Source organism: Chryseobacterium sp. II3a (assembly GCF_057815135.1).
The window spans coordinates 115,344-173,014 of sequence record NZ_JBYPZJ010000002.1 but is presented as its reverse complement, the minus strand read 5'-3'; the positions used below and the strand labels follow the sequence as shown (position 1 = coordinate 173,014).

General features: G+C 34.6%; 50 protein-coding genes, 4 tRNA genes and 1 riboswitch (2 of these 55 cut by a window edge). Of the genes, 31 read left to right on the top strand and 23 right to left on the bottom strand.

The window, feature by feature from the left end; genetic code table 11:
• The 6 genes from AC3HD6_RS05640 to AC3HD6_RS05615 form a co-directional block, all read left to right on the top strand.
• A protein-coding gene (locus tag AC3HD6_RS05640) for a CusA/CzcA family heavy metal efflux RND transporter (RefSeq protein ID WP_488895460.1) crosses the window boundary here: on the top strand, nt 1-754 show its 3' portion. It extends 3,608 nt beyond the left edge of the window; the window shows 754 of its 4,362 coding nt (coding positions 3,609-4,362); the start codon falls outside the window, past its left edge; it ends in the stop codon at nt 752-754.
• A 46-nt stretch (nt 755-800) separates the two neighbouring features.
• The gene (locus AC3HD6_RS05635; protein ID WP_488895459.1) at nt 801-2,030 is read left to right on the top strand and encodes an efflux RND transporter periplasmic adaptor subunit; all 1,230 of its coding nucleotides are present in this window, start codon (nt 801-803) and stop codon (nt 2,028-2,030) included.
• A 125-nt stretch (nt 2,031-2,155) separates the two neighbouring features.
• Nucleotides 2,156-3,034, top strand: coding sequence for a bestrophin family protein (locus AC3HD6_RS05630; RefSeq protein WP_488895458.1), 879 nt, complete (start codon nt 2,156-2,158; stop codon nt 3,032-3,034).
• A 14-nt stretch (nt 3,035-3,048) separates the two neighbouring features.
• Nucleotides 3,049-3,951 carry a cation diffusion facilitator family transporter gene (locus tag AC3HD6_RS05625; protein ID WP_488895457.1) on the top strand — a complete coding sequence of 301 codons (903 nt, stop codon included), beginning with the start codon at nt 3,049-3,051 and terminating at the stop codon, nt 3,949-3,951.
• 18 nt (nt 3,952-3,969) lie between these two features.
• On the top strand, nt 3,970-4,389 hold the full coding sequence (locus tag AC3HD6_RS05620) for a Fur family transcriptional regulator (RefSeq protein ID WP_488895456.1): 420 nt from the start codon (nt 3,970-3,972) through the stop codon (nt 4,387-4,389).
• Nucleotides 4,390-4,433: 44 nt separating this feature from the next.
• Nucleotides 4,434-6,428 (top strand): heavy metal translocating P-type ATPase, encoded by a 1,995-nt coding sequence (locus tag AC3HD6_RS05615; protein WP_488895455.1) that lies wholly within the window; start codon nt 4,434-4,436, stop codon nt 6,426-6,428.
• Between the two features lie 463 nt (nt 6,429-6,891).
• On the opposite strand, the gene AC3HD6_RS05610 is transcribed toward AC3HD6_RS05615, so the two are convergent.
• The gene (locus tag AC3HD6_RS05610) at nt 6,892-7,410 is read right to left on the bottom strand and encodes a GNAT family N-acetyltransferase (protein ID WP_488895454.1); all 519 of its coding nucleotides are present in this window, start codon (nt 7,408-7,410) and stop codon (nt 6,892-6,894) included.
• Between the two features lie 358 nt (nt 7,411-7,768).
• Between AC3HD6_RS05610 and AC3HD6_RS05605 the strand changes: the two genes are divergently transcribed.
• From AC3HD6_RS05605 to AC3HD6_RS05525, 17 genes are all read left to right on the top strand, one after another.
• Complete coding sequence (locus AC3HD6_RS05605; RefSeq protein ID WP_488895453.1) at nt 7,769-8,230, top strand: hypothetical protein; 462 nt, start codon at nt 7,769-7,771, stop codon at nt 8,228-8,230.
• A 234-nt stretch (nt 8,231-8,464) separates the two neighbouring features.
• The gene (locus AC3HD6_RS05600) at nt 8,465-8,734 is read left to right on the top strand and encodes a YHS domain-containing protein (RefSeq protein ID WP_488895452.1); all 270 of its coding nucleotides are present in this window, start codon (nt 8,465-8,467) and stop codon (nt 8,732-8,734) included.
• Nucleotides 8,721-9,395 carry an SCO family protein gene (locus AC3HD6_RS05595; protein WP_488895451.1) on the top strand — a complete coding sequence of 225 codons (675 nt, stop codon included), beginning with the start codon at nt 8,721-8,723 and terminating at the stop codon, nt 9,393-9,395. Before AC3HD6_RS05600 ends, AC3HD6_RS05595 begins: the two co-directional genes overlap by 14 nt.
• 183 nt (nt 9,396-9,578) lie before the next feature.
• Entirely contained in the window at nt 9,579-10,253 is a 675-nt protein-coding gene (locus AC3HD6_RS05590; RefSeq protein ID WP_488895450.1) for a superoxide dismutase, read from the top strand.
• A 3-nt stretch (nt 10,254-10,256) separates the two neighbouring features.
• Nucleotides 10,257-10,688, top strand: a complete 432-nt coding sequence (locus AC3HD6_RS05585; RefSeq protein WP_488895449.1) for a hypothetical protein — start codon at nt 10,257-10,259, stop codon at nt 10,686-10,688.
• Between the two features lie 163 nt (nt 10,689-10,851).
• Nucleotides 10,852-11,775 carry a hypothetical protein gene (locus AC3HD6_RS05580; protein WP_488895448.1) on the top strand — a complete coding sequence of 308 codons (924 nt, stop codon included), beginning with the start codon at nt 10,852-10,854 and terminating at the stop codon, nt 11,773-11,775.
• 4 nt (nt 11,776-11,779) lie between these two features.
• A complete protein-coding gene (locus AC3HD6_RS05575; RefSeq protein WP_488895939.1) occupies nt 11,780-13,759 on the top strand; it encodes a TonB-dependent receptor plug domain-containing protein in 1,980 nt (659 codons plus the stop codon).
• A 44-nt stretch (nt 13,760-13,803) separates the two neighbouring features.
• Nucleotides 13,804-14,670 (top strand): MbnP family protein, encoded by an 867-nt coding sequence (locus AC3HD6_RS05570; protein ID WP_488895447.1) that lies wholly within the window; start codon nt 13,804-13,806, stop codon nt 14,668-14,670.
• Between the two features lie 16 nt (nt 14,671-14,686).
• Nucleotides 14,687-15,706, top strand: a complete 1,020-nt coding sequence (locus AC3HD6_RS05565; RefSeq protein ID WP_488895446.1) for a cytochrome-c peroxidase — start codon at nt 14,687-14,689, stop codon at nt 15,704-15,706.
• 120 nt (nt 15,707-15,826) lie between these two features.
• Nucleotides 15,827-16,013: riboswitch (cobalamin riboswitch) on the top strand.
• A 100-nt stretch (nt 16,014-16,113) separates the two neighbouring features.
• Entirely contained in the window at nt 16,114-18,168 is a 2,055-nt protein-coding gene (locus tag AC3HD6_RS05560; RefSeq protein WP_488895445.1) for a TonB-dependent receptor plug domain-containing protein, read from the top strand.
• Nucleotides 18,165-19,301, top strand: a complete 1,137-nt coding sequence (locus tag AC3HD6_RS05555) for a YncE family protein (protein WP_488895444.1) — start codon at nt 18,165-18,167, stop codon at nt 19,299-19,301. The genes AC3HD6_RS05560 and AC3HD6_RS05555 overlap by 4 nt, the downstream gene beginning before the upstream one ends.
• Nucleotides 19,302-19,316: 15 nt before the next feature.
• Nucleotides 19,317-20,537, top strand: a complete 1,221-nt coding sequence (locus AC3HD6_RS05550; protein ID WP_488895443.1) for a cell surface protein — start codon at nt 19,317-19,319, stop codon at nt 20,535-20,537.
• A gap of 30 nt (nt 20,538-20,567) precedes the next feature.
• Nucleotides 20,568-22,811, top strand: a complete 2,244-nt coding sequence (locus tag AC3HD6_RS05545; protein WP_488895442.1) for a T9SS type A sorting domain-containing protein — start codon at nt 20,568-20,570, stop codon at nt 22,809-22,811.
• A 308-nt stretch (nt 22,812-23,119) separates the two neighbouring features.
• Nucleotides 23,120-24,466 (top strand): hypothetical protein, encoded by a 1,347-nt coding sequence (locus AC3HD6_RS05540; protein ID WP_488895441.1) that lies wholly within the window; start codon nt 23,120-23,122, stop codon nt 24,464-24,466.
• Between the two features lie 696 nt (nt 24,467-25,162).
• On the top strand, nt 25,163-28,153 hold the full coding sequence (locus AC3HD6_RS05535) for a lantibiotic dehydratase (RefSeq protein ID WP_488895440.1): 2,991 nt from the start codon (nt 25,163-25,165) through the stop codon (nt 28,151-28,153).
• Nucleotides 28,137-29,303 carry a sensor histidine kinase gene (locus AC3HD6_RS05530; protein ID WP_488895439.1) on the top strand — a complete coding sequence of 389 codons (1,167 nt, stop codon included), beginning with the start codon at nt 28,137-28,139 and terminating at the stop codon, nt 29,301-29,303. Before AC3HD6_RS05535 ends, AC3HD6_RS05530 begins: the two co-directional genes overlap by 17 nt.
• A 1-nt stretch (nt 29,304) precedes the next feature.
• Nucleotides 29,305-30,024 carry a LytR/AlgR family response regulator transcription factor gene (locus AC3HD6_RS05525; protein WP_488895438.1) on the top strand — a complete coding sequence of 240 codons (720 nt, stop codon included), beginning with the start codon at nt 29,305-29,307 and terminating at the stop codon, nt 30,022-30,024.
• Here the strand turns inward: AC3HD6_RS05525 and AC3HD6_RS05520 are convergent.
• Both AC3HD6_RS05520 and AC3HD6_RS05515 read right to left on the bottom strand, forming a co-directional pair.
• Nucleotides 30,013-30,363 (bottom strand): hypothetical protein, encoded by a 351-nt coding sequence (locus AC3HD6_RS05520; protein ID WP_488895437.1) that lies wholly within the window; start codon nt 30,361-30,363, stop codon nt 30,013-30,015. The two genes, AC3HD6_RS05525 and AC3HD6_RS05520, sit on opposite strands and share 12 nt — an antisense overlap.
• Before the next feature lie 11 nt (nt 30,364-30,374).
• A complete protein-coding gene (locus AC3HD6_RS05515) occupies nt 30,375-30,500 on the bottom strand; it encodes a hypothetical protein (RefSeq protein ID WP_488895436.1) in 126 nt (41 codons plus the stop codon).
• An 887-nt stretch (nt 30,501-31,387) separates the two neighbouring features.
• On the opposite strand from AC3HD6_RS05515, the gene AC3HD6_RS05510 reads away from it, so the two are divergent.
• Nucleotides 31,388-31,525 carry a hypothetical protein gene (locus AC3HD6_RS05510; protein ID WP_488895435.1) on the top strand — a complete coding sequence of 46 codons (138 nt, stop codon included), beginning with the start codon at nt 31,388-31,390 and terminating at the stop codon, nt 31,523-31,525.
• Nucleotides 31,526-31,661: 136 nt separating this feature from the next.
• Here AC3HD6_RS05510 and AC3HD6_RS05505 read toward each other — a convergent pair whose 3' ends face one another.
• The 11 genes from AC3HD6_RS05505 to AC3HD6_RS05455 all read right to left on the bottom strand — a co-directional run bounded on the left by AC3HD6_RS05505 (nt 31,662) and on the right by AC3HD6_RS05455 (nt 41,214).
• Entirely contained in the window at nt 31,662-33,263 is a 1,602-nt protein-coding gene (locus AC3HD6_RS05505) for a T9SS type A sorting domain-containing protein (RefSeq protein WP_488895434.1), read from the bottom strand.
• 87 nt (nt 33,264-33,350) lie between these two features.
• Nucleotides 33,351-34,130 carry a T9SS type A sorting domain-containing protein gene (locus AC3HD6_RS05500; RefSeq protein ID WP_488895433.1) on the bottom strand — a complete coding sequence of 260 codons (780 nt, stop codon included), beginning with the start codon at nt 34,128-34,130 and terminating at the stop codon, nt 33,351-33,353.
• 203 nt (nt 34,131-34,333) lie between these two features.
• Nucleotides 34,334-35,104: a T9SS type A sorting domain-containing protein gene (locus AC3HD6_RS05495; RefSeq protein WP_488895432.1), complete on the bottom strand. Its 771-nt coding sequence runs from the start codon at nt 35,102-35,104 to the stop codon at nt 34,334-34,336.
• A 197-nt stretch (nt 35,105-35,301) separates the two neighbouring features.
• Entirely contained in the window at nt 35,302-36,729 is a 1,428-nt protein-coding gene (locus AC3HD6_RS05490) for a LamG-like jellyroll fold domain-containing protein (protein WP_488895431.1), read from the bottom strand.
• A gap of 1,406 nt (nt 36,730-38,135) precedes the next feature.
• A tRNA-Glu gene (locus AC3HD6_RS05485) sits at nt 38,136-38,210 on the bottom strand.
• A 63-nt stretch (nt 38,211-38,273) separates the two neighbouring features.
• Nucleotides 38,274-38,345 (bottom strand) — tRNA-Glu (locus tag AC3HD6_RS05480).
• A gap of 80 nt (nt 38,346-38,425) precedes the next feature.
• A tRNA-Glu gene (locus AC3HD6_RS05475) sits at nt 38,426-38,497 on the bottom strand.
• A gap of 9 nt (nt 38,498-38,506) precedes the next feature.
• Nucleotides 38,507-38,761 carry a 30S ribosomal protein S20 gene (rpsT, locus tag AC3HD6_RS05470; RefSeq protein ID WP_002983073.1) on the bottom strand — a complete coding sequence of 85 codons (255 nt, stop codon included), beginning with the start codon at nt 38,759-38,761 and terminating at the stop codon, nt 38,507-38,509.
• Nucleotides 38,762-38,827: 66 nt separating this feature from the next.
• Nucleotides 38,828-39,148: a hypothetical protein gene (locus tag AC3HD6_RS05465; protein ID WP_068940338.1), complete on the bottom strand. Its 321-nt coding sequence runs from the start codon at nt 39,146-39,148 to the stop codon at nt 38,828-38,830.
• A 647-nt stretch (nt 39,149-39,795) separates the two neighbouring features.
• A tRNA-Glu gene (locus AC3HD6_RS05460) sits at nt 39,796-39,870 on the bottom strand.
• A gap of 57 nt (nt 39,871-39,927) precedes the next feature.
• Entirely contained in the window at nt 39,928-41,214 is a 1,287-nt protein-coding gene (locus tag AC3HD6_RS05455) for an N-acetylmuramoyl-L-alanine amidase family protein (protein ID WP_488895430.1), read from the bottom strand.
• 53 nt (nt 41,215-41,267) lie between these two features.
• On the opposite strand from AC3HD6_RS05455, the gene AC3HD6_RS05450 reads away from it, so the two are divergent.
• From AC3HD6_RS05450 to AC3HD6_RS05440, 3 genes are all read left to right on the top strand, one after another.
• Complete coding sequence (locus AC3HD6_RS05450) at nt 41,268-43,853, top strand: putative LPS assembly protein LptD (RefSeq protein ID WP_488895429.1); 2,586 nt, start codon at nt 41,268-41,270, stop codon at nt 43,851-43,853.
• A 130-nt stretch (nt 43,854-43,983) separates the two neighbouring features.
• Complete coding sequence (locus AC3HD6_RS05445) at nt 43,984-44,364, top strand: RidA family protein (protein WP_045491236.1); 381 nt, start codon at nt 43,984-43,986, stop codon at nt 44,362-44,364.
• A complete protein-coding gene (locus tag AC3HD6_RS05440) occupies nt 44,364-44,819 on the top strand; it encodes a hypothetical protein (protein WP_068940332.1) in 456 nt (151 codons plus the stop codon). The genes AC3HD6_RS05445 and AC3HD6_RS05440 overlap by 1 nt, the downstream gene beginning before the upstream one ends.
• 74 nt (nt 44,820-44,893) lie before the next feature.
• Here AC3HD6_RS05440 and AC3HD6_RS05435 read toward each other — a convergent pair whose 3' ends face one another.
• Nucleotides 44,894-46,423 (bottom strand): trypsin-like peptidase domain-containing protein, encoded by a 1,530-nt coding sequence (locus AC3HD6_RS05435; RefSeq protein WP_488895428.1) that lies wholly within the window; start codon nt 46,421-46,423, stop codon nt 44,894-44,896.
• Nucleotides 46,424-46,773: 350 nt separating this feature from the next.
• Between AC3HD6_RS05435 and trhO the strand changes: the two genes are divergently transcribed.
• Together trhO and AC3HD6_RS05425 are read left to right on the top strand one after the other, a co-directional pair.
• Nucleotides 46,774-48,144: an oxygen-dependent tRNA uridine(34) hydroxylase TrhO gene (gene trhO, locus AC3HD6_RS05430; protein WP_488895427.1), complete on the top strand. Its 1,371-nt coding sequence runs from the start codon at nt 46,774-46,776 to the stop codon at nt 48,142-48,144.
• A gap of 38 nt (nt 48,145-48,182) precedes the next feature.
• Complete coding sequence (locus AC3HD6_RS05425; RefSeq protein WP_488895426.1) at nt 48,183-48,758, top strand: 5-formyltetrahydrofolate cyclo-ligase; 576 nt, start codon at nt 48,183-48,185, stop codon at nt 48,756-48,758.
• On the opposite strand, the gene AC3HD6_RS05420 is transcribed toward AC3HD6_RS05425, so the two are convergent.
• Nucleotides 48,707-49,285 (bottom strand): hypothetical protein, encoded by a 579-nt coding sequence (locus AC3HD6_RS05420; RefSeq protein ID WP_068940326.1) that lies wholly within the window; start codon nt 49,283-49,285, stop codon nt 48,707-48,709. The two genes, AC3HD6_RS05425 and AC3HD6_RS05420, sit on opposite strands and share 52 nt — an antisense overlap.
• Nucleotides 49,269-50,444: a hypothetical protein gene (locus AC3HD6_RS05415; protein ID WP_488895425.1), complete on the bottom strand. Its 1,176-nt coding sequence runs from the start codon at nt 50,442-50,444 to the stop codon at nt 49,269-49,271. The genes AC3HD6_RS05420 and AC3HD6_RS05415 overlap by 17 nt, the downstream gene beginning before the upstream one ends.
• 183 nt (nt 50,445-50,627) lie before the next feature.
• On the opposite strand from AC3HD6_RS05415, the gene AC3HD6_RS05410 reads away from it, so the two are divergent.
• Complete coding sequence (locus AC3HD6_RS05410) at nt 50,628-50,957, top strand: hypothetical protein (protein WP_065395887.1); 330 nt, start codon at nt 50,628-50,630, stop codon at nt 50,955-50,957.
• A 183-nt stretch (nt 50,958-51,140) separates the two neighbouring features.
• Here the strand turns inward: AC3HD6_RS05410 and AC3HD6_RS05405 are convergent, their stop codons facing one another.
• The 4 genes from AC3HD6_RS05405 to AC3HD6_RS05390 all read right to left on the bottom strand — a co-directional run bounded on the left by AC3HD6_RS05405 (nt 51,141) and on the right by AC3HD6_RS05390 (nt 54,772).
• Entirely contained in the window at nt 51,141-51,908 is a 768-nt protein-coding gene (locus AC3HD6_RS05405; protein WP_488895424.1) for a TrmH family RNA methyltransferase, read from the bottom strand.
• A gap of 22 nt (nt 51,909-51,930) precedes the next feature.
• Nucleotides 51,931-52,722: a CPBP family intramembrane glutamic endopeptidase gene (locus AC3HD6_RS05400; protein WP_488895423.1), complete on the bottom strand. Its 792-nt coding sequence runs from the start codon at nt 52,720-52,722 to the stop codon at nt 51,931-51,933.
• 90 nt (nt 52,723-52,812) lie between these two features.
• Complete coding sequence (locus tag AC3HD6_RS05395) at nt 52,813-53,661, bottom strand: LytTR family transcriptional regulator DNA-binding domain-containing protein (protein ID WP_488895422.1); 849 nt, start codon at nt 53,659-53,661, stop codon at nt 52,813-52,815.
• A gap of 70 nt (nt 53,662-53,731) precedes the next feature.
• Nucleotides 53,732-54,772 (bottom strand): helix-turn-helix domain-containing protein, encoded by a 1,041-nt coding sequence (locus tag AC3HD6_RS05390; RefSeq protein WP_488895421.1) that lies wholly within the window; start codon nt 54,770-54,772, stop codon nt 53,732-53,734.
• A gap of 430 nt (nt 54,773-55,202) precedes the next feature.
• Between AC3HD6_RS05390 and AC3HD6_RS05385 the strand changes: the two genes are divergently transcribed.
• Nucleotides 55,203-55,958: a T9SS type A sorting domain-containing protein gene (locus AC3HD6_RS05385; protein ID WP_488895420.1), complete on the top strand. Its 756-nt coding sequence runs from the start codon at nt 55,203-55,205 to the stop codon at nt 55,956-55,958.
• Between the two features lie 50 nt (nt 55,959-56,008).
• Here AC3HD6_RS05385 and AC3HD6_RS05380 read toward each other — a convergent pair whose 3' ends face one another.
• On the bottom strand, nt 56,009-56,425 hold the full coding sequence (locus tag AC3HD6_RS05380) for a hypothetical protein (RefSeq protein ID WP_488895419.1): 417 nt from the start codon (nt 56,423-56,425) through the stop codon (nt 56,009-56,011).
• Between the two features lie 13 nt (nt 56,426-56,438).
• Nucleotides 56,439-57,671, bottom strand: the 3' portion of a protein-coding gene (locus AC3HD6_RS05375; protein ID WP_488895418.1) for a DNA recombination protein RmuC. It continues 261 nt past the right edge of the window; the window shows 1,233 of its 1,494 coding nt (coding positions 262-1,494); the start codon falls outside the window, past its right edge; it ends in the stop codon at nt 56,439-56,441.

The following is a 57,671-nucleotide window of genomic DNA, read 5'->3' as shown; positions in this document are numbered from 1 at the left end:
CATCAAAAAAATAGAGATCAATACCGCAGAAACTCAAAAAGGAGAAATTGATCTGCTATTGAAACAAAATGATGTCTATTTGAATAATGCCTATAAAAATCTGAAAACCCTTCTGAATACTTCAGAAAATCTCGAAGTGCCATTCAATGTAAACTATGAACCATTGAAAGCTGAAAATGTTTTGGATAGCAGTGTTATAGCAAATAATCCTACGGTAAAAGCTTTCTATCAGGAAATGGAAATTGCAGAGAAGAATAAAAAGGTAGAGAAAGCTACAGGGTTGCCGGATTTTAGTTTGGGATATACCAATCAGTCCTTGATAGGTTTTCATACCATTAATGGGCAGGAGAATTTTTATGATTCAGGAAAACGTTTCCAGTCTGCAACAGTAGGAGTAGCCATTCCATTAACTTTTGGTGCTACAAAAGCAAGAATGCAGGCATTGGAATATGATAAACTGGTAGCAGAAACCAATGCAAAAATGCAGAAGAAACAGCTTGCAGCCCAATTGGAAAATGCTTTCAATCAGTATCAGCAGGATGTTCAACAATATGATTACTATACCAACCAGGCATTACCCAATGCTGAAAAAATTGTAAAAGCAGCCCAGTTAGGATATAAGACAGGTGAGATTTCCTATGTAGAATATCTTTTTGCTCTACAAACGGCAACGAATATTCAGTTAAAATACCTGGAATCTATTCAGCAGGTGAATCAGGCTGTAGTGACCATTAACTCAATCATTAATAAATAATATGAAGTCGATTGCATACGACCTTAGAATCAATAAAAATTCAAATATGAAACTCAAATATAATATCATAGCCCTTGTATTCATTTCTCTTTTGGCGGTAAGCTGCGGAAAAAAAGAAGCTGCGGAAGAGAAAGCGCCTGAAAAAACAGAGCAGAAAGAACAGGCACATGAAGATGAGCCACAAACTATTGCTTCTCTGACGGAAGAACAAATGAAATCCGTTGGTGTTGCTCTGGGATCGGTAGAAATGAAAGAACTGACCTCCACGGTTAAAGCCAATGGTCTTTTGAGCGTGCCTAACAGCAATAAGGCAACCATCACTTCTTTGTATGGAGGAATTATAAAAACAATAAATATTCAGGTAGGAAGTATTGTGAAAAAAGGACAGGTAATCGCAACCATTGCCAATCCAGAGTATATTCAGCTACAGGAAGATTATTTAACTACCAACAGCAGAATTACCTATGCCGAACAAGAATTCAGAAGGCAGAGAGAACTTTTTGATAATGATGCTGGTGCGAAGAAGAATCTCCAAAATGCTGATGCCGAATTGAAGACGCTGCGAACTAAAAGAGCCTCTCTTTTAAAGCAGCTTCAAATGATGGGAATCAATCCAGGAAATGTAAACAATGGTAACATGAGATCTGGTTTGGTGATTACAGCTCCAATCAGTGGTACCATTAGCGGAATTACAGCGCAGATAGGAAGTTATGTAGATATTTCTTCTCCTGTGGCCACCGTGATTGATAATGGTTCTATTCACCTGGATCTTCAGGTATTTGAAAAGGATCTTCCTAAAATGAGAGTAGGGCAGATTGTACATTTTAAACTTACGAATAATCCTGAGACAGAATATGATGCTAAGATTTACAGCATTGGATCTTCTTTTGAAAACGAGAGTAAGACCATTTCGATGCACTGCGAAGTGATCGGAAATAAAGCAGGATTAATTGATGGAATGAATATTACAGGGATCGTAAGCCTTGATAAAAGTGTTACCCCTGCAGTTCCTACCGAAGCTATTGTAGAAGCTGACGGGAAATTCTATGTTTTTATTCAAACCGATAAGAAAGTAGAAGAAGAACATGATGAAAAAGGAAAACCTCATCCCAAAACTGTAAACTTCGAAAAAATAGAAGTAGTGAAAGGAACTTCAGATATGGGATATACTGCCATTACGCCTGTAGGAAATATTCCGGACAATGCTAAAATTGTAGTAAAAGGAGCCTTTTTTGTGAATGCTAAATTGGTGAATTCAGGAGAACATGAACATTAATGAAGGAGATTAGAATCAATAAAATGTCGATTTTTATACGTAAATTAGAACTGTTTACGGACTTATTATAAAAACCGGCTGAGGAAAGTAAAGATGATCTTACAAACTTTAATACATGACCTATTATGCTATTAAACAAAAAAATATCAGTCTGGTATTTCATCCGTGAAATAAAGTCTCAGATTCTGTTCATCGGAATATTTGCCGTAGCCATCGGACTTTTGGACATGCTGCCATGGTTTCGGAAGATTTCACTTCCATTGAATATTCCTGCACTTTTGGGAACAGCGGTTTCATTACTGCTGGCATTCAGAACTTCCCAATCTTATGAAAGATGGTGGGAAGCAAGAACGGTTTGGGGAGCTATTGTGAATGATTCCAGAACCTTCGTAAGGCAGGTGATGCAGTTTTTACCTGCTGAAGATCATAAAACCGTCAAAGAATTTGCAGAACGGCAGATCATCTGGACGTATGCTTTGGGAGAATCATTGAGAAAATTACCTTTTTCAGATAAAGTTCAGAACTATTTGAATGAAAATCAAATCAAAGCTGTTAATATTCCCAATGCACTTCTTGATGCACATTCAAAACAGCTTAAAGAAATTGGATCTTCAAAATTGACAGATTTTCAGCAAATGCAGTTAAATGATATGGTAACAAGGCTCTGCGACAGCATGGGAAAATGTGAAAGATTAAAAAATACTGTTTTCCCAAGGGCTTACAGCATTCTGGTTCATACCTTAATCTATGTATTTGCTATTATACTGCCATTTGGATTAGATGATTCACAGCTGATTGTGGAGATTCTTGTTACTTTCCTGGTGCCGATCGTATTCATTGCCATAGAAAAAACGTCCATCATGATGCAGGATCCATTTGAAAACAGACCTGTAGATACGCCGGTAACTTCTTTGGCACAAACCATAGAAATCAATATCAGACAAATGATGGGGGAACAAAATGTTCCTTTGAAAAAAGAAAATACATCCTATTATGAAATGTAATTAAGCCATTAGCTATGGAAAATACCAAAACACAAATACAAACTCCCTCCGCAGCAAGCAGACATAAGAAGAATCTACTGATTGTACTGTGTCTTAGTGGAACTTATCTCATTGCTGAGGTTATAGGCGGAATTGTTACCAATAGTCTAGCATTACTAGCGGATGCTGCACACATGCTTACTGATGTAGTAGGCTTACTATTAGCATTTATAGCCATAAAAATTGGAGAAAAAAAAGCAGATCCTTCCAGAACATATGGGTATTACCGTACCGAAATATTAGCAGCGGTTGTCAATGCTGTGGTTTTGCTGGGAATTTCGATCTATGTATTGTTTGAAGCTTATCAACGGTTTCAGAATCCACCGGAAGTACAGAGCAAGTCAATGTTGATTGTAGCAGGGATAGGATTAGTGGTCAATATTGTCGGGATGATGATCCTGAGAAAAGATTCAGAAGGAAGTCTGAATATGAAAGGAGCTTATTTTGAAGTGCTTTCCGATATGTTAACTTCCGTAGGAGTAATGATAGCCGGAATTATTATGCTGACAACCGGGTGGTATTATGCAGACCCCTTGATTTCTGCGGCTATCGGATTATTAATATTTCCGAGAACCTGGCGATTGTTAAAAGAAGCCATTAATGTATTATTGGAAGGAACTCCGGCTGATGTTGATATTTATGAATTAAGAAAATCTTTGGAGCAGATTCAGGGGGTAAAGAATGTTCATGACCTTCACGTATGGTCGTTGACCTCCAGTGTTAATGCGATGAGTGCCCATGTTGTGAAAGATAACGGAATTTCTCAGAATCTATTGTTAAAAGTACTGACGGATACTACTATTAAAAATTTTAAAATAAGCCATACAACATTTCAGATCGAGGAAGAAGGGTACGAAGAAAATGAAGTACATCTGTAATATTTTAAAAGATTAAAAATGAAAAAAGATATAGAAAACAAACTCATTGATAAAAATACCAAGCCCACCAGTATGAGGATTTTGGTCTATGATTTTTTAAGCTCACAAGACGCTGCATTATCTTTGTCTGAAATAGAAAATCACTTTGAGAATGCAGACCGAATTACCATTTACAGAACATTAAAAACCTTTGAAGAAAAAGGAATTGTTCACAGCATCCAGGAAAATACGACTACAAAATACAAATTGTGTGATGATGATTGTGATGAAAAAACACATAAAGACTGGCATCTTCATTTCTATTGTAAAATATGCAAACAGACTACCTGCAAAGAAGATATTTCCTTCCCGGAAAACATACAAACTGATTTCCGAATTGATGAAATAAGACTTTTTGCGAAAGGAATCTGTGAAAATTGTCTTGAAAGTTTGCAATAGCATTGCATCAGTCTCACCATTAAATTTGTATAAAAATATCAGTTATGGAAAAATGCTGTAGTACAACCCCAGAAAAAAAAGATCCAAAAGGACATACTCATCATCATTCAGAAGGAGATGGGCATAACCATGACCACGATCATGATGACCATGGCCATTCTCATGATACCGGCGATCAAACGATCTTTCAAATGTTTTTGCCGGCGATTATATCTTTTGTGATCTTATTATTAGGAATTGCTTTTGACAACTATATAAAACCAGGATGGTTTACAGGATGGGTACGCTTAGTCTGGTACTTGGCAGCTTATATTCCTGTAGGATTCCCGGTATTGAAGGATGCGTTTAAAAGTATTATCAAGGGCGATGTTTTTTCAGAATTCTTTCTGATGAGTATTGCCACCATTGGAGCCTTTGCCATCGGAGAATATCCTGAAGGAGTTGCGGTGATGCTTTTTTATGCTGTAGGAGAGGTTTTCCAATCTATGGCGGTTACCAGAGCGAAAGGAAATATTAAAGCTTTATTAGATCAACGCCCTGATGAGGTTACGATCATGGAGAATAATCAGCCCAAAACCATTAAAGCTAAAGAAACTAAAATAGGAGATGTGATCCAGTTAAAACCTGGTGAAAAGCTGGCGCTGGACGGAGAACTGATTTCCGATTCAGCTTCATTTAATACTGCAGCTTTGACCGGGGAAAGTAAACCGGATACCAAAAATAAAGGAGAAGTAGTGTTAGCAGGGATGATTAATATGAACAGTATTGCTTTGGTAAAAGTAACTACTGCTTATGAAGACAGTAAATTAAGCAAAATATTAGAGCTGGTTCAAAACGCAACCGCTCAAAAAGCCCCTACAGAATTATTCATCAGAAAATTTGCAAAAGTATACACCCCGATTGTTGTATTTCTGGCCATAGGAATTACTTTTTTACCTTATTTCTTTGTCAGTGACTATCTGTTTAGAGACTGGTTGTACAGAGCATTGATCTTCCTGGTGATTTCATGTCCTTGTGCCTTGGTTATTTCTATTCCGTTAGGGTACTTTGGAGGAATTGGAGCGGCCAGTAGAAACGGAATTTTATTTAAAGGAAGCAACTTCTTAGACAGCATTGCAGAGATTCAGAATGTAGTGATGGATAAAACCGGAACCATGACGGAAGGAGTTTTCAAAGTTCAGGAAGTAAGCATGAGCTCTGAATTCAATAAAGATGAAATCATGCAGCTGGTCAATCTGCTGGAAAGCAAAAGTACACACCCGGTAGCTACAGCTATCCACAATTATGTAGGAGATATTAATTATTCCATTCCGATGGAAGATGTAGAAGAAATTGCAGGGCACGGATTAAAAGCTACAGTTAATGGCAAAGAGTTATTGGTAGGGAATTTTAAATTAATGGATAAATTCAATATCAACTATGATATCAACCATGCTAATATTGTATATACTCTTATTGCTATAGCATATGATAAAAAATTCGCAGGATATATTACCATTGCAGACAGCATTAAAGGAGATGCAAAAGAAACAGTGGACAACCTTCATAAAATGGGCGTAAAAGCCACTATGTTAAGCGGTGACAAAGGAACTGTTGTAAAGTATGTAGCTGATCAATTGGGTATTGATAATGCATTTGGAGATCTTCTTCCGGAAGATAAAGTGAATAAAGTAAAAGAGATCAAAGGCAAAAATCAAACGGTAGCATTTGTAGGTGATGGGGTGAATGACGCTCCTGTAGTGGCTTTAAGTGATGTAGGAATTGCAATGGGAGGTTTAGGAAGTGATGCTACGATTGAAACTGCAGATGTTGTTATTCAGGATGATAAACCGAGTAAAATTCCAATGGCAATCAATATTGGTAAACAAACGAAAAAAATCGTTTGGCAGAATATTATTCTTGCTTTTGCCGTAAAAGCAGTGGTTCTTGTACTTGGAGCAGGAGGTTTGGCCACCATGTGGGAAGCCGTTTTTGCAGATGTAGGTGTTGCTTTGCTGGCAATTTTAAATGCGGTAAGAATTCAACGAATGAAGTTTTAAAAATTAAAAACATACAACTATATTATATTAATGAAGGCTCTGCTGATTACAGCGGAGTCTTTTTTTGTTGTTGGAATTCGCAAGGGTGCAAGGCTTTTATTCTTCTTGTGAATATTTTTAAGGTGCAAGAAAATCAAAGGTTTTCAGCAAGAGGAGCTTCCTAGTTTGCCACTGATGCAAGAATAAAATGATTTTGTTTTCAAAAAAGCTTTTCTATGTGCCTATGTGGTTAGAAAAAATTAAACCACATAGATACATAGGTTGTAAGCCAAATAAATTAATTTGTGAATTCGTGGCCATTAAATGTCAAGTTTTCAATTTTATCGCAGATAAAATCCTAGCGCCTTAAAACACAATCTTTTAAAAACTCTTCACGTTCTTGTGTATTCCAACAACAATAGCAACAAAGAAAAAGCCCTGCCGAAAACAACAGAGCTTAACAAGATTAAACTTTTATAAAGAACTAAATTTTCTGTTTTGATAAGGCAAAGAAGCCAAAGTCCTCTTTTCCAATACTGAATTGATGTTCTCCAGCTTTGGAAAAACCGTTTTTAGCATAGAACTGCAGTGCTCTTTCATTGGAATTCAGAACGGATAACCAGATATATTTCTGATCAGAATTTTCGAAAGAAGACATTAGTTCATCCATTAATGCTTTTCCTGCTTTTTTATCTAAAAATTCTTTAAGAACGTATATCTTCTGTAGTTGTGAAACAGCAGTAGAATCAATAAAGTCAGTAGGAGAATTCACTTTCAGTTTTGCATATCCAATTGGAAGCTCGTTCCAAAAGGCCATCCAGAATTTATTATTAGGATTTTGTATGCTGCTCCTGATTTTATCAACACTAAAGGTTCTTTCAAAATAATCAAACAAATCTTTTGGATCCCGGAAGTGTTCCGAGAAGGTTTCTGTGAAAGTTATTCTTCCTAGCAGGGCAATATGTTGAGCATCTTCTGCTGTAGCGGTTCTTATCTGGATCATGATATAGATTCTGAAGCCTTGTAATCAAAGTTCGTTATAATATGGCAATGATAACAGATACAGTTTTGTTAATTTTATAGGTAACAGATTCTTGTAAAGAGATAAGAACTCTCGCAGATTTTGCTGATTACGCAGATTTTTATCCACAATCATCTGTGGAAATCTGTGAATATAAACCCATAAGGTTTGAAGATTTTCTTCCATTAAACCAACCCATACTCAGTTTACAAGGGCACATAGGTTTTGCGTGAAATAAAATCATTCGTGAATTCATGGCCATTAATATCCAGCATCCAATAGTATTGCAGAAAAATCTTCGTACCTTAAAAACGTAATCTTAAAAGCTCTCTGTGGCTTTATGTATTCCAACAAGACAGGAAAACCATCAATGACATTCATCATAAATACAACAGAAAACAATTTTGAAGTAGTATATTTGTATCACAGAACTGAAGAGTTGAGGTTATTTATTTCCATATTTATCATTTTTACAGTTGCAATACGTCCCGTTTTGCCATTGGTAAACTATGCGGTAAACTATGATTATATTGTAAAAAACCTTTGTGAAAAAAGAGATATTCCTCAGGCTACCTGTAAAGGAAAGTGTTATGTGGAGAAAGAGCTGGCAAAAACAGAAAAACAGTCCAATACATCACAAACTGTAAAGATTGCCGGATTGGATGTTTTTATCTCTCATGAAATCTTTTCTTTTTCGAATAAAAAAGATCCTGAACCACTGGTAAAAGCTCCAGGTTTAGATTACTTTGATTCCCATTCTTCAGACTATTTTTCCAGAATTTTTCATCCGCCATTAGTTTAGGTTTATATTGAACTAATATTTTAGTTTTGTGTAAAGTGTATCTAATCAATTCATTAAAATTCAATAAAAGACTTAGCTATTAAGTTCTTAGAGGGTTTTTATTTTGAATACTATTGAAATATTCATTCTATGAGAAGCTCTTTAATGCTTTCAACTTATGAGTTAGTTGATTGTAATGTATTGTTTAGTTCCGTAAATTTTATTCCTTACTATTAATTTCAATTAATCATTAAAATGAAATCTTCAATTATTTTGACGGCTTTGCTGTCAATTACCTTATTTTCCTGTGCAAAAGAACCTCAGGTAAAACATAAAAGCAATATGACTTCTTCGGGTGAAAATATTAAGATACAAGTAGTGAATGAAGAGGACCCGATCTGTCATATGAAAACTGCAGAGTTTATAAAGGATACTGCTCTGTATAAAAATAAAACATACGGTTTCTGTAGTCCTTATTGCAAAGATGAATTCAAGAAAAACCCTGAAAAGTATGCCCAAAAATAAACAGAATAACAAGAGCAAGGTTCTTATCCCAATTGCTTTTATGGCTTTACTATTCCTTGGAATAGGAGTAGGAATGGGGTATTTTAAAAAGAATCTTTATACCGTGATGAAGGTTCCTGATTTTGAATTGACAGACCAAAACGGTAAAAAAATTACTAATAAAGATATGCTGGGAAAAGTGTATCTGGTAGAGTTTTTCTTCAGTAAATGTCCTACGATATGCCCGGTAATGAATACCAATATGAAAGCGATTCAAAACCAGATCAATAGTCCTGATTTCGGAATAATTTCCATTAGTATAGATCCTGAAAATGATACGCCGGAAGCTTTAAAGGAGCATGCACAAAGAATCGGAGCGAGATCTCCCAATTGGCATTTCCTGACTGGGGACAGAGCGTACATCGGTAAACTTGCTGATCATTTCAATATCTACGTTGGAGATAAGGAAGATGAGGCAGAAAGTCTTAATCATAGTGGTATGATTGCTCTTGTAGATGAAAAGGGAAATATCAGATGCCGATATAATAAAGATAATATGCCTATCCTTTATTATTCAGGATTAAACTATGAAGATCCGGAAGGAAAAACTCCGAAACTAACCGGAAAGTACCACCCGGACAGAGAGATTCTGATTGAGGACATTAAGAAATTATTAAATTAGGAGGGAAGACAGGAAGAGGGAAGCTGGAAGTACTTATAGTTTACTGTAATAATATCAGTTTTCTAAAAAGTAATAAGTGTAGAAAAAGAAAGGCTTTAATATTGGGACTTATATAACTTCCAGCTTCCAGCCTCAAACTTCCATCCTTCAAAAAAATATTGTTAAACCATATAACAAAACATTATGAAGATTATGAAAATAGCTGCTTTAGGAGCAGTATTTGCGGCTCAGTTTACACTGGCTCAGTTTAAGCAAACTCCTTTACCGTATGCCTATAATGCATTGGAAGGATCAATAGATGCACAAACTATGGAGATTCACTATTCAAAGCACGGAGCTGCTTATGCTTCCAATTTGAATAAGGCTATTGCCGGAACTCCACAGGAAAAAGAGACGTTGATTCAAATCCTTTCCGAAACTTCCAAATTAAGCCCTGCAGTAAGAAATAATGCCGGCGGGCATTACAATCACGAGCTTTTCTGGACGATCCTTACTCCGGAGAAAAATACTCAGCCTTCTGCGAAATTAGCCAAGGCAATTAACGAAACGTTCGGAAGCATGGATGCTTTTAAAGAAAAAATGAGTAAAGTGGGTGCAGACCGTTTTGGATCAGGATGGGCTTGGCTTTCTGTGGATAAAAACGGAAAACTTTTCGTTTCTTCTACCCCTAATCAGGATAATCCGTTGATGGATATTGTAGAAGAAAAAGGAACTCCTATTCTTGGAATAGATGTTTGGGAGCATGCTTATTACCTGAAATATCAGAATAAAAGAGCGGATTATCTTTCAGCAATCTGGAATGTCCTGAACTGGAAAGAAGTCAGCAAAAGATATGAGACTGCTTTAAGCAAAAAATAATTTATGAAATTTATTTACAGCATACTTTTTATAGGCTATATAGTGTTCAGACCTCTGATACCACTGGCTGAGTATGCTGTAAATTATAATTATATCGTTAACACCCTTTGTGTCAATAAAAGCAAGCCGGATCTTCATTGTAACGGAAAATGCTACCTGAGCAAAGAATTGGCAAAAGCCAGTAACGAGACAGAATCTACTCCTTTTAATAAAATAAAAAACTCAGGGCAGAAAATTCTTGATATCTATACACTGCCTGAGATTACTGAGGTTACCATCACTGGAAAAATTACATTTTTCACTTTCCAATTTATCTATGAAACAGTCTATTCTTTTCTGTTTCTGAATCCCATTTTCAAACCACCGGTTTTTTTAGCATTCTTCTATAGAAAATTAACCACAAAAGTTTATTTAAGATATCTCGAATATACTTAATGTAACTATTTCATAAAGAGTTATGACTTATCCACACTCTGTGGATAACTTTGAGACACGTTAAATATTCTAAAATCTTTGTGCCTTTTTGTGGTAAAAAAAATCTTGGATGTTTCAGCATTCAACGTATTTCTATTGCATTCTTTTAACTAAAAAATCAACAATGAAAATATATCAGATTTTCATAATGAGTCTTTTGTTGATGGCTGTTTCCTGCACCCTCGACAAAACTGATTATGAAAGCGAAATCAGCACAGTCGTTTCGGAACATTATGAGTTTAAAGAAGCAGCGGCTATCAATATAGATCAATATAAAATAAGCATAGAGACTTTAAACGGAACATTTTATCAGGGATATAATGAAATCAGAGTAAGAGTTATCAATACTCAAACCAACGAAAATATCAATGCTTCGAACCTTACTTTTTTACCCATCATGACAAAAGCTGATGGAAGTAAGACTTCATGCCCTTATCAATACGCTTTAGATTATAAGTCGGATGGTAAATATTATTCAGGGTATTCTGTATTTACTGATAAAAGTAATTCTACAGCGAGCTGGAAACTTTATATGAATTTCAAAGTGAATGAGGAAATGTATACGATCAATAAAGATATTACTGTGAATGAGCAGAGCAATAAAAACCTTAATATGACTTCGTTTACAGGAAATGATGGCGAACAATATTATATAGCACTTATTGCCCCTCAAAAACCTAAAGTGGCAGAAAATAAACTGGTCGCTGGAATTTATAAATACAATAAACCTGCTGCTTCATCCGGAAGTTTTCCTGATCCTTCACAGTTTTCATACTCGGAGGTAAAGGGATATACTTTGCAATTAGATCCAAGAATGCCGGAGCCATCCATGGGTAATCATTCTTCTCCCAATAATCAGAACTTAATCCAAGGAAATGACGGATTATATTACGGGATGGTCAACTATACTATGACAGGAAACTGGACTTTGAATTTTATCATGCTGAATCAAAATGGTAAGATCATTAAAGGAACTAAGGTCTCAACAGACTTTACCCCAGGTATTCCGGGAGCTAAAAGTGAACTTTTTATTGATATCTTATTCTAAAGTAATGAAGCAGTTCGGAATTATATTGGTCTTTTTAGGAGCGATAATCAATGCGCAACACCGAAAAGTAAAAAAAGATAGTATCGCTCATTTGGCTGAAGTAAAAGTAAAAAGTATTAAAAAGAAGGTTGAAACAGATATGAAAATGAGTGTTTCAGTAGATGAATTTCTTGCATCTTCTGATAAAATCAGTTTTATAAAACGTGGGGCCTACGCTTGGGAACCTTTACTTAACAACATGAGTACGGAAAGATCTGTCATTACTCTTGATGGGATGCGCATCTTTGGAGCATGTACTGATAAAATGGATCCGGTTACCTCCTATATGGAAAGCAATACTCTTTCAGGGATAGATATAAAATCAGGCCAGGAAGGAAGTTCACACGGAGCAACAATAGCAGGAAGTATTGACCTGAAAAGAAAAAGTACTCCTTTTGGTCTTGAAAAAAAATGGAATGGTGCCTATCAGACAGGTTTTGAATTCAATAATAAACAGTTTTTCAATCTTGGAAATATATCTTATTCAGGGAAAAAGCTTGTGGTAGATGGAAGCATTTCTTTCCGGAAAGCAGGTAATTATTACGATGGAAATGATGCTGAAGTGAATCACTCTCAATATAATAAATTCAATACCGGAATTGGAATCGCTTACAAAACAAGTTCCTTATCTTCAGTGAAAGTGGATGCAATCTTTGATATTGCGAAAAATGTTGGATTTCCTGCATTACCAATGGATTTATGGCTTTCCAGAGCCATGATTACCTCAGCATCCTACAAACAATTATTTCAAGAGGGGATAATTAAATCCTGGGATACAAAAATCTATTTCAATACGATTGAGCATTATATGGATGACACAAAGCGTCCTGAGAATCTGGTACACATGGATATGCCGGGATGGAGTACTACCTATGGGCTGGTTTCTTCAATGAATCTAACGAAAGAACGGTATACCTCAGACATAGAACTTAATGCCTACAACAATACATCCATTGCCGAAATGCGGATGTACCCGCAGGATCGGAAGAATAGGACTATGTTTGCTTATAGCTGGCCCTGGGTAACGACACGTTTTGTAAGTCTTTCGATGAATAATAAATGTGACCTATCGGACAAAAGCCGTTTGAACTTCGGAGGATCTTTAGGATTGAATTATAATGAGTCCAAATATGTCGAATTTAACTGGATTTTCCATCCCGGAGCATCACAGAAAAAGACAAGGGTTGTTCCCAGTCTGCATGCAGGATATCAATTTACCGATCATCATTTTAATTTTTCTGTAGGAACGGGTTACGGACACAGAGCTCCTTCCGTTTCAGAAGGGTATGGCTATTATATTTACAACAGTTTTGACCGCTATGACTATATAGGAAATCCGGACTTAAAAAACGAGATTTCTTATGAGACCAATGCCAGTGCAGGTTTTAAAAATGAAAAAATAAATATTGAAGCCAAAGTGAATTACTTCTATATTCAGAATTATATTATCGGAAGGATTTTAAGTCTTGGAAGTCCTATGAATTACCAATCGGTAGGAATAAAAGCTTATACTTCACTGGATCATGCTACACTTTTTAACATGTCCCTGAATGCCAATTACAGCATTATCACGGATTTACACTGGAAAGGAGTACTGACGTATGCAAGAGGTAGAGATGATAAAGGAAAAAATCTACCTTTCGTCCGCCCTTTAAGCTATCTGACCTCTTTACATTATACTCATAGGAATTTTGGAATTCAGACTTCTGTAAATGGAGATTTTATTCAGCTGAATTACAGTCCGGAATATGGTGAAGATCAGACACCGGCTTACACCATATGGAATCTTTCCATGGATTATACTTTCAAAATCAAAAAACTTAAGACCATTTTTCAGGTAGGAGCCGAAAACCTGTTAAACAAATATTACAGCACTTATGCAGACTGGGGAAATATCCCAAGAATGGGTCGTAATATTTATACGTCTTTAAAATTCAATTTTTAAAGATGACAGAAACTTTAATTAAAACAACAACTAAAATTTTTAAAATGCAAAACTTAAAACAATATCTACTATTATCAGCTTTTTCATTAGGTGTAATTTCTTGCCAAAACAGTGATGATAATCCTGTTGCCAATAATGTTACCCTTGAATTCAAGAATACATTTAAAAATGAAACGATTGTTCTCGGAGGTGCCACTTCAAGTACAGCTACTATCAATACCTCTGCAGAAGGACAAGTTCATCATTTTTCAGAATTGAAATATGTAATAAGTAATATTCGTCTGATAAAAGCAGATGGTAATGAAGTTCCTTATAAAGTTAATGACCTCGACCAGGGAGCCACTGTAATAGATCAATCAAAGCCGGAAACACTTCGTTATATTCTTAGTAATATCCCAGTGGGAGAATATAAAAGAATCAAATTCGGACTAGGAGTAAAAAAAGATCTGAATGTTTTGGATCAGGTGAAGTTTCCAAAGTTTTATGCTACCGCAGGTGCCAATGATACCCAAATGATGTGGGAATGGGGAGCTGGTTATCGTTTTACAAAAATCGAAGGTTTCTATGGAACGGATAACAAACAGATGTCTATTCACACAGGGAGTACAATAAAAGGATCAGACGGTAATTTTACCCAGGGAGTAGATGCGTATAGAGATGTTACTTTAGATCTTTCTCAACATGCCATTGTGGATAACAAAGCTCCTAAAATTATTATTAAAGCAGATTTTGATAAGCTGTTGACGGGCAAAATTAATACGATTGTATTGGTTACGGGAACAGGATCAGATGGCAATGCCACTCCGAATATTCATACTGCTAACCAAATGGTAAAATTTGTTGATAACCTCGGTGGTAACGGTTCAAGTGATATTTCCGGAATGTTTTCAGTGAGCAGTGTTGAAAATTAGACTCTACTCTGCTGCAATGAAAAAAGGATTAAATATTTTAGTGATTCTTATTCTGTTAATATCATGTAATAATGATCGTTATGAGCCTATTTCTGACGATAATCCACAGGTTTCACTCAATATTCCGTCTGGATTTCCGGAACTAAACAATTCGGTGAACTCTAATAGACCTACAAAATATGGGATAGAGTTGGGGAAAAAATTATTTAATGAGAAAAGGCTAAGTACAGATAATAGTATTTCCTGTTCCAGTTGTCATATTCAGGGAAATGCCTTTGCCGATAATAATGCACAGGGAATAGGAATTCAGAATAGAGTAGGATTACGAAATGTCCCAGCTATTCAGAACATGCTGTTTATGAAGTTTTATAATTGGGATGGTAATATCCTTCAATTGGAAAATCAACCCCTGGTTCCTATTATCACTCATGAAGAAATGGGTTCTTCTATTCTGGAGGTGATAGGGAAAATAAGGGATGATATGATGTATAAAGATCTGTTCCGAAAAGCATTTGGAGACGAAACGATTACTGCTGAAAGGATTTATAAAAGTATTGCTCAATATGAGTACACTCTGATTTCTGCCAATAGCAAATATGATAAGGTAAAAAGAAAAAAAGGAGAAGCTTTCACGGAAAACGAGGCGCTGGGATATCAGACTTTTCAACAGAAATGCGCAAGCTGTCATAGTACAGAATTGTTTACCGATCAAAGTTTCAGAAATATTGGATTTCCTGTAAACCCGGATACCAATGAAGCCGGAAGAGGAAGGGTTACCGGTATTCCGGAAGACTATATGAGTTTTCGGGTTCCTTCTTTACGGAATGTAGAATATACCGCACCTTATGGAAGCTATGGACAATTCCCAACACTAAGAGCAGTTCTTGATTATTTTGATAAAGGAGTTTTATCTGCAGATAACCTTGACCCTGTTTTTAAAAATAATGGAAACAGAATTCCACTTACAGAACAAGAAAAGACGAATCTTATCCTGTTTATGAAAACACTGAGCGATCGTGAATTTGTAGAAAAATAATCATTGGTAAAAACAGAAAAAACTCATTGCTTAAATCCCGTTACAACTTAACGGGATTTTTCACGTTTATGGATTGATAATCATTTTATTCTGCATGACATCATATCTGGTGATAATTTTATATCTTTGCCGGAATTTGGTGAGCCATAATAAGCTCTTAAAAGGGAATCCGGTGAAAATCCGGAACAGACCCGCTGCTGTAAGCTCCGCACCAAAGTTTTTGAAAAATACATCCACTGTTTTTAGAAATGGGAAGGATTTCAAAAATGGAGTAAGTCAGAAGACCTGCCAGAAATAATAAACGTTTGACGCTTTCGTGGAATAAAGCTTAGGACAACAATGATTCTGTGCAGTGGCAGCTGTGCTTTGTCGTTGCTTTCTTATATCCATTTGCGTCATCATGATCCATGAATGAGCTAATGGGAGTAAAACTAAATACATTTCAATTCCATACAATTGTTTTCACGGTATTCGTGTTAACCTCTCAAATTCTACTTTCCCAAACCAGGAAAAAAGATAGTATTAAAGGAGAAACAATAAAGACTGTCAATATTTACAAAAAAAACTTTAAAGAAATCCTTCCGGCCCAGACTTTACAAGGTGAAGAGCTTGAAAGGCTAAGCAGCCATTCTGTTGCCGACGCATTACGATATTTTTCCGGTGTTCAGATTAAAGATTATGGAGGCATGGGTGGTTTGAAGACCGTCAATATCCGGAGTATGGGAAGCCAGCATGTAGGCGTTTTCTATGACGGAATTCAATTGGGAAATGCCCAAAACGGACAGGTGGACCTGGGAAGATATTCTTTGGATGATCTGGAAGAAATTTCTTTGTACAATGGTCAGAAAAGTGAGATCTTCCAACCTGCCAAAGACTTCGGATCATCAGGATCAATCTATTTACAGCCTAAAACACCAGTATTCACAGGAAATAGGAAAACCAATCTTACCATAAGAGCCAAAAGTGCTTCCATTGATTTATTCAACCCTTCTTTCCGTTTAGAACAGAAGATATCAAAACGGATAGCAACGAGCTTCAGTGCAGAATTTCTCCAGAGTGATGGTCTTTATAAATTTCGTTATGGAAGAAAATATCCCAATGGAACCACTGCTTCTGATACCATTTCCAAAAGATATGATTCCGATATTAAAGCAAAACGTTTTGAAACTTCTGTGAATGGAACTTTGAATAACGGAAGCTGGAATATCCGTGGTTATGGGTATATTTCAAACCGTGGTATTCCGGCACCTATCGTGAAGAACCGTTTTAAAGCAAGAGGGGCAAGAATGCTTGATGAGAATTATTTTGTACAGGCAAATTTCAGGAAAAAGCTTTTTCCTAAATTTGAAACTCAACTAAAGGCAAAGTTTGCTTACGACTATACTTATTTTAATGATACGGTAAGGTCTCAGTCTGGGATGCCAGCGAAGAATACTTATATTCAACGCGAGGTCTATGTTTCCTCTTCCAATCTATATTCAATTACTCCTAATTGGGATGTCAGTTTGAACGGAGATTTTCAATACAATACCCTTGATGCTGATTTGTATAATTTCTCTTATCCTACCCGTTATACAACCCTGGTTGCATTGGCTACTACCTATCAGTGGAACAGATTTAAATTCTTAGGAAGCCTATTAGGGACATTTACTTCAGAAAAGGTAAAAATGAATTTCAAACCTGATGACAGAAGAGAATGGACACCTGCTTTCTTCATGAGCTATCAGCCCGCTTCAATACCTGAACTTACCCTAAGAGCTTTCTATAAAAATATCTTTAGACTACCCACCTTTAATGACCTGTATTATACCAGTGTTGGTAATACTTTTCTTAAACCGGAATTTACCCACCAGTATGATGTAGGTTTTACGTATCAGAAAAAATACGATACATCTTTATTCAAAGGACTTTATATAAAAGTAGATGGGTATTATAACAAAGTGACAGATAAGATTGTGGCCATCCCAACAACCAATATGTTCCGCTGGATGATGCTCAATCTTGGAAAGGTTGAAATTATTGGAGCAGACGTAAATGTTCAAACGGAATTAATGCTTGGAAAGGTGAAACTTAGACCATTATTGGCTTATACCTACCAGAGTGCTAAAGATAAAACCATTACTAAAGGATTTAAAGAAACCTATTATGGGGAACAAATTCCTTATACACCAAGGCACAGCGGATCTTTTACCCTGATGGCAGATTATAAAGACTGGAGCTTTAATTACAGTACAATCTATGTGGGAGAAAGATATGACGGACAGCAGGATAATATCCGCTATAACTATATTCAGCCCTGGTATACCCACGATCTTTCTGTCCAGAGAAAACTAAACCTTGCCGGGCATCCTTTTAAAATAAACCTTGAAATGAACAACGTTTTTAACCAATATTATGACGTTGTACTGAATTATCCAATGCCGGGAAGAAATTTCAGACTCACTTTAAACTTTACACTATGAAAAAGCTAAACCTGTATTTTTTATTTTCTATATTCATCCTTCTTACTTCCTGCCGTACAGATGATACCATCATTCCTATGGAAGTAGTGGAAGGGCTTAACCCTGTTGAAAAAACAACCATCAAAGGATTCTATGTACTGAATGAAGGAAATATGGGAAGTAATAAATGTACCCTTGATTTCTTTGATTATACCAAAGGAACCTATTTCAGGAATATCTACTCCGAAATCAATCCCAATGTTTTAAAAGAGCTGGGAGATGTAGGAAACGATATCAAGATCTACGGAAGCAAAATGTACATTGTAGTGAATGTTTCCAACACCATCGAAGTCCTTGAAGCGAAAACAGCTAAGCATATTAAATCCATTTATTTGCAGAACTGTAGATATTTAACATTTAAGGATGGAAATGCTTATGCCAGCAGCTACGCCGGCCCTGTAGATATCAATCCATTGGCTCCCAAAGGAAAAGTAGTGGAAATAGACACTTTATCCCTGTCTATCAAAAGAGATGTCACTGTAGGATATCAGCCTGAAGAAATGGAAGTTGTAGGGAACCAGCTATTTGTAGCCAATTCCGGAGGATACATGGTTCCGAATTACGACAAAACCGTTTCAGTGATTGATCTGAACACTTTTACAGAAAAGAAAAAAATTGATGTAGCGATCAACCTTCATCGCCTTAAAAAAGACAATTATGGAGATCTGTATGTAACCTCAAGAGGCGATTATTACAATGTTCCTTCCAATTTATATCTGATAGATGCAGCAACAGGAAACATTAAAAAAGATTTTCATATTGCAGTGAGCGAAATGACTATCGTGAATGATAAACTGTATTACTATGGAAATGAATTCAACTATAATACTCATTCCTACGTAAAAACATATGGAATTATAGATGTAAAGACAGAGCAGATAATTTCCAACAAAATTATTGATAAGGAATATGAAGACCTCATTAAAACCCCATACGGAATTGCTGTAAATCCTATTACAGAAGATATTTATATTACAGATGTCCGGAACTATGTATCCATGGGATTTGTGTACTGCTTTGATAAAAACGGACATTTTAAATGGAAAACTGAAGGCGGAAATATCCCTGCCCACTTCGCTTTTTTATACAACTAAACAAAACTGATAGACATGAATAAAAAAACAATTAAGTACGTAACAACTGGGCTTTTATCCTTTTTTTTAGCGGGTATAGTAGCTTCTTGTCAAAATGATGATGAGGTAGCAGCAGCGGTTCCTACAGATCCGGAAGTAATTCCCCCTTCATTTAAATTAGATACCGCTTATACTATTGAACGTTTCAGAGTATTGAGCATTCCTACCAATATTTCCGGAAAAGTTACCTGGAGCATTAAAGATTCCATCATTTCCGAAAATGCTGAACTGGAATTTATCAGTACAAAGGCTGCTACTTATCCTTTGACATTAAAGGTGGGAGCTAATAAAGTATTTCAATCCAAAATTGTGGTGACCAAAGAAGCAGGAACGCTGAGCAAATATATCTCCAAAGTATTTGATTTCCGCCCCGCAGTTGGACAGTTTACGAATGATATTCCTGAATATGACCTTGGAAATAGCGAGACAGATATGATTAAGAAAGCCAATAGTTATCTGGTAGGCTCCAATCCTTCAATGGTGAGCCTCGGTGGATATGGTGGTTATGTAGTATTTGGTTTCGATCATACCATTCCGAATATGGACGGAAGAGATTTTAAAGTGCTGGGAAACGCATTCTTCGGGAACTCTGCGAGTGATCCCCGTTCAGGAAATTGTGAGCCGGGAATTATCATGGTGGCTTATGACAAGAATAAAAACGGAAAACCGGATGATAATGAATGGTATGAAATTGCAGGAAGTGAATACTTTAAAAATGAAACCCTGAAGAATTACGGGATTACTTACTTCAAACCGGATGAAAATAAAACACCTGTACCTGGAAATGACAGCTGGCAAACCGATGTAGAGTACATCAAATGGCAGGATAATATTGGAAATACAGGATTTAAAACAAAAATGGTTTTCCATGCACAAAGCTATTACCCGTTATGGCTGTCAGATGCTTCCTATGGTTTTACAGGAACCCGACTTAAAAACAACTATTACGATCAGAGTGGAACAGGGAACTACTGGGTAGGGAAGTCTTATGATTTCGGGTATGCAGATAATGCTCCCAATAATGACGAAGCTTCCAATATTGATATTTCCTGGGCGGTTGACAAGAACGGAAAATATGTAAAACTTCCGGGAATTGATTTTGTAAAAGTATATACAGGAGTAAATCAGGAAGCTGGCTGGCTGGGTGAAGTTTCTACAGAAGTAGCCGGAGCTTACGACTTACATTTAAAGAAATAACAAACGTAACATATATTAAAATTAGTAAGAATGAAAAAGTTTTATCTTTTTACTGTACTTTTTCTGTTTGCATTTTTCACGAATGCCCAGATAAAAGTACAGGGAGTACCCCGGAATGATATTTCGGTAAATACTCCTTTAAATACTACCAATATTACAAATATAATCAGCTTTTCTGATATTCAGTATTGGGTAGGAACAGGTTCCAATCAGGCTGCATTTGTGGTGCAGTGGAATGACGGTAAAAGTCCTGATGCTTTGGTATGGGGTTTCAGATGGGATGGCAATGCTACAGGAGAAGATATGCTTAAAGCGATTGCAAAAGCAGATCACAGATTCTTTACTCTAATGTATCCGGGAACTCCATACGGTACTGCAATAGGCGGATTTGGATTTGATTTGAATGGTCAGGATTCCAATGCTCTTATTAAAAGTGGGAATGCCACCTATCCGCTATATCCTGTGGATGGTATTGTAAAAACTACAGCCTATGATTTCGATGATTATACGGCAAAAGATGTAAATGACCACTGGAAATCTGGCTGGAATAATGGTTTTTGGTCTTATCTGATTAAAAATCCTTCAGATTCTGATTTTTCCTCTTCAGGGTCAGGATCTACAGGACGTATCCTTCAAAATGGATCATGGGATGTATGGAATTACAGTCCCGATTTCCAGACTCCTCCAATATCATCTACTTTAACACCGGTTTCCCCTTATGTAACCACTACAAATTTTACCAACGGTTTTTTTGTTGTAAATGAAGACTGGTTCGGACATGGTAACGGTTCTGTTAACTTTATTGATAACAACGGACAAATCAACTATCGTGCTTACAGCGCTGTAAATAATAATCATGCATTCGGAGCTACCACGTCACATGGAACCATTTATGGAGATAAATTCTATTTTGTTTCCAAGCAGGCTGCTGATGGTGGAGACACCCAATATACACCTGGAGGTAGATTAGTAGTTGCCAATGCAAAGACGCTGCAGAAAATTGCAGCATTTAATACGATTGGAACAGCAGACGGAAGATCGTTCCTGGGAGTTGATGAACATAAAGGATATATTGGAACATCTAAAGGAATTTATTTGTTTGATATTGATAATCTGCAAATAGGAAGTGTAATCAATGGAACAGGAACAGCACAGATCGGAAATATGATCCGTACTTCAAAATATGTTTTTGCAGTGAATCAAACGGCAGGAATCCAGATTATTGACCCTAATACCAATGCGGTTATCAATACCATTGCTGGCTCTTTCCATTCTATTGTTCAGGCTAAAGATGGAAGTGTTTGGGCAATTCAGAGCCAGAAGCTAGCCAATATTGATCTTTCAACTTTTGCAGTACAGTACTATAATATTCCAACTTCAACCTATTCAGGATCATGGGGGGCATGGAATGCAGGAAGTTTCACTGCAAGTAATACTGAAAATACATTATATTGGATGAAATCAGGAAATCAGATTGCAAAATTTGATGTAACCAGCAAAGTATTCAATGAAACCTTTATTACACTTCCTGGACAAACAGGAACATATAAACAAATCCCTTACGGAGCAGCACTCCGTGTAAACCCGGCTAACGGAAATCTTGTTGCCAATACTACAGAAAGCGGATATGGAGCCCATTTCCAGAAAAACTGGATTCACACATTTAATGCAAGTGGAACCCTTATTGATACCAAAGTATTGAATGATTATTATTGGTTCCCTTCAGTAACCGTATTCCCGGATAATACTGCTCCGGTAGTAAGCAATACTTTCCCGTCTCAGGTTACAGCCTCTGGTATTACAACTATTGATCTTAAAACGTTGGTTTCTGATGAAGACAGCTTTGGCTCTTCTATTGTGAAATCTGTTAAGTCAAATAGTAATCCATCAGTAGTTTCTGCTGATATCAACTTTAATGAAGAATTGGTACTTACTCCAATAGGTTCAGGAACATCAGATATTGTAATCAGCTTTAACTCGAACGGAAAAGTAGTAGAAAGAACACTCAAGGTAAACAGCACTACTTCTACATTAGCCACTGCTGAGGTGAAAAAACTGGAGTTCGGCATCTATCCGAACCCGGTTACAGATATTTTGTATATCAAAACTCAAGAAAAAGTGGTAAACATTTCTATTTATGATGCTTCAGGTAAGTTTATCAATACTCAGTTTAATAATGGACAAGTAAATGTAAGCATGTTGCCAAAAGGAATATACATTCTTAAAGCTACAACTGATAAAGCAGTATATCAGCAAAAACTGATTAAAAATTAATTTTAGCATAGCTAATTTTTGTTTCACTCTGACCCGGTCAATTCATGGCCGGGTTTTTTTTGACCCAATAACATGTCTTTTATTGAGTATTGTTTATGAAAAAAATGAAAATATTGTGTTTTTATTCAAAAATTTTGAGAACGTTTACTATAAAAATACAAGGCTTACACTCTTTTAGTTATTGAGGTTGTAGAATGTAGGTAGAGTGCTTAAACCATGAAGAATAGGGCATATGTCGTACGTGTGAGGTATGTTTATTTTTTGTTGTTGGAGACCATAAGCTATAATTTTGCAGAAAACAAAACAAGATGAAAAAAAATTTATTACTCTTGATATTCTTTGCGAATATCTTATTTTCTCAGGTAGGTATAGGTACGGCTAATCCCAGAGGGGCGTTAGACATCAATAAAGAAACCACCAATAATATGGGGTTGGTTCTTCCTACCAATGCAGATCCCCGCAATATGATCAACCCAATGGGTGGAAATGTTGCAATTGGAACCATTATGTATGATTCTACATTAAGCTGCGTAAGAGTTTTCAAATCTACAGGATGGTCTAATTGTTTGTGTGACCAATGTGGTCCCACACCAGGCTTTACCTTGGATTGTTCCAGTGGAGCTGTTAGCGGAACTTTTACGGCAAATACACTTAGCACTGGCACAAAAGTCATTAATTACACAAATGCTACCGGACAATCTTATGGAGCGATATCAGCTGCTTCAACAGTTGTGTCTGGACTTACTGCATCTGCTCCAGCAGGAACATTAGTTAACGGTAGTGGAAATATAACCCTTAGTATTTCCGGAACTCCATCTTCTTCAGGTATGGCAACTTTTACCATAAATATTGCAGGACAGTCCTGTAGTTTTTCTGTGAATGTAAGTACTGGGGTTATTCCGAAAAGAACAATTCTTTCTCTAGGTGGTGGAATGTACACTCCTAATCCAAGTAATACAACAGCGCCTACTTCCATATTACAATCATCAGCTAATTTTGGCCCTACAGGAACCGTTCCATCACAGGGGTTTGATATTAAGGCAGTAGGAACGGCACAAGGTAATCTGGCAGCTAATATTGCAGCCCATAACCCCTATATGATTATTTTTACCTGGGATTATAGCTCCAATGCTGCTGATGCATTAGCACTTAAAAACTATCTCGATAACGGAGGAAGAGCAATGATCTTTCTGCAGCAGGCACAACCTAACCAGCTGCTTAACCAGATTTTTGGAAGCCCAACCACTAATAATGGAGCTACTGGTACTGGGTTTGTTAAACAAATAACCAATATTAACCATCCTATCCTTAATGGTCCTTTTGGAGATGCAAGAGGAAGGCTGGTGGGAGATGATAATGATGATGCCAGTTCTTATACCAATATTAATATTAACAGTTCCAATGTTGATATTCTGTCAACAAACAATGGTCAGATCGTTGGTTTTGTTCACAAAACCTATAAATTATTCTTCTGGGGAGATGGTGGATTTCCTTTGGGGGCAGTCAATAATACTTCTATAGGATCCTTTCCAGCAGGAGTAGATGCATCTGGTAAACCAATCCCTAAAGGTAATTTCGGTACTGGTACTTCAGCATCATCTATAGTGTATAATAGTATTTTGTATGCTAATGCAATAGCCTGGATGATGCAGTAAATAAAAACATTCCTATTAATATTTGTTTTGGCACTGGAAATCTTAAAACAGTTTTGATTTAGTATCACAAGTCTATTTTAATTGTACACAAGTGCGAATAAGGCAGGTTTTAGTAACCTGCCTTACTTTTTATTAAGAGGTTTTTTGAGTGGTATGTGGATAATGAACACGGATACAAAAACCGCAATTATGGCAATCAATGGAGAAACTTCAGTCAATTAAAGCTCTGTTTTTAAAATGGATTGTGATAGAATTGGTGATTGTTCCAAATATACCTGCCGGTGGAATCTAATATTTCTAATGAAAAAGAGTCCGGTATATCTTGTATTTCCTCTAATCTTACTGTCTTTAAAGCTTCAATGAAAGATTTTTTATCGAATTTTTTGTTCATGTAATTATTTATTTAATAAAATTGATCGGTATAAATATCTGATTGTAAGCTCAAAAATATATAGGTTGTCTCTAGCATGAAATTTTTTTCGATGAAATCTAATTTATAACAGGTGAAATTCTGTTTTCAGAAGATAAATCATTTGAGAAATCTAATTATCCATATATGATTAATATAATTTCAGATGCTTAGCAAGCATTTAAAACCGTTTTATAATTGCTCTGCAATATTTTATAAATACCTCTCTGTTTAGATATATTTATAATATTTTTGCTTAATTCTAATAAGCAAGAGATTCAGGGTGTATGAAAAAATATGAGACCTATGATAAATATCTCGTAAGAAAACCGTTGTTTTCTTACGAGATATTATTTAATAATGATGAAACCAGACATATAGAAGATGTAGTGGAAGAACTTATACAAAATGATTCTTTTGTAACATCCATCTATTGGAGTTCGCCGGATTTGTATGATACCATTATCAACTATAGAGAGAAAAAACTTAAAGAAGATAAAATTCCAAGGTTAATTCATACCCTAAAAAAATATGCAATCCGTACCAGTACGAGATGTACACCGTATGGAACAATGGCAGGTGTAGCTCTGCAGCATATAAAAGATAAACATGAGCCGGAACCCATTTCCAGAAAGGCAAGAATCGATATGGATTTGCTTGCGGAAATTAAATTTCATATCGAGAATAATGAAAATATCAGAAAGAAGTTAAGGTATAAAGTAAATAATACTTTAGACAAAATTCCCGGACAATACCGATATCAGGAACCCATAAGAACAGACAACGAAGAAAAGTACCAATTGTCATCACTGGAAATGAATGAATATCTTGGGAGGATATCAAAAATTTCTCATTTGATGAAGTATCATGAAATCAAGGGCTTACTCTCCGATGATTTTGATGAGAATGAGATCTTGGATTTTATTGATGAATTGATTGATATTAAATTCTTAGTAAGTGAACTTCAGCTCACTCTTACATCAGATAATACAGCGAATATTAAAACGGTATTGCAATCACTTTTAAATGAAGAGGTATATGAGGCACAAGTATATCTGAATGTTTTAAATAAAATTGATGAGTGTATTTCCATAATAGAAGAAACCCCCATTTCCTATCTTCCCATATCTGAAATTTCCGATATTAAAGATTTAATCAATACCATCGGAATTGAAAAAACACATTTTTTTCATGTGGATATGAAACATTCTTCAGAAAGTAGTTTTGAACCGAATGAGAAAATGCTTCGAAATATCAATACTTCGATTTCCATATTACATACATTGGGATCAGGAAATTCAGTACAGAAGGATTTAGATATTTTTAAAAAGCATTTTAATACCAAATACGAATCAAGGGAAGTTTCTCTTACTGAAGTATTGGATTCGGAATTTGGAATTGGGTTTCCAACAGGATCGCAGATTGGGAATTTTCAGGGAAATCCTCTTATAGAAGGTCTTTCTGCCAATAAAAATACCGCAGGAAGGCAAGCAGATAATCCTAATTTAGATTTTATTTTAGATCTTATTGAAGAAGATAAGAAAAGAGTTATTAATCTGGAAAACATCAATTTGAAACTGGATGAAACTTCTTTAAGACTTCAAAACTTTTGTATTGTAGGTTCTCCTGTTAAGGATCATTTTTTTTTGCAGAATATAGGAACAACCGGAGCAAATTCCATAATGGGAAGATTTGCTTTGCTGGATGACAACATCAAAGATTTTTGTAGCGAAATTCATCAAAAAGAACAGGAGTGCTCTTCTGAAATCATTTTTGCCGAGATTATTTATATTCCTGGAAAACGTACCGCAAATATTACCCGGAGACCCCAATTCACAGAATATGAAATCCCGATTTTTGCAGGAACCGGCAATCATGATAGACAGATTTTATTGAATGATATTATGGTGTCAGTAAAAGGGGACGAGATTATTTTACGATCTAAAAAGCTTAATAAAAGAATTATTCCAAGACTTTCAAATGCACATAATTTTTATAATAGTGAAAATGCTGCGTATCAATTTTTATGTGCTATTCAGTCGCAAAATCAAGATAATATCAATCTGAATATCAATTATTCCAAGCTTAAAAAAAGATTTATCCCCAGAATTGCTTATAGAAATATTATTTTGCATCGTGCGTGTTGGGTGATGTATGAGAATGACATTCTTGCAATCAAAAAATCAAAAAAACCAATATCAGCCTTAAAAGACTTTTTCCAAAAATGGGAGGTTACAAAATATGTTGTACTCGTTCAGGGAGATAATGAACTTTTCTTAGATATTACAAATGATACCTATCTTCTATTACTTCTTGATGAACTAAAAAGTAATACAATGATACAGCTTTCAGAATGGTTATTATCTGCTGATGGAGAAGAAAATTATAATCAGCAAATTGTTCTCCCATTAGAAAATAAAGAAGCAACCTCCCAAAATAGTTTATTACAAAATAAAATCCCATCCATACAACGGAGCTTTGCACCGGGAAGTGAATGGTTATATCTGAAAATATATTGTAATTCGAACATTTCAGACAGTTTATTGTCTGTATTAAAACCGGTTTTGGATGAACTAATTGCCGAAAATCAAATTAAAAAAGCTTTTTTCATCAGATATACAGATCCTCATTATCATATCAGGCTGAGACTTCATATAAGAGAACCTCAATTATATGCTGCGGTGCTTCAGAAGCTGTATGAACATCTTAATCCTTATTTTCAGGAAGAAACGATATGGAACTTGCAGTTGGACTCTTATCACCGGGAAATCGAAAGATATCAACCAGAATGTATGGAAGACGCCGAGGAGGCTTTTTATTATGACAGCCTATTAGTTCTGAACTTATTGGGGAAAGAAATCTTCTTAGACAATGAAAATGTAAGATTATTTGCAGCTGTAAAAAATGTAAACTCCTGGCTTTCGGTATTCGGATTATCTTTACAGGAAAAACTCGACTTTTGTAAAACAATGGAGAGTGTATTTTTAAAAGAATTTTCTTCAGAATTAAAAGCCCATATTAATTCTAAATATAGAATCTTAAAAGAAGATTTGCATTTATTCTATACAGGAAATACATGGGAAGAGGAGTTGAATGAACGAGATCGATATATAAAGAAGCTGAAACTCGAAAAAGAAGCTCTTTCAAGCTATATACATATGAGTATCAACCGATGGTTTTCTTCTGAACAACGTGCTTTAGAGCTCATGACCTATTCATTTGCATCAAAATATTATAGTAGAATTTTAAGTCAATTAAATAATGCAGACATCAGTTAAAGGAATGACTCCTTTTTTAGAAAGGATCTCTCAACTAGATTTTGAGAAATTTTATACTCCAGCCAATAGAATTCTTTGCCACACATTGATGTGGATTTTCTTTAGCGCACTATTTTTCCTGAATTTTTGGGTAGAGTTGAAGATGCTGTCCACATCCAGTTTATTAATGACTTTGCGTGGGACTATCAACAATATGACTGTTTTTTATTTGTTTTTTTATGTTGTAGTTCCCAGAATATTTAAAAGCAAAACCTGGAGCATCTTTTTAATTCTCCTTTGTATCCCGCTTTCGATCTATGTTTGGTTATCTGTCAACTTTTTCCAGTATAACATTTTGAATTATTTCGGAATTGATATTCACGAAGGTCCATTGAAAGGATTGATAAGCAAAAATGCCAATCAAAGTTATCTGCAGGCCCTATCACTTGAGAATGTTTTTGGGAACGCAATGCTGGTTATTTATTCTTTTTCGCCGCCTTTCTTTGTGAAAATATTGTTTGATATTACAAGACTTTTTAACAGAACCATTTATTTCCAGAAACAAACCTCAGAACTTGAACTGCAGAATCTTAATATTGAAAAAGATTTTCTTAAAGCACAGTTGAATCCCCATTTCCTTTTTAATACTCTGAATAACCTGTATGGACTGGTGGTAAAGAAAGATCCTAGTGCTCCGGAAGCCATTATTAACATTTCAGACCTAATGGCATATACATTATATGAGTCTAATACTGAAAAAGTTCCGATTGAAAAGGAACTTGATTTTATAAGGAATTATTTTTACCTGGAAAGAATGAGATATTCTGCAGATAAAGATATTACACTGGATATTTCTCTTCCTGAAGATATTAAAAATATAGTGATTGCTCCGCTCTTAAGTTTTACTTTCATTGAAAATGCATTTAAGTATGGACTGAAGTCGGGAAATGATAATTTTTTGAAAATAAATATCCATATTGTGAATAATATTTTTTATTTTGCCATCGAAAATGATAAAGATAAAAACTCTAAAAAAACAACAACTTTAGGGGGAATAGGAGTGAAAAATATAGAAAAAAGATTAAAACTTTTATACCCGAATAACCATGAAATACTGATAGAAGACAGAGAAACCCGTTTTTTTGTCTCTCTCTCTATAAATTTGACCTAGGATGACTGAGAAATTACGCTGTATAGTTATTGATGATGAGCCAATTGGCAGAGAATTGATAGTAGATTTTGTGAAAACCATTCCTTTTTTGGAATTGCAGACCTCTTATGAAGACCCAATTGATGCCCTTGCATATCTTCAATCTAATGAGGTAGATATTATTTTTAGTGATATAGAAATGCCCAAGATTAATGGGATTGATCTTATTCGTACACTTACCAAACCACCTGCCATTATATTCATTACCGCACATAGGGATTTTGCTTTAGAAGGATTTGAAAGCGGGGTAGTAGACTATCTTGTAAAGCCGGTAGCATATAGTAGATTCTTAAAAGCGGTTAATAGAGCAAAAGAAAGAATACAGACTTCTGTTAAAACCAAAAGCACTTCTCCGGAAACAGATTCCTCACCTGAGCGAATTTTTATTAAAGTAAATGGAAAACTTGTAAAAGTGATCCTTGAAGATATTCTGTATGCAGAAGCTTTAGGAGATTATCTTAAAATTGTAACAGATACGGAAACTTTTACCACGTTGGCAACACTGAAGTCTATGGAAGATATTCTGGTTGCCCCTGCTTTCTTTAGAGTGCAAAGATCTTTTATAGTAAAACTTACCTCCATAAAATCTGTTTCAGGAAATATTATTGAACTTAATAATGGTAAGACTATTACAATAGCACTTAACAAAAAAGATGAATTATTTAATCTGTTAAGAATTTAGATTATCAATTACTCTACTGATTTCTTCTACAAACTGATGGTAATGCATATTTTTGTTCAGAATACCTATTTTTAATCTTTGATCTTCCTCAAAAAAACGAGCTATAATATTTTTGGGGAAGATTGATGATATTACAATCACAATAGCCCCTTTGTCTATACATCCCTTTAGATAAGGAGGATCCATGTTAATGGAATCATTATCCCAAAAAATAATGTGCCCTTCCTCCTTAGAGTTTTTTCCTTCAGATAAAGTAAGAAAATGAGTTTTGTTGATAAACTCTTTTAACTTATAATGAATAAGAGTGTTTTCTGATACTATTTTACAAATTACCCACATAATTGTTTGTTTTAAAAAAATGAAGAGCTGATAGAGAGTGAAGTTGGATTAGTGTCTTCAAACGATTTCGTAGTGGAATAGTTTTTTACCGCTCTTTTCTTAATAATTAATTTTTGATTCGTTGTGTTTGTTTTCATGGTAGTTTTAGTTTGTGTTCCAAAATTGCAATATAACAGCATTGAAAACAAAACAAATCGGTGAAAACATTGAATCTTCCGATAAAACATTTATATTTTTCGATAAGCTTTTTTTGATACCATGAATGATTCTATTTATAGAAGGAGTACTTATGATGGATAGTATTGTAATGATTATTAAATACCATAAAAAAATGTAGCAAAATCTACTGATAAAGGATTTTAAAACTCTTAAGTTGTTTTGAATAACAAGATGATCAGTGATGGTAGGAAAGAAGAATATTGACTTCTTCTAGATATTGAGTTGAGTGAAATGTTATAAGTAAATAATAGATGCAATAAATATTCTGTTGAAATTTAAATCTGTTGTTTATCATAAAAATATCAGTTTCAATATTTATCTTCTGACCTAAATAAGATAAGGAATTGATAAGAAGGATAAGCCATGATTGAGAATATTAATATTAGATACTTCAAGGCTGTTATTAATGAATTTAATTTATTCTCTCTGTAATTCCTTATATAGGACATCTATTTACAATAAATTATGCTCTATTATGCTTATAAATAATATACATCATCTTTTATGAAAAATTGATCGCAATATAGTTTTCGGTTCTATGATAAAAATAAGTAGAATATTATACAAATAGTTGTTTTTGTTCGTTTAGTTTTATTTTGAGTAATTGTTGTTTTTCTTTGTTTGTGATTGTTTTTTTTTAAATGAGTTGATAAAAAAAATGCTAAATCATTATGATTATTTGATGATTTATTGTCTTATCTATTTATTTATCTTTTTTGTCGGATAATTTTGTGTTTTCATCGATTCGTTTTGTTTTCAATCCTCATACACTGCAATTTTGGAGCATAAACTAAAAACAACCACCATGAAAACAAACACAACGAATCAAAAACTAATTATTAAGAAAAGAACTGTAAAAAACTATTCCACTACGAAATTGTCTGACGACACATTGCTATCAACCAACCCAACTTCACTTTCTATCAGTTCTTCATTCTTTTAATTGTTAAAATTAAAACGTACAAGCAACTATTCTAAATTCATTTCATAGGAACATCTATTCAGCAGTTATTATAACTGAAGTGCTGAGTACATAAAATCAGTATGATACTCGTATAGTATCATACTGATTTATTAAATTATCTTGACAGAATTATTTTTCGGGAATGTATTTTCCCATCTTTTGTCTGTATACTAAGAACATACATACCATTAGGCATGGTTGAAGGCAGATCAAATGTTTTTGCTCCGATTTTAGAGTGATATACTTCTTTTCCTGATATATTTCTGATAGAGATATGCGAATTTATTAGATTAATATTTCCATCTAATGTAATTGGCCCTGTAGTGGGATTAGGAGAAATAATAAATATATTATTTTCGGGTAAGGATGTTTTTTCTACAACCGAAGAGTCGATTGTAACAGATTGTGAGTAAGCATCAAAAAGCCGGGAAGGAGGAATCTTTTTACCATAAATAAGAAATTCATCCATCTGCGCCTTATTAAGAGAAATCATAAAGGTAGTATCGGATTTTCCTGTGTAATAGGGAGCCCAATGTGTGCAATAATTGGTTGCTGGAAAACCAGACCCATTCACTCCCATAGGAAAAGGAGCGGAACTTGGGGTGCCATTGACGGATAAACAGAAATCAACAGGGTAGTATGGAGGGTGAAAAAGACTGACATTCTGATAATAGGAATTTCCGTACTGTGGAGTGGGATCGTTATTAAAATCTAATGTATAAAAGTTTAGAGAGCTTCCAGTGGGTGTCGGATTGGGCCTCGACATTCTGCCAAAGTACTTTTTGTCAAAATTATGATTCTCATCTACAGGCCTTATAATTATACTGTCTTCTGTAATTTTAATCCTTTCACCATAGAGGGTGAGATCAATATAACCTCCTTTATCTATTCGGGCCCAAAATGAAACAGTTCTTGGCGCTTTAGGTTGGGGAACCGGTAATGGATTTAATGTATTGCGAATGGTATAAGTAGTGTCTGCTGGCTGATAAGAAAGTCCTTCTTTGCAGATCATACTGTCTTTAAAAATAGTATTTCCTATACTGGTTGTAAATAAATTAAATACTGTTGTTGCACCAGAGTAATCAGACGTGTTTCCATTAAAAGGATAATAATGGATAGGGTTGGCTGGAGGACTACATCTTGATATTTCTTTGTAATAGGCATAATAAATTCTAAGCTTATTGTTAAGACCTAGAATTCCACGAAAAGTTATTTTTGCACGATTGTACAAATAAGTCGGAGTAAATTCAATAGTTGCTTTATTAGGATCCTGAGGATCTACTTTTACTAAGTTATTGGTTATGATTTGTGATTCTTTATATAATTGTAACCCTCCACCTTCGTAATATGTTTCTACGGAAATTGAACTCAATAGTTGGGCAGATAAAAGTAATGAAATGGGAATATTATTATCAGAACCGAAGCCAATCACCAGATTGTTAAGTTTAGAAGTTTCCGGGAAGTATAAGGTTTGTTCAATACCAGCTAAAATACCCAAGTCAGTTTTTATAATAGAATAATCACTTTCGTTATTACCTACTGCGCGTTCAGGATAATCTACTCCACATCCTACACATAAAAGTCCGGAACTTGTAGATTCCTGTCCATTGGCGTATACTTTTTTTTGCGCCAAAGAAAATGAGCTTATATGGGAGAGGACTAAAGAGAATAGCAAACCTTTTATCAGGTAGCTTCCTGCTAATAAATTTGTTTTCATAGATCGAGATTTGTTTGGTTATAGTATGAATATATATAAAAAACGGCAGGCTTGAAAAAGCCTGCCGCCTCTGGCATGTTTAATTATTTATTTAAGTAAAACCTTACTTGAATATGTTTTTCCTTCTTGGGTTTGAAGCTTGATAATGTACAATCCTCCAGGTTGGTTGGTTTCAAATGTATTAGAGTTCAGCTTGGTGCGGAATACTTCTTTTCCTGAAGTATTGATAAGTGTGATCTCTGAACCCTTTGCCTGTAAGTTTTTATCCAAAGTCACCTTTCCGTTTTCACTGTGAGCCATAAAGCTGATAAAAGGATCTCTGTACTGGTAACCATAATATACCCTAAATTCTCCTCCTAGACTTAATAAGCCTCCATTTACATTGATCTTGATACGGTCATAGGGCTTGTTCATGGTAAGTTCAATTTCTCCTTTGCTTGAATTGGTATCTCCAAGTTTTAAAATATCATTATTAAGATTTTGATAATCATTATTAGAAACATCTCCATTGAATGTTTCAATAGATACTCCACCTAAAACTTGTGCAGTCAGAGGGGTTCCGTTGGAACCGATGCCAATAACCAATTTATTAGTATAAGCACTGTTAGGGAAAATTAAAGTTTGTTCGGTACGGGCTAATAATCCGATGGATACTTGTAGTACAGAATAATCATTTTCGTTAGGGCCGATAGCATTCAGCGGGTTGAGAACCCCACAGCCTACACACACACCGTATACCTGATTTTTTTGATCATTAGCATAGTATTTTACAATCTGTGCAAATGACATATTGCTTGTCAGCAATAATAAACATGCAAAAATAGCAGTCTTTACACTGTGTGAACTCAAGAATAAATTAGTTTTCATATATAAAAAATTTTGATTTTAGTTTTGTGTAAATTTATAAATAAAATAATTATGTTGAATATTTTATTTCATTTTTTTGTGATGTAATTATAATTATGTTTTTATAATTAGTTTTTTTTGATTATAAATTAATTAAATTTAATTTTGCACATAGATAAAAAAAACGGCAGCCTTTTTAAAGACTGCCGTTTTAGTTTTATCATTTATTTAATAATGATTTTCTTAGAATAGGTTTTGCCTTCCTTCGTTTGAAGAGTCATAATATAGACTCCTGAAGATTGCTTAGAATCAAATGTATTGGTTGTAAGCTTTGAGCGGTAAACTTCCTTGCCTGAAGTATTGGTTAAAGCAACCTCAGAACCATCTACGCTTACATTTCCGCTTAGCGTAACCTGTCCATTCTGGCTATGGGCCATGAGTTGAATTAATGGATCCTGATAAGCATAATAGATTCTGAATCCGCCACCAAGACTTAGTACCCCTCCGGTTAAACCAATTCTTATTCCATCATAAGGTTTTGCGGGTTTAAACTCTACCGTACCTCTATTGGGAGTCGCTCCTAATTTCAGAAGGCTTACATCTATTGTTCTGCGATCTTCATTGGATGTTCCTCCATTCATGGTTTCAAGAGTTACCCCACTTAATAATTGTACAGATAAAGGAATATTATCTGTTCCGATACCTACAACAAGCCTTGTGTCTGCTCTAAGATCAGGAAAAGTTAAGGTCTGCTGAATTCCTCCTAATAATACAGTTCCCAATACCATTGTGGAATAATCATCTTCATTCCCTCCAACAGCATTCTGTGGGTTATCTACACGGCATCCTAAACATGCTACCCCAAATACGCCAGAACTTTGTGCATGAGCATAGATTCTGTTTTGAGCAAATGAAAATTGAGTAGAAAATAAGAAGAATGTCAGTAAAGCGGCTTTAAAAGAGAATTGATCTCTAGAAAATAAATTAAATTTCATGTTATTAATTTTTGGATTTATTATTTTATTCAAATTTAAGGATTAATAGGAAAAGGAAAAAGAAATATTTCCTTTTTTGGTGATTTTAATAATATGTTATAATTATTACACATGTTTAAACTTTAGAAGGTAGCTATTTGTTGATTGCAACAAAAAGACAGGCGAAGTAGCCTGTCTTAAAAAGAATATTTTTTGAATTATCGTGTCAGAATAATCTTACGGGTATAGATCTTTTTATCTTTTGTCTGTAAGGTCAGCATATAAACGCCTCCCGGCAGGGTAGTAGGAAGCTCAAAGGTTTTGGATCTGAAAGGTGAGTGGTAGACTTCCATTCCTGAAATATTTCTGATGGAAATATCAGAACCCACCAGAAGGATGTTACCATCCAGGGTGATTTCTCCGGTAGTAGGATTGGGAGATATAGTAAAGGTTTCTGCTGGCGTTGCAATTTTCGATGCAGGCGCTGAAGTTCCTGAGCTGCAATTAGGCAGTATTCCATAAGAACAGGTTAATGCTTTTACTTCATCACTTGTTAGAGCTCTGTCATAGACAAGAAATTCATCCATTTTGCTTCGCTTTAGTAAAATATTTATGCTTTGAAAAATAAAAGGGGTATTATCATCTATGCAAGGAGAAACGCCCATCTCTGATTCCAGCTCCCCGTTTTTATAAAAACAAAATGAATGAAAGTTTTCATTATAGACTAATGTAAAATGATAAAATTGATCAGCTGTGATGGATTTGGGGATGTTGGAAGAAATATGTCCTGCTGTAATAAAACCCGGGACTTCCGTTGTGATATAAATTGTAGACATACGCATATCAAAAGCTGCAGGTATAGTGCCTCCGTCCATTTTTAACCAAAAAGAATAGGTTTTTGAACCATTTAGAGGTATTGATACATTTTCTAATGATGCGCTAGAATCACTATAAACAGCTTCTTTACAAATGGCATCATTTTGAAAGGTTGTTTCTGTACTTAGAGAAAGATTGTTCTCAGAAATAATATCCTTGCCATTTCCATCAAATGGATAGTAATATAATGGATCTAGCGGAGGATTGCCACATGTAGTAAATGGAGCAGGAAGATGGTGTACATAATAAATTCTAAGCTCTTCTCCTACTCCAATCAAGCCGCTGTGTACAGAGAGTCTGATTCTGTCAAAAGGTCGGGTAGTGGTGAACTCAATAGTTCCTTTTTGAGAGTTTGAGCTGGGTTTAAGCATGGTTGTATCTACTCTTATACGATCATTATTAGAAATATTTCCTTTGAATGTCTCAATGTAAATTTCTCGTTTCGCTTGTTCTTTTATAGAGACATTAGGGGTTTCTATCCCCATTGTCACTTTTCTGTAAGCGCGGGCAAGTTTTGGGAAATTTAAATTCTGTTCAATTCTGCCATAAAGTCCGACGGGGATCCTTAACGTTTCATAATTGTTTTCGTTATTTCCTACTATATTCTGCGGATTGTCTATTGAACAGAGTAAACAAACTCCATAGTTTTGATTAGTCTGACTGCTTACGTAAGTTTTTTCCAGTTGTGCATAGAACATTGCACTGGTAATGAACAGAAAAGTAATAAGTACTTTCCGGATTAGATTCTGAGGTAAAAATAAATTTTTCATAAATTAAGATTTAGATGAGTTGTTTGAATACGTATTTATTAAATTGTATAGGTGAAGACTATTTGTAACAAAGATTCTCTTTTCCTTGGGGATTGAGATGTCAGTTCAAATAGATAAGACAGAAAATGATGTACTATGCATTTATTGCTGAAGTAGCCCTTCTAGAAACAGGCAGAGCTTTGCTCAATTAGTAATATATCTCCCTATCTAAGAAGTTCAGCCATATATTTTTGAAAAGAAAGATTTTTTTGTCAAATCTGTTGCTATTTTTAGAAACTAAGCTTTTATAGTTCTTTCTCAGTCATTATTAGGTCTGATGCAATCGCTTTGATATTTGAATGTTTCATATATTACTCCTGCTATTCGTAGCTCATTTCTAGTCTGTCTATTTTTATACAGTTTTTTTAGCTGGTCATTTTAATAGCAGTTAGGAAATAATTAGAACTCCGGCATTTCCATGAGTGGTACTATAGAACATTGTTCGGGTTGATGTCACATGTCTGTTGTTCAATAAAGACTATCAAATAGTTGAGAGATAATCTGTTTCTGTATATTGGAAGGGACAGCTTTACTACACCATATGCTTTTATTTACGGAAATGGTAATGGGAGATCGGGAATCACCATAAAGGAAGTGCAAGAGCAGCCCCTATGAGGAAACGGGTGATTAATAAATTACTTTTCATGTTTTATATATTTAGGTGTTTTGATTTTATAAAACTACATATAAAATAAATATTTCTTTATATTTTTTTATGTTTATGCTATATTTAATATTATGATGATTATTTGATTGAATTTTCACTTATTATATAATCATTTTAATTGTGATATTTTAGTTGTGTATACTGAGCTTCTATAGGTTGAAGGCTTATCGAAATTATGAATGAAGGAAACTAAAAAAAGAGAAAGCGAAAAAAGAAACTGATGATTCATCAGCTTAGAAAAATCAATAACCTTGCCTCCCTATTGTGTAAAGATTGACGGTAAGGTTAGATCATATAATTTCCAATGGATCATTACATGTGTCTAGATTGAAATTTATGAGATCAATCTTAAAAGTTGGGGATGATATTGTCTGTATTTATGGAGTTTAATTTGACGCAAAGTTTAGCATCTTATCTCATACTTTTAAGGGAGCAAAGAATGGAATCAATTTCATTGATATTATCTAAGCGAATGTCTATTCATAAAGCTTCTTCAGCGACGAGGCCGCAATTCTTAGCTTCCTAAAATAAAATATTTGAATTTTCTTTCTTTGCGATTAAAATAATTTATTTCTTCGGCGAAAGATATAGATTTTGTAATGATCCCCAAGTTTTGTACCTGATCCAATTTATGTATATGTTAGGAAGTAATAGAATGTAGGTATAGAAACAAAAAAAGGACTTTCCGAAAAAAGTCCTTTGGTAGCCCGTAGGGGAATCGAACCCCTCTTACCAGAATGAAAATCTGAGGTCCTAACCGATAGACGAACGGGCCCTCTATCTTCCACTATCGAAATAGCGTGTTAGCTTTTGTTTTTATAAGTGTCAACTCTTAATGTAGCCCGTAGGGGAATCGAACCCCTCTTACCAGAATGAAAATCTGAGGTCCTAACCGATAGACGAACGGGCCGGTTAGATGTGTTTAAGTAATAGCTTCCTACTTTGTTTTTAAAAACCACTGTAAAAACTCAGTGGTTTTTAAAAATTAAGTAGCCCGTAGGGGAATCGAACCCCTCTTACCAGAATGAAAATCTGAGGTCCTAACCGATAGACGAACGGGCCGCTATACTTTTACGCTAATTTATTAACGTGCTTTGTTAATTTGCTTTTTAAGTTAGCTGCTTTGTTTTTGTGGATAATATTTTTCTTAGCTAATTTATCCAATAAAGCGATAACTTTTGGCAGTTGCTCTGTTGCAGCAGCTTTATTTTCCTCATTTCTTAAGGCTTTCAATGCTGTTCTAGCAGTCTTGTGATAATATCTATTACGAAGTCTTCTAGTTTCGTTCTGTCTGATTCTCTTTAATGCTGATTTATGATTTGCCATATCGTTCAAATGTGAGTGCAAAACTATAAACTTTTTTTGAAACTACCAAATTTATTTTTAAAAAATTTAATTTTCTTCTGAAAGGTACTTTCTAAGCTTATCTATTGCTTGTTCTATTTTTAAATTTTCTTGTTCTTTTTCAATTTTTTTGATCGTATTTCCCAACATGATCAGTGCGTTGTTCCATTCTCCAGTGGTATTGGTGAAAGTAAGTCCATCTATTGTTACTTCAAAAGCAACCCTTTCTCCGGTCCTGTAAAGTCTGAAACTTATTTTATCATCTCTGCCTGTAATCCCGTCTTCATTGATTTGTAAATCATAACTTTTTGGGTTAGAGTGGATTTTCTTAAAAAGCAATTTCGCTTCTTGTATTTTTAAATCCGGCATGATATAAAATTTGATAATCTGCAGTTGCCTGCAGACGGTGGGTTATCAATACTATTTTTCATCAGTGTCACCATATTTGTCTTACCAATTATGGTTAAATTTATTAAAAAATTTTTGCAAATATAAGGCTTTTGTGAGATATAACGTAAATAGAGTGACTTTTTAGACAAAAAGTTGTGATATTTTTATTAGATTTATAATAAGTGATTCAGTACCAATGTTCTGTAATTTCGGAATTTTCACTTCTAATTTTAGATTTATTAAAAATATCATGCAAATGGATAGGATAAAGGAAGTTTTCCTATTTTTCTATAAGGTAGGTATTTGCATCTTTTGCCATTAGCTATACCGAAATATCATTCTCGGGCGAAAGGAGATGATCATTGATTGCTTGACGATGGAAGAGTCTCGTATAAAGTATATAAATCAGATTCTTTATTTCTGAATTGTATTTGTAAGTCTTTGGTGTGTATTCGGAATAAGAAAGTCTTAAAACGGTTTTTAAATCAACATAGAATTGCACACAGGTACAAAAGTATATAGTTTTAGTATTAAAGACTATTATCGATACTCCACTAACATCTTTCGAATCATGGATTGATTACATTAAAATAAAAAAGAGAAACGATAAAATCGTTTCTCTTTTTTGGTAGCCTATAGGGGAATCGAACCCCTGTTGCAAGAATGAAAATCTTGAGTCCTGACCACTAGACGAATAGGCCAAATTTTGAGGTTGCAAAAGTAGAAAAACCTTTTTAAACATCAAAATTATTTTTTAGTTATTTATAAACTTTTTGAATGACCGTATTCTTAATTCCTTTGGCTTCAACTTCTTTCTGTAATTTGACAGCGTCCTCCAAAGTATAGACCTTTCCATAGGTATAATAGAAGACACCACTCTCTTTCTCTCTTTCTACATCCTTAAGGTTCTGAAGGATGTATGAATTCCCATTTAGCTTTTCACCGGTATATACTTCTAGTGTGTAATATCCCATGCTTATTCTCTGGTTAGGCATGAATCCTACCGCAAACGCATTTCTAAATCCGGCATCTTTGGCTGTTTTAAGGTTAATGTCTTTTACAGAAGCCATGTTAGTTACTGCATAGTAGTATTTGTACTGTCCGTTTTCTTTGAGAGTAAGGATGTAGCTAAGTCCTTTTAATGCTGGATCATTCTCATTGTATTTCGTAGGAGAACTCATCAGTAATATTCTGAAATCATTTTTCAATGGAGCTTCTGCAGGTTTTTCAGGTTCCTGTTTTTTCGTAGTAAAAGATCCACCTGATTTTCTATCAATTGCTTTTTTGTAATCAATGATGGCATTGTAGATACTTTCTGCAATTTCTTGCTGACCCTTTTCGGATGCTATATAATGGCTTTCTTCCGGATGGTTGATAAATCCCGTTTCTATAAGAACAGAAGGCATGGCATTCATACGAAGAACGTGAAGGTTCTTTTGGAAAACACCTCTGGAAGATCTTTTGTCTTTATTTACAAAGTTATCTTCAACCAAGCCGCCTAAAAGCAAACTGGATTCAAGATATTTACTCTGTTGCAGCTTTAAGGCAATTAAAGATTCCGGAGAATCGGGGTTATAGGATCCGAAGATCTGCTTATCTTTTTCGTCTAGAAAGATTACGTCATTTTCTCTTTTGGCTACCTCCAGGTTCTCGTTGTTCTGGTTAGGGCCCTGTACATATGTTTCCGTACCATAAGCGGTAGGTCTTGCAGAAGAGTTACAGTGGATAGATACAAACAGATCTGCTTTACTTCTATTGGCAAGGTTCGTTCTGTCGGATAGAGAAGGGTACTCATCAATCTTTCGGGTGTAGATTACTTTGAAGTCCCTATTTTTCTCAAGCATAGCTCCTACCTTTAAAGTTATAGCAAGGGTAATGTCTTTTTCAGCAATTCTTCCTATGTCAGAATAAGTCCTGTTGGCCCCATGATCACTTCCTCCATGTCCCGCATCAAGAACTAGTGTAAACTTCTTTTGAGAGAAGATAATGTTGCTGATTAGAAGAAGGAGAAATGATAAAATTATTTTAAAATTTTGTTTGTGCATCTTACAGTTATAAAAATTATATTAATTTTGGGCCTTAATTATATAGAATAAAATTGGCCAAAACCGTCCTCAAAAATATATTACAAATTTTAATTATCCTAATTTTTAACAATTTTTTAGCACAGAAAACCCCTGAAAAATTGCCTAAAAATACGGTTAAAGATACTATTTCCAAAAAGGATACCATTGTTGCAAAAAAAGAAGCTTTAGATGATGTACTTCAGACAAAAGCAGATGATCAGCGCAGAGATATCCCTAAAAAAATGACATTCCTTAATAAGAATGCCCAGGTGAAATATCAGGATATGCAGATTGATGCAGATTATATTTCCATTGATGATAATAAAAATCTGATCTATGCGAGAGGAAAACAGGATTCTTTAGGGAAAATCATAGAACCTGTAATTACTACTCAGGCTGGGAAGAAATACGAAACCAACGAATTCAGCTATAATACAAAAACGAAACAGGCTATCGCTTTCAATGCAAGAACAGAAGAAAGTGAAGGGGTAATTATAGCTCAGAAAACAAAAAAATATAATGATTCGGTGTTTGCTATGAGAAAAGCAGACTATACCACCGATGAATATTTTGTTAAGAAAAAAGACACGGCAGCGGATTACTTTATGAGAGCTTCCAATATCAAACTGATCAAATCCAAAAATAAATCTCAGATTGTGACGGGGCCTATTCAAATGTATATAGAACAGGTTCCTACACCACTTATTATGCCTTTTGCCATACTTCCGTTTTCGGATAAAAGAGCAGCCGGTATTTTGATTCCGAGTTTCGGTGAAAGGGAAGATGTAGGTTTCTTCCTGAATGGTATTGGATATTATCAGCCTATTGGAGAACATTTTGACCTTAAAGTACTTGCCGATATTTATACGAAAGGAAGCTGGAATTTGCGCCCACAGATGAATTACCAGAAGAAATATCGCTATTCGGGAAGCTTCAATGCTGACATTGGAACGATCGTAAGAGGAATTAAAGGGTTGGATGATTATACTAAAAGCAGTACTTATAGAATCAGCTGGTCACATGCTCAGGATTCTAAAGCAAATCCTTTCCTTACATTCAGTGCACAAGTGGATATTGTAAGTACAAAGTTCTATAATAACCCGCTTAACAACAATTATATTTTCAATCAGAATGTATTGAATACCCAGCAGAATTCAACGGTAACCCTTACCAAAAGATTTCTGAAACTTCCCATGACGATTACCGGAACGGCATCTTATTCTCAGAACTTTGCAACAGGATTGGCAGACCTTCGTCTTCCGCAGATGAATGTAGCGATCAATCAGTTTTATCTGTTTAAGTCAAAAACTGGAGTGAGACAAGGTCTTATTGAAAATATTACAGTAAATACAGGTTTTAACCTAACGAATTTTGTCACCACTCAGGAAAATGAATTGTTCAAAAAAGAAATGTGGGATAAAATGCAGACGGGCCTTAAAAATAACATCGCTTTAGCCACCAATACGACCTTAGCTAAATATTTTACCTTCAGTTTAAGTGCTAATATTGATAACGCATTAACCACAAAAACGTTAAACAGATATTATGATCCTGTGAAAAATGTAACAGTGGATGAAATCAATAAAAAGTTTGCAGGATATTCTTCATTCTCTACCACAGCAAGTCTTCAGACAACATTATATGGAATGATGAAGTTCAGGAAAGGGTCTGTTATAGAAGCGGTGAGACATATGGTAATTCCTAGTATTGGATTTACTTATTCTCCGGATTTTTCAAGCCCTGGTTTTGGATATTATAAGAACTATTATAATGCAACCGGAGCGCTTACTCCTTATTCTATCTTTGAAAAAGGAATTATTGGGAGCCCTTCAAATAATTTGGTAGGAGCATTAGGATTCAATATTGGAAATAACATCGAAATGAAGGTAAAGTCTAAAAGTGATTCTACCGGAGTGAAGAAAGTGAAGATTTTTGAATCTTTGAACCTTTCAGGAAGTTACAACTTTGCGGCTAAAGATCACCCTTGGTCTATTTTTACGATCAACGGGCAGTCTTCATTCTTTAATAATAAACTTACAGTAAATACCAGCCTTTCTCTTGATCCTTATAAGATTGAGTTCATTCCGGGACAAGATCAGGGAATCAGAACGGAGAAGTTTGGAGCGTTTGGTGTACAGGGATTCAATATTCAGGTGTCTTATCCTTTAAGCAGTGAGATTTTTGGAGAAAAAACAGACTATGGTAAGAAATATGCATCAAAAGGAGAAGTTCGAAATGAAAACTATTACTTTGATGATGACAACTATGCTCGTTTCGATCAGGCATGGACATTGAACGTTAATGCTAACTATGCTTATTCAAAAGGAACTAACAGGTTTGGAAGCAAAATTGCATCTTTAGGTCTTGACGGAAGTATTAAACTGACTCCTTATTGGAACGTTACCGGAAGTACACATTATGACTTGGTGACTAAACAGCTGGCTTATACGAGAATTGGTTTTTCAAGAGATCAGCGAAGTTTTACCATTAATTTTAACTGGGTACCATTCGGACAATATAAAGTATATGACTTCTTTATCGGGATCAAAGCTAATATCTTAAGCGACGCGCTGAAGTATAAAGACAGAAGCTTTACACAGCAAAATGCACCTTTCTAATATCAGATTGGCATTTGCCAATATAAATTTTATATTTGCAACCAAAATAAATCTAACGAAATTATCATGAAATTGCTTAACTTATCGTTGGTAATGAAAGATGGTTTTATAAAAAAATAAATATCCGTATATGAAACAAATAATCAATACAGTTAATGCACCTGCAGCTATCGGTCCCTATTCACAAGCAAATATGGCAAACGGAGTTTTATACATTTCCGGACAGATTCCTGTAGATCCTGCAACTGGTAAACTGGTAGAAGGAATCGAAAAGGAAACACATCAGGTAATGAAAAATCTTGAAGCAATCCTTACAGAAGCTGGTATGACTTTTAAAAATGTTGTAAAAGCAACTATCTTCCTTAAGAGCATGGATGATTTTGCAGTAATGAATGATATTTATGCTTCTTATTTAGATGCAGAAAGCTATCCGGCACGTGAAACAGTACAGGTTTCTTGTCTGCCCAAAAATGTGGATATTGAAATTTCTATGATTGCACATCAGGATTAATGAATTTTATAAGAAATACATTTGCGGTATTGATGGGTCTTGGGATAACAGGACTTATAATTACTCTTGGTATAAGGGCTTTTCCGCAATGGGTTACTTTCGAAGCTTTTGCTCCATTTGAGCATTGGCAGAGATTTCTTTTCAGTATGAAAGACGATAAGGCCTTCTTTGGCTTCCTTTTGTTCATTTCCGGACTAGGAACTACCATTGGTGGAGTAGCAACCGCAATCATCGTTAAATATGCGAAAGTGGCTTATGCTATTCTGATCGGGTTCATCATGCTGTTCATCGCAATGCTGGATGTTATTATATTTCCTTATCATCCTACATTTTATAAGATCTCGATCTTTCTTACTTTTTTCCCGTTTTCCTGGATTGGAGGTAAGATTGTAGAAGTGATTTATGAACGAAACAAGAAGAAAAGAATCGCTGAGAAAATGAATAAACCCAAGTAAATAATAAAAAAACGCTGCAAAGATTTGCAGCGTTTTTCTTTTGATATGAAAATAACTATTGTTTAGTGTATTGATTAAGGCATTTTAAATCCTTTTGTGTACATTCTTCCATAATCATCTACAAATTTCACCTGTACATTTCCTTGATATTTATTCAGAATGCTCTCGATGTCTTTTTGTGAATTTACTGGCTTACCATTTACTTCAATGATGATGTAATTGTCTACGATACCAATTTTAGCCATTTCGCCGCCTTCAGATACGTTTTTAGTAACTACACCACTATTCAATCCATATTCAGTTTTGAATCTTTCGTTAAGAGGATCAAACTCAGCCCCGATTTTTTCTGTTACACTAAGATCAGCTTTAGTTCTGGTAGAAGTACCTCCTTTCTGATCTCTCAATGTTACATTTGTTGTAGACTCTTTACCATTTCTTGAATAAGTCACCTGAACTTTATCACCCGGACGTTTGCTTCCGATTGACATAGACAGATCTGCAAAGTCAGTGATGTCATAGTTGTCTATTTTCGTAATGATATCACCTTTTTTCAGTCCTGCATCTTCTGCGCCGCTATTGTCTCCAAATCCTGTTACATAAACTCCGCTGCCTGATTTAATATTGGTTTTGAATTGTTTGTTATAGGCCTGAACTTGTTGATCATTTGAAAGATCTAATGATGAAACTCCTAAGAAACCTCTTTGTACAATACCGAATTTCTTAATATCCTCAACGATCTTTCTTGCCAGGTTAGATGGTACTGCAAATCCGTATCCCTGATAATATCCTGTTGTCGATTGAATAGCAGAGTTAATCCCAATAAGTTCACCATTGGTGTTTACCAAAGCCCCTCCGGAGTTCCCTGGGTTAATAGCGGCATCCGTCTGAATAAAGCTTTCAATTGGATTGCTTGCTTTCCCCTGGCTTCCTAAAATTCCAATTCCTCTTCCTTTAGCAGATACAATACCTGCGGTTACAGTGGAATTCAATCCCAGTGGATTTCCTACGGCCAATACCCATTGTCCTACATCGATATTGTCAGAGTTCGCAAAATTTAAGTAAGGAAGTCCTTTTTCCTCAATCTTTAAGAGAGAAATGTCCGTGTTAGGGTCAGTTCCTACTAAAGTAGCGATATATGATTTTTTGTTGCTTAGTACAACCTCCAGCTTATTAGCACCTGCTACAACGTGATTGTTTGAGATAATATAACCATCAGGAGAAATGATGACTCCTGAACCCATTCCTGAAGGCATGTTGTCCGGAGCTTGCTGTTGCTTCTGCCTTTGCTGGCCTCTTCCTCCGAACGGATCTCCAAAGAAATAATCGAACAGATCCTGTTCTGTGGCTCTGCTTGATGTTCTGCTTTGATAATTTTTAATAGTAACTACAGCCGGAACAGTTGTTTTAGCCGCTTTTACAAAGTCATCACCTACAGCTCCCGTATTCATTCCAGCGAATGAAGTATTGGGTGCGGATGTTGTAAAAAATGATTGATCTCCATTATTGGAGCCATGTCCGAAATATTGTATAGCTCCAACGGTAGTAGCTCCAGAAATAACTCCAACTACTGCAAATGGTAATAGTTTTTTTAAAGTACTCTTCATTGTATATCTTTCTTGTTTATTAATTAATTTTTATTTTATGTTTTTGAGTAAACAAATTTAATGTTAAATAAGTAAGCAATTAGTATGCTATGTTTCAATTTTAACTAAAATTTAACTGCTATTATATCATTTTATACATTATGTCATAATTGTTAAGGCCATAGTTAACAAAACTTAAAAAAAAATTAAATGAAATATGACAAAATGTTATCATAAAAATACTATAAAAAAGTAACTTTCATTACTCATTACGGCAGTAGCTGTCAATTATCATCTGCCTCACAAAAAGACGTTAATTTGAAAATGTTTATCTTTGCAAAAATATTTTTCTCACTTAAAACGTTTATAGCATGCAACTGTATAACACCTTAAGCGCAGAAGAAAGAGCCAAACTTATTGATGAAGCTGGTAAGGAACGTCTTACTTTATCTTTCTATGCGTACGCTAAAATTGAAGACCCTAAAAAATTTCGTGACGACTTATTCATAGCCTGGAATGCCCTGGATGCGCTTGGCAGAATTTATGTTGCCCATGAAGGAATTAATGCTCAGATGAGTGTGCCTGCAGATCAATTTGAAGCTTTTCGCGACACGTTAGAAGTATATGACTTTATGAAAGGAATCCGTTTGAATGTAGCGGTAGAGCAGGACAATCATTCCTTTTTAAAGCTGACGATTAAAGTAAGACATAAAATTGTTGCTGATGGTCTGAATGATGAGACTTTCGATGTCACCAATAAAGGGATTCACTTAAAGGCTCAGGAGTTTAATAATATGCTTGATGACCCTAATACGATTGTTGTTGATTTTAGAAATCACTATGAAAGTGAAGTAGGACATTTTGAAGGGGCTATTACTCCGGATGTAGAAAACTTCAGAGAAAGTTTACCAATCATCAATGAACAACTACAGGATTTCAAAGAAGATAAAAACCTATTAATGTATTGTACCGGTGGTATCCGTTGTGAAAAGGCCAGTGCATACTTCAAACATCAAGGGTTTAAAAATGTGTTCCAGCTGGAAGGCGGAATCATTGAATATACGCGTCAGATCAAAGATGAAGGAATCGAAAGTAAATTCATCGGTAAAAACTTTGTTTTCGATCACCGTTTAGGAGAAAGAATTACGGACGATATTATTGCACAGTGCCACCAATGTGGAAAACCTTGTGACAATCATACCAATTGTGCCAATGATGCCTGTCACCTTTTATTCATCCAGTGTGATGAATGTAAGGCAGCAATGGAGAACTGCTGTTCTACAGAATGTCTGGATACTATTCATTTACCTTGGGATGAGCAGGTGAAATTGAGAAAAGGATTACAGGTTGGAAATAAAGTATTCAGAAAAGGAAAATCTGATGCCCTGAAGTTTAAAAATTCGGGAGAGCTGCCTAAAGCTCCTTTAGCAAAAGCTGAGACGAAGAATATCCGTCAGAAAATATCGGTTAAAAAGGTGTTGGTTGGAAAGGCAGAACATTATTTTTCAAAATCAAAAATCGGACAATTTTTAATTGAAAATAAAGAACTCTCAGTAGGAGATAGAGTAATGGTTTCTGGTCCTACAACAGGTGAACAGGAACTTACAATTACTCAGATCTATGCAAATGGAGGACCTTGTGAAACAGCAAAACAGGGAGATCAGATCACTTTTGAAATTCCGTTCAGAGTTCGTTTGTCAGACAAACTGTATAAAATTCTTGAACCTGCTGAAAATGCGTAATGTATAAAGAAAACGTTCAGTAAAATAATATAACGCTTATGTTGAAAGCTGAGCTTAGAAAAAAATATATGCAAAAAAGAAAAGCCTTGTCTCGTGATGAGGCTTTCTTGTTATCTGAAAACATTTTTCAGAATTTCGTTACTTACTTTAAGCCTCAGGCGGGGCAGAAGATCCATGTTTTCGTTCCGATTGAGAAGTTTAATGAGATTGATACCCAAATCCTCATTGATTATTTGTTAGCGCAAAATATTCATGTCTACGTGCCTAAAATTGTAAACGATAAACTGATTGCTATTGAAATTTTCAATGATACTGTATTTGAGACAAATAATTGGGGGATTTCAGAGCCGGTTTCCAATCTGGATTCTGGTGAAACCTTTTTTCATTATGTGATCACTCCGCTTTTATACTGCGATCCAAAAGGAAATAGGGTAGGATACGGAAAAGGCTTTTATGATGGGCTTTTTCAAAATTTATCTCCAGCGACAAAAAAGATCGGGGTCAATTATTTTGGCCCCGATGAATATATTGCTGATGTCTGGGAAAATGATATTCCTCTTGACTACTTGGTTACGCCTACAGAAGTACTGTCTTTTTTTAGCGGTTTGGAATAGAAATCTAAAAAGTAAAACTTAAATTCTTTTTTCTGTTTGGATGTTGACAGTAATATATACTGAGCATTCTTTTCGAAGTTTCCCAAAGACTTATTTTTATCATCAAAGTATTCTACATTGAACTTAGCATAGTCTAAAGTGTCTTTTTTATAAAATTCCTTATAAACGTTCAAAGAATTTACTTTTGCGGCTTTCACTTTCATACTGTCTAATTCTTTAAACATTCTTTTGAAGGTTAAAGAATCAGGTTTGTGGAAATAACTTTCCATTTGTGAATAGATAAAACTATCTACTTCAGTATTTCTATTACCACTAATATAAAGGGTAGAAAGATCAAGAAGCTCCTGAACTTTTTGTTTGGTGATAGAATTAATGGCCTGCATGCTGTCCATTTGTACAGCTGGATAACTTTTTGTGTTGTTGCTGTTTCTTAATTTATCTAGATCACTTGCTTCTGTTTTTTTAGTACAGGCAGTAAATAAAGTCAGAAGTATAGTGAGGATTAAAAAATTATTTATTCTTTTCATCTGTAGTCGCAATTTTGAATTTAATGGATACGATCTTACCGTTGTCTTTTTTCATTTCTATTACATTCAGGTTTTTTAGAGATGTAGTAGGAGTAGTAACGAGGGTGATATACTTTTGTTTGTCTAATCTTTCAATACCGTAGGTGTTATTGTCATATACCTGATAGATTACAGCATTATTGCTGATCAGGTTTTCAAGCTGATTCCTTTTTTGTTTGATAAGGGCTACCTGTTCTTCAGAATTTCCTGTAATATCTTTTCTTGAGAAATAATAGGCTGCCATTTTATAATCATCAGGCTTAAGCTCAATCTTTTCTTCTTCAGGAGCATTTTCGAGGTTTCTGTTTACATCCAGCGGTTCATAAAACGCAGCGCTGATCTTCATCTTCAGATTTTTATCCTTGGTTGAATAAGAAAAACATTCACCAGGCTTGATTTTATACATCAACGGAGATTCATTTTCCTTAATAACCATGATGTCTAATGTGTTAATAACAGAAACTCCTCTGTCTTTATCAATGAAGCAATACGTATACGTTTTTGAAAAAAGTACATCCTTGAATCCCAGTAAACCTGTTATCGCTATTAAAACGGAAGTAATCAATGCCCAGGCATTCTTTTTTAGGAAATTTTTCTTGGCTGGTATTGCCGAAATTTCAACTTCGTTTTGTTTAGGTTGTGTTTTATTAACTTGCTGATTTTCAGTATTTGATTTTTGTAAATCAGTGTTTTCTTGGGGCTTTAATTCGAGTTTTTTGGGCTGAATTTCAGTTTTTGGAAGATCGGGAGCTGCAGCAACTGTTTCTTCCAAATCATTTATATCTTCTTCATCAAGATTTTCAATTTCCTGAAGTAATTCTCCGGCAAAAAGATGCTGCTTTTTGAATTCGTACCATGAGTCATAACCTGCATAAATACTCAATAAATTGAGCATGTCTATTCTGGGTAATTTAGTAACTGGTGAAGTTTTGAAATAGGTGTAAAATGATTTTTCACTGATGTTACCCTTGGCTTTTTTGCGCAAGTCTTCCTGAAAATATATGATATCTATACCCTTCCACTTGGATATGTCATCCTGTGAAGGGGTGTATTCTTTTAAATATTGACCTTGGACATCCTTTTTTAGCTGTTCAAAGTGTAATAGATCTAAATCTGTCAATTTTTTTTAAAATAATTAAATTGTTGATTATCAGTTATGTTTTTTTGTAAAACTATTTTACAAAGGTATTACAATTATTTTTCATAAACAAATTTTCTAACTGCTATACCTTTGTCTTGTTCAAATAACAGAACAGAAGAAAATTTTATAAAACAATATTAACAAAATTAAATTTAATTTATTATGAAAAAGTCATTATTCGTAGCTGCTATCGCTGCAATCTCTCTAGTTGCTTGTAAAAAAACTGACGCTACAGCTACTGAAGGTACAACTGATTCTGCTGCTGCTACTGTTGCTGATTCTGCTGCTACTGTAACTGATTCTGCTGCTAAAGTTGTTGATTCTGCTGCTACTACTGCTGTAGAAGCTACTAAAGATGCTGCTGCTGCTACTACTGCTGCTGGAGCTGAAGTTGCTAAAGATGCTGCTAAAGGTGCTGCTGATGCTGCTAAAGGAGCTGCTGATGCTGCTAAAGGAGCTGCTGATGCTGCTAAAGATGCTGCTAAGAAATAATTCTAGCTTAAGCTTAAAAATAAAAGAACCGTTTCACCCAGTGAAACGGTTTTTTTATGCTTATATATTGTCTTTTCCTTAAACATGTCATAGTGAGCTAAAAGAGAAGTAATCTCATTTATAGAAATAGTACAATACTTTGATTTGTCTGACAATCGCTAAACTTCTCTCTCCAATAGTAGCTTACCCTTTCTTTTGTCTTAAAGATTCATAACACGTTATTGCTACAGCATTACTCAGATTCAAAGAATCAATACTACCAGCCATCGGAATTAACGTATTTTTACCTTTTCCCATCCAGAAATTACTTAATCCGGAATGTTCTGTGCCGAATAATACAGCCGAACGTTGTGTGAAATCCCTTTTATAAAGATCTTCAGCTGTTTCATCCATCAGTGTTGTATACATATTGAAGTTATTTTTCTGAAGAAACTCAAGCGTTTCTTCATTTTCAGCCTGATAAACTTCCATCCCAAAAAGACATCCTACACTGGATCTGATTACATTCGGATTATAAAAATCGGTTTTTCCGTCTGCAACAATAAGAGCATCAATACCAAATGCTTCACAGCTTCTCAGAATAGCTCCTAAATTACCCGGTTTTTCTACTCCTTCAACGATGATAATGGTAGCATTATCTTTTGGAACATAAGATGAAAGCAGACTTTCTTTTGTTTGATATACCCCAATAATACCTTCTGAGCTTCCTCTATAGGCTATCTTTTCGTATACCTTATCACTTACAAAGTGAATTTTACCCTCAGGAAGTTTCTCTTTAAAGATATTTTCACAGATGAAGAATTCTACAGGTTTAAAATCATACTGCAAAGCTCTGGCATTTTCCTGCTGCCCTTCAACAACAAAAACTTTTGACTTTTTGCGAAACCTGTTGTCAGTAAGCAGCTTAGTGACATTTTTTATTTTTTCGTTTTGAAAGCTTTCTATCAACATGCTGCAAAATTATGCAAAAAATTTATGATTGTACTTCTTTGCTTTTTATAAAAAGTGTTTTCCAGGTAATCTGAAATGGTTCGTTCTTCTTCTTTTTATAGTATATGATCATTCCTATTATTAGAAATATGGATAAAAATTTATACAGATTTCCAAAAAGGTTTCCGGAGGCATTATCTGATACATTGAAAATTTCCCAGTACAAATTCATAAGGAAATGAAGAAATATGGCAGGCCATAAATTAAAATTCTTTTCAACATAAACCCAGGCAAAAAATACCGATCCCAGAAATGTAATGGTAAATATTTCAATAAGTTCCATCATATTCTGACTCTGATATAAATGAATCTGGGCAAATAATAATGACCCGAACAGAATGGATGAAATAAATCCCAGTCTGCTAAATCTGTATAATATACCAATGAGGAAGGCTCTGAATATGATTTCTTCAAAAAATGCTGATGAAATGGTATTGATAAATAAGGATTCGATACTGATGACGCTGATTATTCTAAAGTGTACTGTATAACCAATCAACATGGGCAAGGTTCCTATAAAAGCTAAAGCAAAACCTTTAATAGCAGATTGATCCAAAGAAAACAGGTTGATGATAGGCTTTTCGGGAAGTATTATTTTCAGTGTTATGATTAATGGGATCAAAGTAGCAGAATAAGCCACAACATGTGCTATAGCTTTACTGTGTAATAGGTCTTTGATAAAATGCTGAATACTTTTGAAGTAAAAAAAATCAAAGAAATAATAGATGATAAAGCCAAGGATAAAGACTAAATAGAAGCGGATGTTTTTACTCATGTTAATTATTTTGAGCAAAAGTGAGGCTTTATAGAACGTGAATCCATGTATTGTGATGAACATCAAGAAATAGTGACCAATGGCAAGCTTTTATTTTTTAAGCTGTTGTAATTTGGGGATAATAGCCGATATAAAACTTCTTGATACAGGAATAGTGAAATCAATTTCCGGGAGGATTAACTTGTAACCTTGGGCATTGCCTTTGATGTTCTTTACTTTTTCAAGGTTTACAATATAAGAACGGTGGCACTTTTTAATTACATCGGTTTCTGTTTGCTGTAAGATATTTGAAAGGCTTATTCTTACTAATTTTTTTTTGACTTCATTATTTTCTAAAAAGTATAAAGTACAATAGTTTTCCATAGATTGGATACATAATAAACTCTCTGTAGAAATGAGAATTTCTATATTATTTGCTTGAATAGTAAGTGTTTTTGCTTGTGAGTTTTCAGAATTTTCAAGTAAACCTAGCGCAATATTTTGGGCGGTATTTTCGTGGATGTTCTTTAAATAAATATACCTTGATAAGATATAAATAGCAGAAATGGGAATACCTACTGCTAATGAATAAAGAAGCATATATCCATAATTTTCAAAACTAAGATTGACTTTACTGATAATTAATGAGTTATATAAGTAGGATAAGATCGAGGCTAAAAATAATACAGTCAATATTTTTAATAATTCTGAACCAATATTCCAGTCAGTGAGACGTGAAACGTAAAGATTGGATATGAAAAATACTGTTCCGAAAATAATGGTGTAAGGGAAAAGAAGAAAATATTTGTAAGGATGATGGAAGCTTTCGGTTCCAAAAGGCTGAAAAATAATCAAAAAAAGATACACTGTAATCCCTGCTCCGAAAGAAGAGAGTAGAATTTCTGCAAATGATTCAGATTTGGGGTAAGAATACGATTTTAATGAAGGCAGATGTATCATCTAAAAATAATTTTATATCAACTTTTGTAAAATTATATAAAATTAATGATTGATTATACTATGAATCAGTCTATATTTTTTTATCAGTAACCAATTGGTTAGCAATATATTCACTAGGTGTAATTCCTTCAAACTGTTTAAAGACTCTGTTGAAAGTTGCCTGACTTGTGAAACCTGCACCTGTGTAAATGTACATGAGGGTAACTTTTGTTAAGTCTGATTTTTCAATGAGGTTTTTTACATAATTGATTCTTAATGAATTGAGGTATTGGTTGAAATTTTTATACCCTTTATAGTCAATGGCTCGTGACAAGTAGTTGATATTGGTTTTTAGTTCAGAGCATAGACCCGAGATTTTAATAGAAGGATTAGTGAAGTAATTATTGTATCTCATGTACTTATCCAATTCCAAAAATAAGCTTTCCAGTTTACGGTGATCTATTATTAAATCATTTTTGTTTTTATCAGATAATTCTATGATATAATGGGGCTCTTTTGAAGGAATATTTGCCTTTTTTATGTATTTTTCTTTTATTTTTCTTTTAATACTGTATTCAAAAGCTTTAGATTCTAAATGGTTTATTTTGAGCTTGTAGTATAAAAATAAACAGATTAAGGAAATGTTTGCCAGTATAGTAGCTGCATTAGTCGGACGGAGATATTTTTTGTCATATTGATAAAAATGATGGTCAAAATATTTAGCGTATGCCATAATGATCAGCATTAATATAATGGTGTAAAACATATAGTAGACAACCATCTTTCTTTTTAAAAAAATATAGGCACATATTGGCATAGGTATTAACCAGATAAATCCTACAAGAGAATCATCAATAAAGTTTAAGATGATGACAGAAATATACAAGGAGCTAAAATGAAGGTAGGCATTCACAATCCTGGATATATTAAAATTTCTCCTGATAAGTATATAAGAGTAAATATAAAATACTAATGCTCCCGCAAAATAATAAAGGGGAGATGTATTTTTTAGCCAAAACAGATAAATATAAATAGAGGCAATATGGAAGATGGCAAGAATAGCTAAATACGTTTCAATAAGCTGCTTTTTTAACGAATGTATTCTGTTATTGTAGTATTGAGTAATTCTCATCGCAGCAGGCCTTCAGCTTTTATTCACTTTTTAGAAGGGACAAATATAGCCTCTAAATTTTTTTTATACAAAGCAAACATTCAATTTAAATTATTGTTGCAGACTGTTTTGATAATTTTCAAAAAAATAATAATTAATCATATTCATAAAATGATTGGTTTAAAAAATTAATATTCAGGATTGTATCCGTATTTCAATCATTTTTTCAATATGATTTTACTATAGTTTTTGTGATTTTATATAAGATTTAATTTTGCAAAAATAAAATGATAGAGGAAGTTATTAGAATAATGCCCGCATAACTTGACTGATTCTATGGAAGGGAATATTACAGTATTATGAAAGGCCAATTTGAAACTGAATGATGAAAAAAAAGAGTTAAAAAACTAATAGCCTTTTATTATACAAACAACCTTTTAAAAAAGAATTTATGAAGAAACTTTTCTATGTTTTGATGATTAATCTGCTATGTGGGCTTTCATTATCTAAAGCACAAAACGTAACTGTGAGCAATGGCGGGGCGGGACAATCATCTGTTTATACTTTTGAGTATACAACCTCTGTGGCTATTGGTACAGGAACTTCAACACCTAACGTGTTTTATCTTTCATTACCTACAGGATTTCCTGCAATTTCTCATGTTATATCAGGAGGGAAAAATTTGCAGCCTTATGTTACTTTTAAAGTGAATGGAGTAGCTTACCCTTGTTCTACTTCATTTGGAACAGTAGGAGGAAGTTGGAGTAGCGGAATACAATTATCTGTAGGTGGTGCAACTAGTGGAGTAGCGATTCCGGCTGGAGCGCAGATTCAGATTATCATTTCGGAACTAATTAAAAACCCAGCAAATCCAGGAATATATACTATACAATGGAGGACGGCAGCAGGAAGTGGGCAGAGTACACAGGATTTCAGTAGCAAGATTAATGTTTCAGGAACTTTAGCTACGCAGGAAGTGAAAATCAAACACGATGAACTTTCCGTATATCCGAATCCTGCCATTGATTTTATTCAGGTTTCAGGAGTAGGTAAGCATCAAAAATACACGGTATATAATTCTATAGGAAATTATATAACAGAAGGAAATATTTCCGAAAAAGAAAAAATTGATACTCATCATTTTGTTTCAGGTGTCTATTTTCTGAAACTTGAAAACGGACAATCCGTTCAGTTTATCAGAAAATAAATAGATGAGGCAGTTTGAAATTAAGGCTGTCTCATTTTGTTTTTAAAACATTATTGATGATCCAGAATTTTCTCAGGTGTTTTTATAAGAATAATAGTTCCGATCAGTAATGAGAAACAGCTTGCTATCCAAAGAAAATATCCCGGGCCATATCCTGTTATCGGAAATTTGTGTCCTGCTTCATTGACTGTGATTTCACCAACAGATAGATAACAAAAGGTAAGACCAAAAGCAATGAGGCTGAGCACTGCGGATATTTTTATTTGTTTTAATAATAAGAAAAAAGCTCCAATAAAAAGCAAAGGATTAGCCAGCCATGCTATACCGCCACCATCCATTTCTGCCCAACCCAGTAGAGCACATGCCAGGCCGCTCATTTCATGACCTTTTGCATATACAGCAGTGAAAGGGAGTGAAGCAATATAAAGGATAAGGCATATTAATAGGATAAGATTTGATTTTTTCATAGTATTTTGGTGTTTACTCTAGTACATCACTATTGTCAATAAGACTTTGAGGCAGATCTTTTTTATTTTTAATTCCTAATGATTTCAGCTTTTGAGTCTGGAGCACAAGGTTGTCATTTCCTGTATACAACTGTTTGTAAGCATCATTGTAAACGTTTTTGGCAAGATCGAGATTTCGGCCTACTTTTTCAAGATTATCTACAAAACCTACAAATTTATCATATAATCTGGCGCCTCTATCAGCAATTTCAAGGGCGTTTTTATTCTGATATTCACGTTTCCAAAGATCTGCAATCAGTTTTAAAGAGGTGATGAGATTGCTAGGGTTCAAGAGCAGAATTCTTCTTTCGTAGGCATAATTCCAAAGGTTCTGGTCTGCCTGCATAGCTGCAATGTAAGCCGGTTCACTTGGAATGAACATCATGACGAAATCCAGCGATTTTCCGTAATCATCATAAGCTTTCTGGCTAAGCTGCATAATATGATTTTTGATGGAGCTTAAATGTTGATTAAGCTTCATCATATAAACATCTTGGTCGGTTTCATCCACTAATTCCGTAAATGCAGTAAGAGAGACTTTAGAATCAATGATGACATTTCTTTCATCCGGGTATTTTACAACGGCATCTGGACGCATTTTTTTACCGGAAAATTCTGAGAACAAAGCTTTATTATCTTCATCACGGAGCTCATGTTCCAGAAAATATTCTCTTCCTTTTACCAATCCGGACTTTTCCAGAATACTTTCAAGGATCATTTCACCCCAATTTCCCTGGGTTTTACTTTCACCTTTCAATGCTCGGGTTAACTTTTTAGCGTCTTCGGAGATTTGCTGGTTCAGTTCTGCGAGTTCTTTTACTTTTTCAGCAAGAGAGAAACGCTCTTTGTTTTCTTTTTCATAAGCTTCATTTACTCTGTTTTTTAAATCTGTAATTTTTTCCTGAAAAGGTTCAAGAATGTTCTTAAGATTGTTCTGATTTAAAGTTGTGAATTTTTCTGTTTTTTCCTCTAAAATTTTATTGGCGAGATTTTCAAACTGCAGTTTGGATTCGTCCTGTATTTTGGTAATTTCTTCTTTTTGGGTATTCAGGGATTTTTGAAGACTTTCATTTTGCGCAGAAAGTTCAGAATTCTTAGCAAAAAAATCCTGTTTTTCAGCGATAAGGGTTTCTATCTGGAAATCCTGTTTTAGCGTTAATTGCTTTTGTTCCTGAAACTGGCTGTTGAGTGAAGAATGTTGAGCGGA

Bases quoted from the DNA above. Each gene is read 5' to 3' on its own strand.
- AC3HD6_RS05465 (WP_068940338.1), bottom strand. From the start codon at position 39,148: ATGCCGGATTTAAAAATACAAGAAGCGAAATTGCTTTTTAAGAAAATC.
- AC3HD6_RS05615 (WP_488895455.1), top strand. From the start codon at position 4,434: ATGGAAAAATGCTGTAGTACAACCCCAGAAAAAAAAGATCCAAAAGGA.
- AC3HD6_RS05435 (WP_488895428.1), bottom strand. From the start codon at position 46,423: ATGAAGAGTACTTTAAAAAAACTATTACCATTTGCAGTAGTTGGAGTT.
- AC3HD6_RS05545 (WP_488895442.1), top strand. From the start codon at position 20,568: ATGAAAAAGTTTTATCTTTTTACTGTACTTTTTCTGTTTGCATTTTTC.
- AC3HD6_RS05605 (WP_488895453.1), top strand. From the start codon at position 7,769: ATGTATTCCAACAAGACAGGAAAACCATCAATGACATTCATCATAAAT.
- AC3HD6_RS05550 (WP_488895443.1), top strand. From the start codon at position 19,317: ATGAATAAAAAAACAATTAAGTACGTAACAACTGGGCTTTTATCCTTT.
- AC3HD6_RS05635 (WP_488895459.1), top strand. From the start codon at position 801: ATGAAACTCAAATATAATATCATAGCCCTTGTATTCATTTCTCTTTTG.
- trhO (WP_488895427.1), top strand. From the start codon at position 46,774: ATGCAACTGTATAACACCTTAAGCGCAGAAGAAAGAGCCAAACTTATT.
- AC3HD6_RS05405 (WP_488895424.1), bottom strand. From the start codon at position 51,908: ATGTTGATAGAAAGCTTTCAAAACGAAAAAATAAAAAATGTCACTAAG.
- AC3HD6_RS05490 (WP_488895431.1), bottom strand. From the start codon at position 36,729: ATGAAAAATTTATTTTTACCTCAGAATCTAATCCGGAAAGTACTTATT.
- AC3HD6_RS05395 (WP_488895422.1), bottom strand. From the start codon at position 53,661: ATGATACATCTGCCTTCATTAAAATCGTATTCTTACCCCAAATCTGAA.
- AC3HD6_RS05595 (WP_488895451.1), top strand. From the start codon at position 8,721: ATGCCCAAAAATAAACAGAATAACAAGAGCAAGGTTCTTATCCCAATT.
- AC3HD6_RS05610 (WP_488895454.1), bottom strand. From the start codon at position 7,410: ATGATCCAGATAAGAACCGCTACAGCAGAAGATGCTCAACATATTGCC.
- AC3HD6_RS05390 (WP_488895421.1), bottom strand. From the start codon at position 54,772: ATGAGAATTACTCAATACTACAATAACAGAATACATTCGTTAAAAAAG.
- AC3HD6_RS05520 (WP_488895437.1), bottom strand. From the start codon at position 30,363: ATGTGGGTAATTTGTAAAATAGTATCAGAAAACACTCTTATTCATTAT.
- AC3HD6_RS05500 (WP_488895433.1), bottom strand. From the start codon at position 34,130: ATGAAAACTAATTTATTCTTGAGTTCACACAGTGTAAAGACTGCTATT.
- AC3HD6_RS05555 (WP_488895444.1), top strand. From the start codon at position 18,165: ATGAAAAAGCTAAACCTGTATTTTTTATTTTCTATATTCATCCTTCTT.
- AC3HD6_RS05630 (WP_488895458.1), top strand. From the start codon at position 2,156: ATGCTATTAAACAAAAAAATATCAGTCTGGTATTTCATCCGTGAAATA.
- AC3HD6_RS05530 (WP_488895439.1), top strand. From the start codon at position 28,137: ATGCAGACATCAGTTAAAGGAATGACTCCTTTTTTAGAAAGGATCTCT.
- AC3HD6_RS05600 (WP_488895452.1), top strand. From the start codon at position 8,465: ATGAAATCTTCAATTATTTTGACGGCTTTGCTGTCAATTACCTTATTT.
- rpsT (WP_002983073.1), bottom strand. From the start codon at position 38,761: ATGGCAAATCATAAATCAGCATTAAAGAGAATCAGACAGAACGAAACT.
- AC3HD6_RS05445 (WP_045491236.1), top strand. From the start codon at position 43,984: ATGAAACAAATAATCAATACAGTTAATGCACCTGCAGCTATCGGTCCC.
- AC3HD6_RS05455 (WP_488895430.1), bottom strand. From the start codon at position 41,214: ATGCACAAACAAAATTTTAAAATAATTTTATCATTTCTCCTTCTTCTA.
- AC3HD6_RS05440 (WP_068940332.1), top strand. From the start codon at position 44,364: ATGAATTTTATAAGAAATACATTTGCGGTATTGATGGGTCTTGGGATA.
- AC3HD6_RS05620 (WP_488895456.1), top strand. From the start codon at position 3,970: ATGAAAAAAGATATAGAAAACAAACTCATTGATAAAAATACCAAGCCC.
- AC3HD6_RS05410 (WP_065395887.1), top strand. From the start codon at position 50,628: ATGAAAAAGTCATTATTCGTAGCTGCTATCGCTGCAATCTCTCTAGTT.
- AC3HD6_RS05565 (WP_488895446.1), top strand. From the start codon at position 14,687: ATGAAAAAAGGATTAAATATTTTAGTGATTCTTATTCTGTTAATATCA.
- AC3HD6_RS05575 (WP_488895939.1), top strand. From the start codon at position 11,780: ATGAAGCAGTTCGGAATTATATTGGTCTTTTTAGGAGCGATAATCAAT.
- AC3HD6_RS05525 (WP_488895438.1), top strand. From the start codon at position 29,305: ATGACTGAGAAATTACGCTGTATAGTTATTGATGATGAGCCAATTGGC.
- AC3HD6_RS05495 (WP_488895432.1), bottom strand. From the start codon at position 35,104: ATGAAATTTAATTTATTTTCTAGAGATCAATTCTCTTTTAAAGCCGCT.
- AC3HD6_RS05570 (WP_488895447.1), top strand. From the start codon at position 13,804: ATGCAAAACTTAAAACAATATCTACTATTATCAGCTTTTTCATTAGGT.
- AC3HD6_RS05535 (WP_488895440.1), top strand. From the start codon at position 25,163: ATGAAAAAATATGAGACCTATGATAAATATCTCGTAAGAAAACCGTTG.
- AC3HD6_RS05590 (WP_488895450.1), top strand. From the start codon at position 9,579: ATGAAGATTATGAAAATAGCTGCTTTAGGAGCAGTATTTGCGGCTCAG.
- AC3HD6_RS05560 (WP_488895445.1), top strand. From the start codon at position 16,114: ATGAATGAGCTAATGGGAGTAAAACTAAATACATTTCAATTCCATACA.
- AC3HD6_RS05540 (WP_488895441.1), top strand. From the start codon at position 23,120: ATGAAAAAAAATTTATTACTCTTGATATTCTTTGCGAATATCTTATTT.
- AC3HD6_RS05510 (WP_488895435.1), top strand. From the start codon at position 31,388: ATGAAAACAAACACAACGAATCAAAAACTAATTATTAAGAAAAGAACT.
- AC3HD6_RS05425 (WP_488895426.1), top strand. From the start codon at position 48,183: ATGTTGAAAGCTGAGCTTAGAAAAAAATATATGCAAAAAAGAAAAGCC.
- AC3HD6_RS05585 (WP_488895449.1), top strand. From the start codon at position 10,257: ATGAAATTTATTTACAGCATACTTTTTATAGGCTATATAGTGTTCAGA.
- AC3HD6_RS05385 (WP_488895420.1), top strand. From the start codon at position 55,203: ATGAAGAAACTTTTCTATGTTTTGATGATTAATCTGCTATGTGGGCTT.
- AC3HD6_RS05625 (WP_488895457.1), top strand. From the start codon at position 3,049: ATGGAAAATACCAAAACACAAATACAAACTCCCTCCGCAGCAAGCAGA.
- AC3HD6_RS05580 (WP_488895448.1), top strand. From the start codon at position 10,852: ATGAAAATATATCAGATTTTCATAATGAGTCTTTTGTTGATGGCTGTT.
- AC3HD6_RS05505 (WP_488895434.1), bottom strand. From the start codon at position 33,263: ATGAAAACAAATTTATTAGCAGGAAGCTACCTGATAAAAGGTTTGCTA.
- AC3HD6_RS05380 (WP_488895419.1), bottom strand. From the start codon at position 56,425: ATGAAAAAATCAAATCTTATCCTATTAATATGCCTTATCCTTTATATT.
- AC3HD6_RS05515 (WP_488895436.1), bottom strand. From the start codon at position 30,500: ATGAAAACAAACACAACGAATCAAAAATTAATTATTAAGAAAAGAGCG.
- AC3HD6_RS05400 (WP_488895423.1), bottom strand. From the start codon at position 52,722: ATGAGTAAAAACATCCGCTTCTATTTAGTCTTTATCCTTGGCTTTATC.
- AC3HD6_RS05420 (WP_068940326.1), bottom strand. From the start codon at position 49,285: ATGAAAAGAATAAATAATTTTTTAATCCTCACTATACTTCTGACTTTA.